We start from the raw sequence: 57,671 nt of genomic DNA on the forward strand, positions 1-57,671 counted from the left end.
TTATTAATAAATCTATATATAAACTCCTCATCTCAAGCTATACTAAAAATCGTGTGAGAATTATCAATTTTTAAAAACGAGGAGTCCTTTATTACTATGAAAACGATATCTACCACTACAAACGATTCACTACCCAAAAATCTGATTAACAAATTCCATCTATCTGAACAGCTTAATATCATCCGTGCCGGGGTGTTAGGAGCAAATGATGGAATTGTTTCTGTTGCCGGAATTGTTATTGGTGTTGCTGGTGCTCAACAGAGTCAAACCGCCCTCTTTATTGCCGGAATCTCAGGTATGTTTGCCGGAGCATTATCAATGGGTGGTGGAGAGTTTGTTTCCGTCAGCACTCAACGCGATACACAAAAAACAATGACCAAATTACAAAATCAAAGTATCGAAAATGATTATCAGGGTGAACTGGAAAATTTGACACGTCATTATGAAAACGAAGGTTTAACAACTGAACTTGCCCAAAAAGTGGCCAGCCAATTAATGAAAAATGATGCTTTGAATGTCACTTTAAAATCTAAATGTAATATTGAAGTACAACATTATTTTAACCCTTGGAATGCCGCGATTTCTTCCTTCTGTTCATTCATCTTAGGATCACTATTGCCACTCTTATCAATAACCTTTATTCCCTATCCTTATAAAGTCACTGGAACCATCGGTGCCGTCATTCTGGCATTAACATGTACTGGATATGCTAGTGCCACCTTAGGAAATTCCAATCGCTTTAAGGGCATCTTGAGAAACCTTTTAGTCGGCATTGCTACCATGTCTATTACATATTTAATTGGTGGTTCTTTAGGATAGTTCTTTGGGATAGTTTTTCAAAATTTTCTTGCAAGCATAACTCCGTATTGAATGCTATTCTTAGTTTGATTTAACTAAACTTTATCCATTGGTTCACATTTTATTATATGAACTAAAGGTTGAAGGTTTAGTTACGTATGCCGTTTCCAGAGCTGAGAGTATTCAATTGCTGCGCGGAACGGCACGAGCCAGAAAGCGGTCTCGAGCCTCGGTTGAAGCCTCGCAAAAACCGCGAGTCTTCCACACGCCCGGTGGTGTAATTGCTAAAGCAATAACGCCACTTTCGCTGCAAATGAATACTCTCAGCTCTTCCAACTAGTTTATTTTTTAATGCAGGGAACAACAATTCTGCATATTTAAATAAATTAGCTTTAGACTTGTGACAACAATGATTATATTAACTTTTAACCTTTAGTTAGGAACTAAAAATCATAAGTAATAAAATGGATTTTCCCGTTAACGCAAAAAAAGCCAAGCACTCTGCTCAGCTTACCCACTATTTATATATTTTTGAAAACTCAAAATAATTTATAACTCTAGTCCACCATTCTGTTGGAACAGTGAGCCTAAATCTGGTCCTTCTCATTTCGAGTGCTATCCCGAATAGCTTTATAAACCTTCATTCTAGCTACTCCGACATCGCGGACATTTTCTACAGCAAACTTTTGTGTAATACTGCCTTTACGAGAAATGTAATGATACAACGGAACATTGTCCAGATAAAATTTTCTAGCAACCGTCGCATATTCAACATTGAATACTTGGTCTTCCATCAAATCTAAATCAGTTTGAAATGAGAGATTATTTTCTGCAATAATTGAGCGAATATACGCCTTATTCCATGTATAGCCCATTACGGTTCCAGTCATTTTGATTATCTGCTTGATAACCTCATCACGACCGACAATATTTGTTTGACGTTTAGCAATTTTATTTTTGATCTTGCCATTTTCATTCTGATTGAAAAAACCGCAAGTGACCATATCGACATCTTCATCATTGAAGATTCTCAAAAAATGGTCCACATAATCGGGTTCGACCCAATCATCGCCATCAATAAATGTTACCAACTCACCGTCTGCTTTCGAAAGTCCGGTATTTCTCGCTGCAGAGACTCCGGAATTTTCGGTATGGCAAACAACAGATATCCAATCGTATTTTTTTTCGTAAACTTGGATTATCTTCTGAGTTTGATCTGTTGAGCAATCGTCCACAATAATTAAATTGAAATTCTGATTAGTCTGAGCAACTACTGAATCAATCGAGCTAGAAATATAATTAGCCACATTATAAGCTGTCATAATAATTGAAAGTTTATTCTTCACCATAAATCACCTTAGTATTTATTTTACTTCTAATGACCTAAAATACGCAACGACTCGGGGAGGAGAAAAAAATGAAACGCATATTAAATCTTGAAGGTGCCATAAATTTACGTGAACTTGGTGGATATCCCACTAAAGATGGTACGACAATTAAATATAATAAACTCTTACGTTCAGGGGATATAAGTAATTTAACAGGAAAATCTTTAGCCTACCTTAAAAATTACGGTTTAAAGTATGTTGTTGATTTCCGTTCCAACGATGAACAACGTAACTGGGCAGACACCACTTCTGATTTTTACAAAATTTATTCGGATCCAGTTTACCCACTCAAGGGTAATGGCGACAAGTTGGCCGGCATTATTAATCAAGGGAATTATAGCTATTTGGGCATGATTTATCAAAGCGTTGTTCTCGATACCCACGGTCAACAAGCATATAAATTATTTTTTGATTTAATGTTGCATAATAATCAACCTGAACAATCATTACTTTTCCACTGTGCTGCCGGTAAGGACAGAACCGGCATCGGAGCCCTCTTGATTCTCAAAGCCCTTGGCGTCGACGATGAAATTATCACCAAAGATTACTTAATGACCAATTTAATGTACGAAAATGACCAGACGATTGATAACATTTTGAATGATAAAGATGGTAATCAAGACGTCAATCAAATGAATATGACCAAAGGTGATCTCGAAAGTATCACATCAGTTTTTCAAGCTATCGAACATTATTACGGCAGTTTCGAGAACTATTTGGATAAAGCATTGGATATTGATGCCGATAAATTAGCCCAATTAAAGGCCATTTATACTGAATAATCAGTAGCTTAATATCTCGTTATATCAAACTAGGTTGGTAATGTTAAATTCGAATTAGTTATAATTAGCTTGCAGGGGAGACGAACCTCACCTCTTACAAATCCAGCCTGTTCTCCCCTGTCATTTCCAGTGTGTAACATTTCCATACCTTAAAGTTTGACTAATACAAAACCAACAATCGTTTTCCTCATACATCTTCCCAAATGTATGAGGTTTTTTTGCGCCCTTAAAAATAGTATCCTGTAACTAACCATCTTCCAAATTAAAACTTCTGATTATTTAAACAAATTATTAACCACAAAGGAAAATTAAGATGAAATTTAAAACACATGCTGGTTTTTACCTGCGATTCCTCATTTTATTGATTGTTATCGCCGAAATCTCCATCAGAAATTTCAACCCACCCACGAAAATTTTCTATTTAAGTATTCTAACTTTTGCCATCTTTTCAGAATTTATATTTTTTAGCCCTTTCAATAGACATCTCAACGAGAAATACTTTGAATATTTTAGCTACCTTAATTTTATTTTATTAGGATTAATTCAACTTGCTGACCCTAAAACCGCACTCGTTGTCTACTATTACTTTCTCATCGTTACGGTAGCCGAATATACCGTTAAACAAAATCCCAGGCCCAAACACATCATTATCCTGCTTTTTATAATATTCTTTGGATTTATCACGATTCCAACTTCACTAAACTTGAATTATAGTTCATGGACTGGCTATGTCCAATTGATTCTCTCGCCATACACCGTTCAATTCTGGAGTACTTATCTGATTTCCTATCTATATTTAAATTTGATTGAAAAAAATCGAGCTATTGATACTCTGAATAAAGAATTAATGACCAAAGTTGACCAATTGCAGGACTACTCTAGTAAAATCAAAGAATTAACTTTGATCGAAGAGCGCCAACGAATTTCGCAAAATTTACACGATATGTTGGGACATTCATTGATTGGACTGCGACTACATTTGGATGCCTTAAATCAAGTCATCGATAAGGATCCCGAAAAATCACATCAAATTCTCGATAAATCCAAAGAGATAATTGATCACAGTTTGGTCGAATTACGAGAAACCGTCAACGAACTAAATGAGACCAAAGAGCTAGCTGATCTTACGACAGCATTGCAGGAATTACAGAGTTCTATTTCAGTGACCGATGAGGTCAAAGTTGACCTTCAGATGTATTTTAACGTCAATAATTTAGATATTTCTGTTAAAGATTTGATTTACAAAACATGTCAGGAATTCATCACCAACAGCATCAAGCATGGTCACAGTTCCCTAATTACAATTAAATTACGTAAAATTGATGATACTTTGACGCTGACTCTTAAAAATAATGGTTTAGATGCTCAAAGTATCGTTGCCTCAAATGGTATCAACGGCATCAAAGAACGTGTTAAAAAACTGAATGGTCAAGTTAAATTTGGAACCAATAAGCCAAGTGGTTTCACGACTGACATCACCATTCCAATTGGAGAAAAAACTAATGATTAAAATGATTATTGCGGATGATCAAGCCATCGTTCGAGAAGGATTGAGCCTTGTTTTAGGATTTGACGACGATATCGAAATTGCTTTTCAGGCCAAAAATGGTCAAGAAGCCGTTGACTACTTAAAAAATAACGACTGTGATGTTGTGCTGATGGATATTAAAATGCCAATCCTAAATGGTGTTGAAGCAACTAAAATCATCCATCGAGATTATCCCAACGTCAAAATTCTGATTCTGACAACATTCAACGACTACGAATATATTTTCCAAGGTTTAAAAAACGGTGCCAATGGTTACCTTCTCAAAGATACCGATAGCAAAGAATTAATTGCTGACATCAAAAAAGTCTACAACAACGAATCAATCATCGGCAGTCAACTCAGTGATAGCTTAGTAGCAGGTTTACAAAATAATTCCCAGCAGGACATGATCGAATCACTAACATCTAGAGAATTAGAAATTGCTAAGGCAATTGCTGATGGAAAGAGTAACAAAGAAATAAGCACCATATTGTTTTTATCAGAAGGAACAGTCAAAAATTATGTCACGAATATATTTGAAAAACTTCAATTAAGCAATCGTACTGAAGTGGCTTTGTTTATGAAAAAGTATGAATAGGGGTTCCCGTCTCCAGAGCTGAGAGTATTAACCTGCTATGCGGACCGGCCCGAGCCAAAATGCGGTCTCGGACCTCGGTTTGAAGGCTTTCCATAAACCGGAAAGTCTCCAAACTCGCCCGGTGGTGTAACGGCTAAAGCCGTAACGCCACACCCACAGCTGGTTAATACTCTCAGCTCTTCCGTCTCTTTTATTTCTTTACTGAATATTTTAGATACACTAACGCTTAGTGCTATTCGCATCAATTACATTTTAAAATACGCTGGATATAAAGAATTCGCATATTTTTACATTCAATCTAAAGGTTGAAAGGTGAAAAACTAATATAACCATTGTTGTTACAGGCTTAGAACAAATTTATTTAAATACGCAGAAGTTTTCATTTTATTTGTTACTGCCATGAAAAAATAAATTAGTTGGAAGAGCTGGCAGTATTCATTTGCAGCGAAAGTGGTGTAATTGCTTCAACCGAGGCTCGAACCGTTCCGCGCAGCATATGAATACTGCCAGCTCTGGAAACGGCATACCTAACTAAACTTTCAACCTTCAGATTCAATTAATAACCGCAAATTGCAAGAACAATTAATTAGTCGGAAGGCTCTATCCACCGCCGAAAACAGTAACCAATCATCCTCCCCAATAATAGAGCCGGATGGTGACAGGAATTTTACACGCTCTGAAGGTGGCGTTATGGCTTTAGCCATTACACCACGGGACTTTTGAGACTTGCCGAACTTGCAAGGCTCAAAAGCGAGGTTCGAGACCGCTCCTCAGGCTCGGGCCGGTCCCCATAGCGTGTAAAAATTCCTGTCACCATCCGGCGGCAAGCCGCCATATGACTAAAGTCATAATAAACTTATGACCATTCTCAATTACCCCAAAAAAGAAATAATTATATACTTTTAACTGTTGAAAAATAAACAAACATATTTAGCACAAGCAATAAATTTCTAAAAAAATAGAAATAAATTTACAATAAAATGTGTATGTATTACAATGCTTGCTAATATGACAGAAGAGGGGTAACTAAATGACCTTACTTGAGTTGAAGAACGTAAAGAAATCATTTATGTTAAATAAACAAGAGTTTCCAGTTTTAAAGGGTATTGATCTAAAGCTTGACCGTGGCGAATTCGTTTCGATTCTTGGTGAATCAGGTGGTGGTAAAACTACCTTACTAAACACTATCGGTGGCCTAGATTCTCAATTCCAAGGTGATATTTTTGTTAATGGTCAATCATTAAAGAAGGGCTCTGACAAGGCGCTAGATAACTATCGTAGTCACACTGTTGGCTTTGTTTTCCAAAGTTTCCACTTGATAAGTCACTTGACGATTTTAGAGAATGTTATGGTGCCATTGGAAATGTCTTCATTGAACAAAGCACAACGTACTGACCGTGCTAAATCACTCTTAGCTAAAGTTGGGCTTTCTGAACATCTTGACAAGCATCCCAATCAATTATCTGGTGGTCAAAAACAACGTGTTGCTATTGCTCGTGCTTTAGCCAATGATCCTGAAATTATTATTGCTGATGAACCTACTGGTGCCTTGGATTCTGAAAATACTGAAGAAGTATTGAAGATTTTGGATGAAATTGCCAAAGAAGGCAAATTAGTTATTGCCGTTACCCACTCGCAAATCGTTGCTGACTACGGAACTCGAGTAGTTCACTTACAAGATGGTAAAGTCGACTCTGATAAGAAATTACGTGATTCATACTCTATTCCTAATGAAACTCCAGCCGAAAAGAAAATCACTCACTTGAGTTTTGGCGATACTTTCCGTTTGGCTTGGGAACACATGCGTTATACCAAAGGGCGAAATATCCTAATCATTATTGGTGCCGCCATCGGTATTTTCTCAGTTATCTTTATGCTCGGTCTCGGTTCTGGTATCACTGGTTATATCAATGGCGAAATGACTAAACAAGTCAATCCCAATGCTATTCAAGTAACCAAAACAGTTTCACGTGACAATACTGATTCTAACAGTATTAATATGAGTAGTTCTGATATTAATCGGTTCAAAAAAATCAAAAATGTTAAAAAAGTTGAAAAAGCTTATTTTGCACAATCACCAAAGGTTAACTTCAATAATAAGAATGTCTCAGTCCAATTTTTCCAAACTTGGAACGCGACTGAAAAGCCCGATGACATTACTAAAGGTTCGAAACCGGGCAGTAATCAGATTATATTATTAAAGTCTGACGCACAAAAACTAGATAAGAATAATTACAAGAATATGGTCGGCAAGACAGTCAAGATGTACGTTACAAGTCTTGATAAGAATAATCATCCAACTCAAATCACAATGAACTTGAAAGTTTCCGGTATCATCAAATCTGGTTCATCAGCTGTAACTTATAACACTTTGGAATCAGCTGCTAAGGACGCCAATGTTGCCATAAAGCCTAATTTCACAACATTGACTGTCAACAACACATTGAATGTTAAAGCCGTTCAAGAAAAAGTTAAGTCATACAAGACAACTATCGATAAGAAGAAACAAAACAGGTATACCATTACCGGTGTCGGCGCTATTATCGATTCATTGAATACTTACTTGAGATTAGCCTTTGACGTGCTAGCAGCTATTGCCGGTATTTCTCTACTTGTCTCAGCTATCATGATCATCGTAGTTCTTTACATCAGTGTTTCCGAACGTACTCAAGAAATTGGTATCCTCCGTGCTATCGGTGCCAGAAAGAAAGATATCAGGAATATGTTCATTTCCGAGTCGTTCTTGATTGGACTCTTGTCAGGTGTCTTCGCTTCGATAATTGCTTGGCTAGCTCAGATGGGAACCAATTCCATTGCTCAAAGTGCCTTTAAGGCAACAATCGTGTCAATCTCCCCAGGTAACTTTATCTTCGGTATTGTTATCAGTATTGTCATCAGTTTGTTGGCCGCTCTAGCACCTTCAAGACGTGCTGCTAAATTGGATCCTCGTGATTCATTGACAGATGAATAACAAAGAATTAATCCTCTAACTACAGTTAGGGGATTTTTTTTATTGTTATTATGGTTGAAAGGTGAAAAACTCATATAACCATTGTTGTTACAGGCTTAGAACAAATTTATTTAAATACGCAGAAATTTTCATTTTATTTGTTACTGCCATGAAAAATAAATTAGTTGGAAGAGCTGGCAGTATTCATTTGCAGCGAAAGTGGCGTTAGGACTTTAGTCCTTACACCACCGGGCGTGTTGGAGACTTACCGTTTTTTGGTAAGGCTTCAAACAACCTAAGATTCGAGACCGCTTTTTGGCTCGAATCGTACCGCGCAGCATATGAATACTGCCAGCTCTGGAAACGGCACAACTCATCAACCTTTAGATAATTTATTTAAATAATCAGAAGTCTTCGTTTTATTGTTCCTACAATTAAAAAAATAAACTAGTTTCCAGAACTCAACAAAAGAAATTTAAGCAAAGTTTAGGAAAATTTTGTATAATTGAGTTTCGGATATACAACATGTGACCTTTCTGTGAACTTTCACCTAATGTCTTCCTATAGAAAGAGTTGTCTTGTATACTTATTTTGTCAACATACTGGAGGAATGCGTATATGTTTTGTCCAAATTGTGGCCACAAAGTAGAACCGAATCAAAAATTCTGTGATAACTGTGGTTGGGCTCTTAAAAAGAAAAACACTGAAGATACAACTAATGAAAAGGATGATGACTCAGTTAGATCATTATCTGAAATTGAAAATGAATTGAATCAAGAAGAACCAGCTGAAAAGCCTCACCTACAACAAGCACCTGCTCAAGAACGTGAATATGGATCTGCTAATCAACCTAAACAGGCTCCTGTCGCAGAACGAAAACCCGAACCAGTTCGTCCTGATCCAGAACCTGCCATGAAGACTTTTGAAAGTTCAAATCGTTCATCTTTCAGCAAGTCGAGTGCTTCTGAACCTGTTGATGATAAGACGCAAGTTTATAGTAAAAACGACTTCAATCCTATCTCCCAAAAGCCTTATAAGAGCGTTGAACATGAGGATAACTTTAAAAAGACCTTTGACGACCCTATTAAAGATCCAATTGGCAATCCCTTTGGACCAACTGAGACTGAAAAACGGGCTGCTGATGCTAAACGTCAGGCTGAAGCTGTCGATCCTAATGATGGTTTCGTGCACAATATGATGAAATTTGCGAAGAATAATGCCTATGTCAGTATCTTTGCAATCATAATTGCAGCCATCCTTTTAGTCTTTAAAAGAAATTACGGTTATATTGCCTTAGCCATCGTAATTATTTTGTGGTTCTTGCTTTCACAATTGCGTCACGGCAATGAATTAGGGGCTAATAAAGCTCTGAAACGTGAGACATCTTTGAAGAAAGATTCTAATAGTAATTCCAATCCAAAGACAGAAACTTATAATGAACGTCCTGCTAAGCAAAAGAAGGACCGTCGTGATAAATTTGAAAATCCGGCTGATCGTCTCAAACCAAACCATAAAACGACAACTCAAAAAATCATTATTTTCTCATCAATTATCGGATTTATCGCTTCTGTTGCGGGACCATTCTTAGATGGACTTTCACTTTCTGGGACCATCGCCAATGCTGCTAACTACACTGCCAATAACTTGGGTGCACAGCCAACTTGGATCACCAATGGTTTTTCAGCTATTCGTTTGATTTGTTTTCTTTCACCAGTCATCGCTTTGATAGCTGGTTGCTTCAGATCACGTGGTAGCATCCGTTTGGTTAGAATCTTTACCTTCTTACCAACAATTCTCTATGCAGCTCTCTATGCGGCTTTAAATGCAGGCTTAGTTAATTCGTCAGCCATCACTGGTCAAGTAGTTGTTAACGCTAGTCGTTCATTCGGAATGAGCTTCTACGTTCTACTAATCACCTCAGTTGTTTCATTGATTATGGCTTATACTTTACGTCCACGAGTTAAATAAGACGATTGAAGTTCAAACAGTAATACTTATGAATTATTCATTAACTTACATTTTCTAAAAAAGATGGTCACAAATCGAATTTTTACGATTTATGACCATCTTTTTTTGTCTTTGACTGAAGGTTGAAAGGTGAAAAATGAAAAATTAATCTAACGATTGCTATTACAGACCTAGAAAAAATTTATTTAAATACTCAGAAATCTACGTTTTATTGTTCCAGCTATTAAATAAACTAGTTTCCAGAGCTGAGAGTATTCATTTGCAGCGAAAGTGGCGTTATTGCTTTAGCAATTACACCACCGGGCGTGTTGGAGACTCGCGGTTTTTGCGAGGCTTCAACCGAGGTTCGAGACCGCTTCCCAGGCTCGGGCCGTTCCGCGCAGCAATTGAATACTCTCAGCTCTGGAAACGGCATACTTAACTAAACCTTTAGTTTTTATTAATTAATTGTTCCGCTTCCAGAAGTATTTTACTCAAAATACAATAAATAATTTTACAAATAATTCACTATTTGTTTAAACATTATCCGATATAATTATATTGCACAGTATATTGGAGGTGCTCCTATGCAACATCACAAATATACCCAAACAATTATAAAATCACTGCTACTTATACTATTCCCTATCACTCTGCTAATGGTGGTAACAGCCTCCACTGATCACAAAATCAAGGCTGATGATGAAGAAATCGTTGTTAAGCCTAATTTCAAACCGACCAAAACTCCTAAAAAGTTTATCGGTATTTGGCTGACCAGTGGTTACGATTTACAGCCTCAGGCGGACTACTACACCCTTGTTGATGATCCAGTAACAATTCGTACAAATACTGGACGTTCAGTTTGGTCGGCTATTACCGGTGCTTTTGACGGTATCCACTTTCGCTGGTGGAAAACGACTGACGGTTTGATTTGGACCGAAGTTGATAAAAATGACAATGGTCAAAAAAAGAATTTCACTGTTACTCCGACTGAACCGGGAACAACCTGGTATCAACTGGATACACAGTACTATAAATACATCACTTGGTATCTGAAAACACACCTTTATTCTCAAGTGACTGCTGTTCATGCGCTCTCCGAACCAGTGGATGCACTATCGATTGATGTCATAGTTGATGATGATTACCTCTACAATACAAGTGACGAATTATCAAATACCACCTTTGCTCACGCCAAGCCAAACCCAGCTAATGCTACGGGAAAGCTTACTTGGTCAATTGATGATTCAAGTTTAGCCACTATTGACGAAGATGGTCAGATTGTGGCCAATAACAAGGGTAATTCGGGTATTGTCACAGCAACTGCGACTATCGTTAACAATGATGGAAAATCAGTTTCTGGTTCAACTACAGTAGAAATCGGTGGTGGACTTGACGATCAAACAGTTAAATCCGGTCAAAGCGCTACATACACCCTAAAAGGAAATACTGGTGGCGATGGCGATGAAGATGATGACGATACTGGTACAATTACGATCGACTGGTACAAGTATTTGCCCGGTTCTAATAAGAAAGTCAAGGTGGCTAGCGGTGATAGTACGACTTATGTTACTGAAGTTGCCAGTATGGACGATGATGAATCATATTATCAGGCAGTTATCACTTTAAAGTCAGGTAAAATTACCAAAACAATTACCTCAAATAAAGCCAAATTAACGGTTATTCCGTCCGGAGAACCAGATATCGACATTGATAATACTTTGAATAACGAAACATATACGGACTCTGATGACACCGATCTACTGCTTAATAATGTAGTTAACGAAGACAATATTACGTACAATAACACCTTAACTAATCAAAGTTCTGAAGGATTATTGAAAAATGGGTACTATGTAATTCCGATGCGACAAGGTACCAAAGTTAATCAGATTCTTATGAATGGTGAAGAATTAGCTGAGGACCAATATGAAATCATCCCTGAAGATGACGATAATTCCGATAATTTAGTCATGAGTATTGGCAATATAAATACCAACGCTGATGTAAAAATTGAAGTTAACACAACGGTTCAAAATATCACTCAGCAAGACACCTTTAAATCAACACCTTACGTTTATGGAACTGATAATGACGGTAATCTTTATCGAAGAGAAGCACGCAACGAAGTCATAAATTATATTTCCAATCAAATCGAAACTAACATTAAAAATATTGATTACGGAACGCTCATTGCTTACAAAAAAAATATTCTTAAATATCGTCCCGACGAAATCAATAATCCCAATAACATCGTTGATATTTCCGATAATCGACGTACTAAAGATGCCATGAATGTCTATGTTTCACAGCAAGATGAATTCACTCATGAAACCTCCGGAGCCGTGCTACCCGTGAGTCTACGCTATTACCAAAATGGCTCATTCCAAAATATTATCAATGATAAAATACCAGTTTCATCTTCTCAAGCTGGAGATGAATTAGCGTCAATTGGTTGGAATAAGGCCGACGGATTGTTACTGCATGTTGATGACAGCCCTCTCTTTGCTGGGAAATACACTACTTCGATTATTTGGCATTTTGAAAATAGTCTATAAAGACTAACAATACGGAGAACGCGACAGAACATCGTCAGATTTTGAGTAAAAACATTTCGATAATTAGTGATAATAAAAAAGGAAGTCGTTTTTCACTTTGGACACCAGACACTCATTTGGGTCCATGCGCTAGGTGAAAAACAACTTCTTTTTATTGTTCTTAACTGAAGGTTAAAAAGTGAAAAATTAATCTAAACATTGTTATTACAGGCCTAGAACAAATTTATTTAAATAAGCAGAGGTTTTAATTTTTTTAATTTTATTTGTTTCTGCCATAAAAAAACAACCTGGTTGGAAGAGCTGAGAGTATTCATTTGCAGCGAAAGTGACGTTAGTGCTTTAAATTACACCACCGGGCGTGTTGAAGTCTCGAGACCGCTCTTTGGCTCGGGCCGTTCCGCGCAGCAAATGAATACTCTCAGCTCTGGAAACGGCATACTTACCTAAACCTTCAATCTTTTGTCCTTATAGGTAAACTAAAGGTTGAAAGGTAAAAAAATAATAAAACTATTGTTGTTACAAGACTAGAACAAATTTATTTAAATAAGCAGAAATTTTCATTTTATTTGTTACTGCCATGAAAAAGTAACTTAGTTGGAAGAGCTGAGAGTATTTATTTGCAGCGAAAGTGGCGTTAGGACTTTAGTCCTTACGCCACCGGGCGTGTTGAAGACTCGCGGGTTTTGCGAGGCTTCAACCGAGATTCGAGACCGCCATTTGGCTCGAATCGTACCGCGCAGCATATGAATACTTTCAGCTCTGGAAACGGCATAAAGCATCAAACTTTCAACCTTTAGATAGGTAAATCTGAAATTAAAAGTTAACTTGTAATATTTACTTTCCCCATTTTTGATTTTCCTATATTATTGATATTGGTATAGATTTTATTATAGGAGAAAATATTATGCTTTCATCTGCTGGTCTGAAACGGGGAATAAAAATAGCTCTATTACTTTCATTTTTGCCAATTTTAATGGCTTTATCAGTCAACGACTTCACTACTAAGACTGCCCCTACATATATCACCGATGCACCAGATGGATACGGAGTACCTTCACCTATGTCTAAAAGAATGGGCCTCTTGGTCACTAGTACTGGAATAATAAAACAGGTTAATGACAATTATAATATTACATTGGGTGATTCAGTTAATATATCTGCCGATGGTGAAAGATCTTTGGGTGACGTAAGCGCTGGTTTCGGTTCTCCCCTCCGCTATCAATGGTTTGAGGCTTCCGAAACTGATAAGTGGCAATCAATTGACCCTAAAAAATCTAATTCAAAGCATCTCTCGTTCAGACCCACAGAAAAAGGAATTTATTGGTTTCAACTACGAATGAGTTACTCCACTTTTTGGTTAAACCATTATATTTACACCAAAGTAGCTAAAGTGACTGTCACACCTAACAGAATTAAGGTTGACACCATCACTCTCGATACTAATTCCGATTACATATACAATAAAAAGAATTTTTTCAATAATAACTCTACTTATGCCCTTGCCCTAGTCAATCCAGACAATTCCACTGAACAAGTAAAATGGTCACTAAACCAAAATGATGGGGATTTGGCAAAGATTGATGACGATGGAAAAGTTACTGCCAATCTAGTTTCAGATCAAAATAATAAATCGGGAGAGATTGAAATACATGCCGCCGCCAATCATAACCTACCTGAAACAGAGCTTGCTCACGCAACAAAAAAAATCAAAATAGGTGGCGGTTTATTAGATACCCACGTTTCTTTCGGAAAATCAGCTCTATTTGAACTTCAAGGGATGGAGAATTCCAATAGAGGAATAGATACTGACAATATTGATATTATCTGGCAACGTAAGAAAAAAGGTGCCGATAAATTTAAAGATATTTCTTCTTTAAATAAATCCGATAGTAAATTTAGTTTTGAAACTTCAGATGTTTCCTTTTCCGATGATGGCGACTTATATCAAGCAACTGTTAAAACATCAATTAATAATAAAGAACAAAGCTATACGACTAACCCGGCAAAATTAATTGTTAATCCAACTAAAGATTATAATGTCGATTTCTCAGTTACTGTTGAAGATTATTTTTCCAAGGACCCACAAAATACAAACCACTTAAATAACATTAAATCAGGAGACCAAATAGCTTATCATATCGTACTTAGCAATCATGGTAAAAAAACCATTGGTAGTTCAGAGTTAACTCTTTTGGTACCCCAGAATACTGAAACAGATTCTAGTCATATTTTAATGCCCAACAAAGGTACTGAAATCAAAGATTCTCCGACTCAATTAGATGGAGACGTTAAAAAACTTAACTTTGAAATACTATCCTTAAAACCACAAGAAACCAGAACCTTTGATATAAGCATTCATGCTCCAATTATTGATAAAAAACAAACATTGATATTTAATCCAACTTATTCATATACAAATATGGGTGAAAAGACCATCATTAAAAGTTCTGAATTGAGTTTCACGTTTGTTACCAACCGGATTGAACTTCACCCTCAAAGTATTATATTTGAACCTATAACTCTTTTCGAAAAAGATGTTATAAAACATCGAACATCCTCTGGTACACCAATTACAGTTGATGACCAACGAATAGATACTTCAAAAGCTGTCACACTATATCTGCAACAAACCTCAAATTTCTTGGATAGAGATAAAAAGATTCTGCCGTTCCATCTGTTTATCTATGATTCTGATGGTAGTGTTAAAAATATAAAGGATAAAACTTTAATTGCTACTTCTAGACCACTTTTCCCACTTGATTCCATTCACTGGGATAGAGACCACGGACTGCTTTTACATGTTGATAACGCCACAAATCTGATTCCTGGAAACTATTCGGCCGATATCACATGGACAGTCAAACAAGCGCCCTAATTGCATTGTACAAACGGTATGATACATACGTATTAGATTGGATAACACCAAAAAATGTTTATACTTAATAGTAAGAAGAAAAGAAACGAACTAGAGTAATTCCTCTTCTTCGGAGTCTCACGAAAATGAGCTTACATCTACCAAAACATTCGCGACTTAAAAAGGTCGCAGTCAAGGTGGTTGTAATGAATGGGATTAGTTTTACAAACTAAATTGAATCGAGATGAGGCAAAATCAAAAACAATTTTGAGTTTTGCAATATCGATCCATGTTAATTCATAAATATTGTATTTGGAGTAAACTTCTGCCCCTTTTAAAAACCAGTAAGCTATTAATTTTCATAATGAATCCTCCGAAAAGACAACTTAGTCTAGACAAAAAGGCCTCGGGATAAAATTCAGTCTGTGCACTGAATCCCGAGGTCATTTTGTATTTATTTTTCTAAGAAACTCATTCTATCAGCAATGTTTGTAATTACTCCATCGACACCCCAACTCAATAATTGTTGTGCACGATTGATGTCATCGACTGTCCAAACATTGATTTCATACCCATAAGCTTTCATTTGTTTTACTTTATCTTCAGTTAAACCTGAACTATCTGGATGAACAATTTTAGCGTGGCAAGCTTGCATAACTAAATTCCAGTCATCACCCAAAGTTACTCGACTAAACAAAACAGCATATTTCAATTCAGGTCTTAATTTATACATCTTCTCAAGCATAATTGGATTGAAACTAGAGATAATCAATTCGACATGATCGTCCAATCTTTCCAAAGCTTTCGAAAACTTTTCAACTAATCTGTCGGCCAAATAATTGGCGTTGTCCCCTACAACACCCTTTAGCTCGATATTAGCATTTATTTTGTGGATATTAAGAAAATCAATCAATTGATCTAGTGTTGGAACCTTTTCTCCACGATACTTTTCGGCAAACCAATATCCGGCGTCAGCAGTTTCAACTGTAGTGCTATTAACCGTTTCGATCGATCCCGATTGGTTAGTTGTACGATTCAATTTGTCATCGTGAATCACAAATACCTTTTCATCTTTAGTAATACTTAAATCAGTTTCGATCCATTTAACATCATGGTTTACGACCTCATTAAAAGCAGCCATCGTATTTTCTGGAGCCAAGGTTGGTATTCCTCTATGAGCAATAATTTTTTTATCCATAGTAATCCTCCAATAAGTAGAGTATACAACAATATACAAGGTACAAAAAAACCGAGAGTACAATATGTATCCTCGGTTTCATGGGATTCTTGTGATTATTTTATCGGTTTGTTTAGTTTTATATGGGCAGTGGATCTAAAACGAGTTACACGGGCCAATTTCTTCCGCTTTTCATATCTTTGTAAACTGCCCGCAAAGTTCAGCGTGCAATTCACAAAGATACGAAAATGCTCGAAATCTAAGCGGTCGTCCTCCACTCTCTAACTACGCTTGGTATCTAGAAACTCCATCAAGATAAGTTTCTGACAATGTCATATCATCATCAAGAACGATGAAATCTGCATCTCTACCGTCAGCGATAATACCACACTTGTCAGCAACTTTAGAACTCTTAGCAGCTGTATAACTGGCCATTTCAACGGCTTCTTCATCTGTAGCAATGTTCCAGTCAACAACGTTCTTAATAGCGTCTTTAAGCAAGAGAATCGAACCGGCAAGGTTATGTGTCTCATCTGTTAATCTTGCTGTTCCGTTAGCAACTACAACTGGTAATTCACCCAATACATAGTTACCATCTGGCATCAAACCGGCACGCATACAGTCAGTGATTAGGGCAACATGTTCTGCACCCTTCTTTTCAATAACAATTCTAGCAGCAAATGGGTTAACGTGATGTCCATCACAGATTAATTCATCGTCAACTAAGTGCATTGAAAGTGCAGCGCCAACCATACCAGGTAGGCGATGGTTCAAACCACTCATACCGTTATATGTATGTGTAAATCCAGTAGCACCAGCTTCAACACAGGCTTTAGCTTGTTCAAATGTAGCATCACTGTGACCTAGGTAAACAGCAACATCATCTGAAGCAACGGCCTTAACGAATTCTGGAGCACCTTTTCTTTCAGGAGCAATAGAAATTTTCTTAATCATACCGTGAGCGGCATCTTGCCAATCTTTGAATTCTTCGGCATCAGGATCTCTGAAGTACTTAGGATTTTGGGCACCCTTGTGTTTCTCTGTGTAGAAAGGTCCTTCGAAGTGAATACCTTGAATCTTAGCACCAGTGGCCTTCTTATAATTGTCACCGATTGTTTGACAGATATGTTTTAGTTGATCATGTGAAGCTGTCAAAGTTGTAGGTAACCATGAAGTTACACCAGCTTTAAGCAAGCCTTCTGACATTTCGTTCAACTTTTCAAAGTCGTCATCCATAACATCATGGCCAACAAAACCGTGAATATGTGTATCAACAAGACCTGGGGCAATAAATTTGTCTGAGTAATCAACAATCTTGCCTTCTGGCTTCTTTTCGTCAGCAGTAAAGAATTTACCAAACTTACCGTCATCAGTAACCTCTAGATAGCCACCGTTTTCAGTTGTGTTTTTTAAAAAGAACTTCTTAGCATGAATATAATATGACATTTTCTAGTCTCCTTACTAATTTTAACAACTCCATTATAGCATTAGATAATGGTCTATACCAAGTTTAATTATGAATTTTCGTGCAAAAAATCATTGATTGCTATCCCATTTCCAAATCTGAGAAATATTTGTACTTTAATGACTGAACTATAGAATTTTCCATAAAAATTAGTGACTGCTTTATCTTTCAAAGTTTTACCAAGAATTGGAAGTATACTTCCATTTTTCAGATTTTTACCAAGAATTGGAAGTATACTTCCATTTTCTATTTATCACATTATTAGTTTAAGATCATCCAAAGTATCCAGTGAAGAATACTATATGTCATGTGAAAATTATATCAATACAAACAAAAGGACATTGAAGACTTATTTGCCTTCAATATCCCTTATTTAATTTCCGTTATATAGGCAGTGGCTCTCAAACGAGTTACACAGGCCAATTTCTTCTGCTTTTCATATCTTTGTAAACCGCCCGCAAAGTTCAGCGTGCAATTCACAAAGATACGAAAATGCTCGGAAATTCCCAGGCCTGCTCCACTCTCTATTTAAAACGAGTTACGACAGGGCAACTCCTTCCGCTTTTCACAACTAAGTAAATCGCCCGCAAAAGCAGCGTGCAATTCACTTAGTTATGAAAATGCTCGGGAGCTAACCGCCCTGTCTCCACTCTCTAACTATGCTTGGTATCTAGAAACTCCATCAAGATAAGTCTCTGACAATGTCATATCATCATCAAGAACAATAAAGTCAGCATCTCTACCATCGGCAATAATTCCACATTCATCAAGAACTTTTGAACTCTTAGCTGCTGTATAGCTGGCCATTTCAACGGCTTCTTCGTCTGTAGCAATATTCCAGTCAACAACGTTCTTAATAGCATCTTTCAATAACAAAATCGAACCTGCTAAACTGTGTGGTTCTGCTTTCAACTTGGCTGTTCCATTAGCAACTACAACTGGTAATTCACCCAATACATAGTCACCATCTGGCATCAAACCGGCACGCATACAGTCAGTGATCAAAGCAACGTGTTCTGGTGTCTTCTTTTCAATTACGATTCTAGCAGCATATGGATTAACATGATGTCCATCACAAATCAATTCGTCATCAACTAGGTGCATTGAAAGTGCAGCGCCAACCATACCTGGAAGTCTGTGATTCAAGCCGCTCATACCGTTATATGTATGTGTAAATCCAGTGGCACCAGCTTCAACACAGGCTTTAGCTTGTTCAAATGTAGCATCACTGTGTCCTAAGTAAACGGCAACTTTGTCAGAAGCAATGGCCTTAGTAAATTCAGGAGCACCTTTTCTTTCAGGAGCGATAGAAATTTTTCTGATCATACCGTGAGCAGCATCTTGCCAATCTTTGAATTCCTCAGCGTCAGGATCACGGAAGTACTTAGGATTTTGAGCACCTTTGTGTTTTTCAGTATAGAAAGGTCCTTCAAAATGAATACCTTGAATCTTGGCACCAGTGACTTTCTTGTAATTATCACCAATCGTGTGGCAAATACTCAATAATTGTTCGTGTGAAGCTGTCAAAGTAGTTGGCAACCATGAAGTTACACCAGCTTGTAACAAGCCTTCTGACATTTCATTGAGTTTGTCAAAATCATCATCCATAACATCGTGACCACAAAGGCCATGAATATGTGTATCAACTAAACCTGGAGCGATAAACTTATCTGAATAATCAACAATCTTACCAGCAGGTTTCTCTTCATCAGCAGTATAAAACTTACCGAATTTACCATCATCAGTGACTTCTAGATAACCACCGTTTTCAGTAGTATTTTTCAAAAAGAACTTCTTAGCATGAATATAATATGACATTCTCAAATCTCCTTTAATATTTTTAATTAAATATGCCGTCTCCAGAGCCGATAGCATTCACCTGCTATGCGGAACGGCCCGAGCCTGAGAAGCGGTCTCGCGCCTCGGTTTGGAGCCTTTCCACAGACCGGCAAGGCTCCAAACACGTCCGATGGTAATATGGCTAACGCCATATCACCACTATCACAGCCGGTGAATGCTCTCGCTCTTCCGACTAATTACATCGTTATAATTATTATCCAATAGAAAATAGATAATAACTCATCCAGTTTCAGAAATATTGATACTGAATTTGATTCTCTCAAAATTTAGAACACTTCAGTATTCCAAACAATCAAAAGCCATAATAAATTCCGATATTTAATAACCCTAGCCGGAGGGGGTGAGTGATGGGACACACTGTGAAGGTGGTGTTAGAACGGTGATTTTCCGTTCTTACAGCACGGACGTATTTTGAGATTCGCGCACTATGCGAAGCTTAAAATCGAGGGGCGAGACCTTGGCTCGCGCCGGTCCTCACAGTGGGTCCCAATCACTCGCCCCCTCTGGCGGCATCATATCAAATACATAAAAGGCTGAAACAAATTAATGTTCCAACCTTTTAGTTTCATTAATTACTATTCGTAATCGTGAATTGTTACACCTTTAACAACACGGTTAACTGTACCGCTTGCTGATGGTGTATCAGGTGTGTTATTAACCTTGATTGAATTCATCAAAGCAAATGTTTGTGCGAACACTACGTCTGGCAATGCTTGATATAATTCTGGAAGATCTTTGTCCCCGGATTTAATAAAGAAATTATCACCTGAGAAGTCGTTGTCATCTGATGTACCAACACCAACAACCTTCTCACAAATTTCATCACCCTTGATTTCTTCCAAGATATCTACATCGTATTGACGAGTATATTTATCATTGCTCATGAAATCAAAGACAACTGTCTTACTATTTACATATGACTTAGGACCGTGACGGAATCCCATTGATGAATCAAAGATTGTTGTCAATGCTCCGGCAGTTAATTCTAGTACCTTCAATTGGGCTTCACGAGTAAGTCCTGATAGTGAACCACTGCCTAAGTATGTAATACGGTCGTAGTCCAAATCAGCGTAGGCTTGAATCTCATCTTCACGACTAATAACTTCTTGACCCATCTTAATCATTGTATCAACCCAAGCTGTTTTCTTATCTTCAGCACTTGTATCAAAAATCAATGCCGCCGTTAAGGTCATACAAGAGAAGCTTCCGGTCATGGCGAATCCCTTATCATTTGAAAGTGCTGGTTGAAGAAGTAGAAGATTACCGTCTTCGTTTTCAGCTTTCGTAGCTAAATGTCCTTCTGGAGCACAAGTGATAGTGATTTGATACAAATTCTTGATAAGCTTTTCAGCAAGTTCTACAGTAGCAACACTTTCAGGAGAGTTACCACTTCTAGCGAATGATACTAAGATTGTTGGATCATCACTTCTTAAATTATCTAATGGAGCAGAAACAATATCAGTTGTTGGAATGCTTTCGAAAACAAAGTGTGAAGTGTCGCCAACACGGTTCAAATATGGTCTAAGCGTATCCCCTACATAAGCTGAAGTACCAGCACCTGTGAAGATAACTCTGATTTTTTGGTTTGGATATGTCGAAGTTATTTTATCTAAAAAGCTATCTATTTCAGATTTTTTAGCTGTGTAGTTTTGGAAAGCTTCTTTCCATAAGTCTGGTTGTTGTTGAATTTCACGGGTTGTTATCTTAGCACCCATTTTTTCTAGTTCTTGATCTGTTTTTGTAAACATGATATTGGATCCCTTCTCTAAATAATTTTTAACCTAAGAATTTTATGTGAAGTACTGCCAATTCCTTAACAGTAAAGTCAACGTGGTAGATTCCATCAGAATCTAAGATCACATCTAAGACTTTATTTTGGACTGAATTGTCCACATCACGATATGTAATAGAAACTTGTTTAACATTTCGATCTTTTAAGAAGAAATTAATACCATCAACATCATCAATTGACCAATTGCTGATAATCATCTGTGATTGATTTTCATCAATGACCATCTTGCAATTATACATGTTGACCAAATGTGGAACGCTTAACTGTTCTTCAAAGAATTGTTTCAAATCGCCTTCACGAATGTCAGTATATTGAGCTTGCCAACCATACTTTGGAGAATCCGTCATTGGTAGGACGTAGAACTTATCGTCGCTGACAGTTACTGGTCCTAACTCGTTCTCAAAGCGGTCGTAAGCTGAAGAATGTACCGTAACATGTGACTTATAATCAATTTTCACATAGTCACCCGTGTGCGTTAGCATGGTCAATCTTGGATTATTGATACCAGAAATTGTTTCCCCATCAAATTGTTCAAATGATTGGTGTCCTGAACGATTCTTAATAACTTCAATGTCTGTTGCATTTATCAAACTCAAGAGATGACGATCATCCAAAATAATTACAGCATCCCCATCCAAAAGAATGAAGTTACGAGTAAATAGCTGTTTGATCTGTTCATCAGACAAGGTATTTAAGAAGTTTCCAGTAATCGCGACACACTTATTTTTGATTTCCTGACCATTATAATTAAGTGGTTTGGTTGCAATGCCAAGTGTGGATAGCAACTCCAACCATTGTGTCTGTGATGCCATCAAGCCTTCAAGTGTACCCTCGTTGTCGATTTTCGTCTGTGCAACATCTTGATTCATTGGAACGATAACGCCGCTTCGTTGTTCAATAGCAATGCCATTTTCATACAAGAAGTCTAAATAATCTTTATCGTTTTTAAGCAGGGAGGCATAACGATATGTTGTATTAATGCCATCACCCATCATGCTGAACATGTTAAGTAGTACACCGTCCGCATGAACCAAACTTGTTGTATCTAATTGAAATTGCGTAAATTTATTTGATTTAGCATATGGCGAATACAAGAAACTTTCCATTTCTGGATAAATCTTGTGTTTATCACCGATTTCAGTTCTAGTAGCAACTGTATACTTCTCAAAATCACGGGCATATTGTTGAGGACTGACCTCATTGTATGCGGGCAAATGTGGACGTGATACAGCTGGTGTTTCTACTCCACTCAATTCATCCAAGAGTTTTTGCCAATCACGACCTTCAAGTGCGTGAACTTCTGGCCAAGAACTCATTAGACCTAATCTCGTTGTAGGAGAAACAGCATGAACCTTTTGTTCAATCAAATGCGCAACGTGTAAAATTTCGGCACGTGCAACTTGTAAATAGGCATTACGATATTTATTTTCTCCACCAGTGAACATTTTAGTCACGAAATCTTCGCGAGATAAACCTGTTCCCAAAATTTCGTTGTATTGCTTCATGTGATCTTCACAGAAACATCCTAGAGCAAATGGGGCATTCTTATAATGTCTGAAATCATCTTCCAGCCACAGTTCATTGGGTTGAATGCTTGCCCAGATTGCATAGATATCACTGATATAATCAGCCCATCCTTTATACCCGGGGCAAGCCATCGAAATACTTTTGACGCCTTGATAATTAACCATTGGCTTAATATCAAGTTCTGGTTTGATATGAATACCACGATCAGAATGATTCATGGTTGTCCAAGGATTCAAACTTACCGTGATACCAAGTTCTTTTAATGGTTGACTAATTTCGTCAACGTTTGAAATTAATTCTTTAGCTTTTTCTAGAGTTATATGAGCATCTGATAATTCTTCTTGATTGATGAAAAAGGCAACATCTGAAATATGAGCTTGTTTGACAAAATCAATCAATCGCTGTTTTTTATCAGCATCATAAACGTTCTTATCTATTGCTAGGCGCAGGGTATAACGATAAGGATTATTCATCCTCTTCATCATCCTCATCAGAGTCAGCATTTATAAAGGCGTTTACGTCAACGATACCATCCTTGGCTTCCTTCATAAGATCTGCAACTTTGATATCTGAGCCGATAAATTTTTGATTAGCGTAATTAATAACCATTGGTAGATTCAAGCCAGAAATAACATGCATGTCAGGGTAAGTTTGTGTCAAATTAACGGCGACGTTACCTGGTGTACCACCAAGTAAATCAACGATTAAGAAAACTGGTTCCTTGCCGTAATATTTTTTGATTTCTGTTTCAGCTTTTGCCTTCAAGTCTTCAGGACCATCTGATTTTTCTAGTCCTAAAGCACTTGTTTCAGGTAATTCACCGATAATTAATTCTGCTGATTTTAATGTTTCGATTGCCATATTTCCATGACTCATCAAGATTAATGCCATAATTTAAATCCTCCTAGATTTTGCCAAGAACGCCGATAGCTGATAATGCGATTGCAAAGATGATAACAATGAAGATAACCTTTGTTGATGTCATACCTTTTTTACCTAATAACCAGTAAACAAGACCTACGATACATGCTGGAACTAGCTTAGGAAGAATCATATCAATGTTAGTTTGAACAGATAATGAAACCTTACCCATGTGAGCAACAAGTGGAACTTGAACGTTGATCATAGTAGCAACCAAAGCACCAACAATGAAGACACCAAGCAGTGTAGCGGCATCAGTTAAAGCATTCAATTGACCTTGCATTTCTGAAACAAGTTTTGTACCAGTCTTGTAAGCAAAGTGAAGTTGTTTCCAACGGAAGACCATGATAGCAATGTTGACTGCTAACCAAAGGAATAGTCCAAGTGGGTTACCTTGTGAAGCCATAGTAGCAGCAATAGCACCCATGATAGTTGGTACCAAAGCAGCGAACAATGAATCACCAATAGCAGCGAATGGTCCCATAAGACCTGTCTTAATACCAGCAACAGTGTCTAATGAATCTGCACCTTCCTTACCTTCAATGGCAAGATCGATACCAGTAACGATTGTGTTAAAGAAATTACTTGTGTTAAAGAATTGGTTTTGTGTCTTCATAGCTTCTTTAAGCTCTGGAGTACCATCACCATAAATTTTTCTTAGTTGTGGCAAGATTGTATAAAGGTAACCTGAACCTTGCATTCTTTCGTAGTTCCAGCCCATTTGGAAACCAAACAAACTACGTTTGTTAATTTGAGTGAAATCTTTTTTAGTTAATTCGTATTCGTTATTCTTCTTCATCACCGTCTACCTCCCCATTAGCGTCTTCAATTTCATCGTCTTCATCTTCATCTTCATCATCTGAAGTAGCTTTTGGACCAGCTGCTGAAGTTGTTATTTTAGCCATTGATTTCTTGTATTCAAGAATAGCAAAGGCACCACCGATAAGGGCAATAGCTAACATTGGAAGAGCGTTGAATGTTGTTGTAAATGCTTTGTTTGCAACTGTAATACCTGCAGCAAGTGTTTGGATGCTTGTGAATACTGTTGATAGTAAAGCTGTAATTGTGAAACCAAGAATCAAGTAAGCGATGTGTTTCTTAACTGGTAAGTAGTGAAGCAAGATAGCGAAACCAACAGCAGGAAGTGTAGCACCGGCTGTTTGTAGACCAGTGTTCAACCATTGTAGATCTCCGTTTAGATATGTAACCATTGTCTTAACAACACCTTGACCTAGAGCCAAAGCTAGGAAAACAGGAATACCACGTGATAGACACCATGGTAAAGCACCCATGATAGTATGTCTTTCAATACCTTTATAGTTGAAGTTTTCAATATCTTTATCAACTTGGTGTTGGAAGTAAGTATTTGTAAATCTAGCAAGAATATCAAATGATGTTAGAAGTGCAGCAACTGGAACACCGATAGCGGCAATAGCAGTAGCAGCTTTCATACCTGTACCAATTGAAAAGGCTGTAGCTAAAACAGTACCTGAGTTAGCATCGATTTTTGAAGCACCACCGAATGTACCAACACCTAGAACTATCAATTGAAGAGCAGCACCGATAATAAGTCCCGTCTTCATATCCCCCATGATCAAACCAGAAATCATTCCGGCCCAAACTGGTTGGCTCAATGATGAATTCATTTGCAATTCATCATAGATGTTATACATAGAATATGCCGTGAGAAGCAATATTTGAACAATTGTAAAACTCATATTTCTATCCCCCAAAGTTAAATTTTATTTTTTGTAATCCTTTAAGATACCTGCGAAGTCCTTGATAGGGTCACTTGGAACCATTTGTGCTGTTACTTTAACGCCAGCATCCAAAAGTTTGTGGAATGCTTCATAGTCATCATCAGTAACGTTGATTGATTGTGTTAAATGTTGAGTTGTGTCCTTTTGTGACATGTTACCAACATTAATGGTGTCGAATTTAACGCCTTCTTCAATCATGCTTACAAGTGTTGCAGGTCTCTTAACAACGAGAAATACTTTTTGTGAATCGTATTTTCCGGCTAAGATATTAGCTGAAGACTTCTTTGTACCTAAAATACTTAGGTTGACCCCAGCTGGCTTAGCTAATTTAAGGGCAGTCTTTTGAATATCGCTCTTTATAATTTCATTATCAACTACCATAATTCTTGATGCCTGTAATTTTGTTGTCCATAAATTAGCTACTTGTCCATGAATTAATCTTTCATCAATTCTTACTGCAATAATACCCATATCTTTATACCTCCAAATGTTTACTCTTCCTTAGGATTTGTTACTGATATCGTGTCGAATGTGATACGCAAATTGATCACTTCTGGCAACGCTCAAAGTAAACTCAATAATTTGATTGTGTGGATCATAAGTTTGTCGTCTGAGATTCAAACAAGGTGCGCCTTCTTTGATATCCAAATACTTACTATCGTTGGCGCTAGTAATGCCAGCTAGAAAATATTCATCAGCATAATAAACTTGTTCGTTGAACTCTTCTGAGAAAACTGAATATAATGATCGATTGCTCAACATCGATTCAGTCATTAAATTGAAATGTTCAGCCGGTAGATAAGTCCGTTCCAACATTACTGGGATTCCATCAGCAAATCGGAGCCGCTTGATCTTGATTATTTGGCTACCCACTTCAGTTTCTAAGTTCTTAGCGAAATATGCATTAGCCTCCTTTCGTTCAAAGCTAAGAATTTTAGTTTGTGGTTTCTTCCCCAGCGAAATCATCTGCTTATTGAAACTATAACTACTATTCAAATCGCTATTTAGATCAACCCTATTAACAAAAGTGCCTTTACCATGTACCCGACGAATCATTCCGGTAACTTCCAGTTCCATCAAAGCGGCTCTGACAGTCGTGCGAGACAATTCATACTTTTCAGCTAATTCCCTTTCGGAAGGCAATTTAGCGTTGGCTGGTAAAGTTTGAATGTAATTAGTCAGCAAGTTGATTAACTGTTCTTGAAGAGTAATTTTCATACGAATCGAATCCTTTCTGGTATCAACCACAAGACCATTGTATACGGTTGCAATCCATAAAATAACAACTGGGATAGACCGCTTTCATGGTGGTTTTTTAGTATAAATCAATGATACCAGACTATTTGGCAGTTCTAAATTTAAGTGGTACTTTTTACGATACCATACCAAAAAGATACCAGTTATAAATTGGTCTAACCAATTTTTCAAATGTATATTCTTTTTTCATTAATGTCTTGTTAAATAGTCATGGCATTAGACATATCAAGGATATTAAAAAAGGAACGTAGCGTTATGGCTGCGTTCCAACTGTTAATTATTTCCTATTTATTGATTATTTTTCACTTTTTTACTTCAGCAATGGCTTCAATTTCGATTAACGCACCAATTGGTAAATTTGCTACTTCAAATGCAGTTCTGGCTGGATAACTATCATTAAAATAATTTTTATAAATATCATTTATCTTTGAGAAATCATTGATGTCAGCCAGATAAATTGTCGTCTTTAGGACATGATCAAAGTCACTGTTAGCGGTTTTTAAGACATTTTGGAGATTGGCTAAGGTTTGATTCGTTTGATTTTCAAATCCATCCACTAATTTATTAGTTTGGGGATTTAGTCCAATTTGTCCTGATGTAAAAATGATACCATTTGATTCTGTTGCGTGAATATATGGTCCAATTGCATCAGGGGCTTGATCTGAAATTATTCTTCGCATAATATTTACTTCTCTTCCTATATTAATGAATTATTGAATCGTAGTTACTTCGTCACCAGCATTGACCATACGATTGGAAATGGCTGGATCAAAGCTTAGTTCATTCTTTCCTGGCAATACTAACATTACGATATCGTCTTTATTACTCCTTGAAATCTCTTCGCGGTCCATTTTAACTAACTGGTCTCCTACTTGAACATGTTGTCCTGCTTCAACTAACATTTCAAAAGGCGCACCTTTTAATTCAACGGTATCAATTCCTAAATGAAGCAATACTTCTAAACCATTGTCAGTTGTTATTGATATTGCATGTTTAGTTGGGAAAACACTTGTAACTTCACCATTAATTGGTGAAACGACTAAATCTGAGCTTGGCTTAATAGCAAATCCATCACCCATCACCTTAGTTGAAAAGACTTCGTCTGATACATTTTCGATTCCCGTTAGTTCTCCATCAATGGGAGCGACAAGTTTATTTGAATTCTTCTTTTTAAATATATTAAACATCTGTCAGATATCCTCACTTATTTGATTTCATCCTGCGCCATTCAACTGCCATACGATCCATTGATTCTTGAATCAGTTTTGCTGAAGTTCCTAAATTAAATCTCAAGAAATCGTCTGCGTCAGCAACATAATCATCCCCGATCCCGACAACAACTCCTGCATTAATTGCCATGTTATTAGCAATCGTATGCATATCAAAGCCTGATTCTGAGACGTCGATCCAAGGTAAATATGATGATTCCATTTTCAGAAGTTTCCATTCCGGAAAATCCTTATTGATTGATTTCTCAAAAATATTCAAATTTTCTTTAATATAACTCTCACATTGCAACAGCCATTCACCGCAATCATTGTAAGCAGTCGTCATCGCAATTTGTCCGGGAACATTGGGTGAAGTAACTGAGTTCTTCAAATATTGCTTTCTAAGCGCATTTCTTAACTTTTCACTCGGAATGATTGAATAGGAGAGTTTCAACCCACCGAGGTTAAAAGCCTTATTGGGTGATGTAAACATAACTAGGTTTCCCATATATTTCTCAGGAAGTCTTAGTGCCGAAATAAACTCTCCTTCCATAATGTGTTCTGAATGAACTTCGTCGCTTACTAGAACTACATCATTGTCCAAACATAATTGGGCGACCTTAATCAACTCATCTTGACTCCAAATTCTGCCACTAGGATTGTGCGGTGAACAAAACATCAGTATCTTCGGATGCTTAGCTTTCATCTCGTCTTCCAATTTATTAAAATCCAAGTAATACCGGTCCCCTTTTAGAATTAATGGCACGGTAATTACTTTACGATTATTGTGTTCCGCTGCATAAGCAAAAGGTCCATAGACGGGCGTATTCATAATTATATAATCTTCTGGTTCCGTTAAGGCTTGAACCAAATAATGCATATTTGGAACAGTTCCATACCCAAGGGTTATCCAATCCTTTTCTACATGATTATTATGCTTTTTATCTTGCCAATCGATTACACTTTGGAACCACTTCTCAGTCGGATACGTATAACCATATGCTCCATTCTCCGACATTTTTGTTAAAGCATTTCTTATTTCAGGGGCTGCTTTAAAATCCATATCGGCAATCCAAAGTGGTATAAAATCATCTGCAATCCCGGGAAATTTTTTATTTACAATTTTTTTATCCCATTTTCTAGCATTATCAATACTTCTATCAGCAATATCATCAAAATCATACTTCATAATAAATCAATCCCCCTATATTCCCATTTCTTTCTCAAGACCATCCTTAACACTTTGAACTTGAGCACCATAGACTACTTGTACAGCCTTATCAGCTTTGACCACAGCCAGAGCACCCGATTGCTTCAAAACATCTTCATCCATCTTTGATGGGTCTTTCAACATCAATCTCAATCTTGTAACGCAATTATCCAATGAATCAATATTTGTGGCTCCTCCGAGTGCACCTAAGATAACTTTAGGATCATAGATACCGTTACCCTTTGTCATAACGACATCACCATCGTCTTCTCTACCGGGAGTCTTAACATTTTTTCTCAAAATATACCAACGGAAAACGAAGAAGTAAATTGCAAACCAGACAAGACCCACTGGAATCAGGATCCACCACTTTGAACCTGGTTGTAACCATCCAAATAAGATCCAATCAATGACACCACCATCGGTATTACCCATTCTGGCACCTAATAGAGCCATAACTGACAATGACAGGCCTTGCATAATTGTATGGAATACATAGAGAATTGGTGATACGAATAAGAATAGATATTCGGTTGGTTCAGAAATACCTGATACGAAGCCAACCAATGCGGCTGAAATAAGGATACCTTTGATTCGATCACGATTTTTAGATTTTGCTGTAAAGTAAATTGCTAAACAAATGGCTGGTAGTCCAAACATAAATGTTGGCATAAATCCTTGTGACAAGAAAGCTGTTGCCTTTCCAGAAATAGGAACACCGGCATTTAATTCAGCATAAAATACATTCAAAGCCCCGTGAACTGTTTTACCAGCAACAACCGCTGTCCCACCGGCATCAGTAAATCTGATCATTGCCAATAGAATATGATGTAATCCCATTAGTTTCAAAACAGCCAAGGCAATACCATAAAGGAATGGCCCAAAGACACCTGCGTTTTGAATAATGTGACCTAATCCAATAATCCACCCTTGGACCGTTGGCCATACGAATGGAACACCTAATCCTAAAATGGAACAAACAATAACACTAATAATTGGAATAAATCTAATTCCACCAAAGAAAGAAAAGGCATCTGGTAATTTGATCGATTGATATCTTTCCAAAAGTGCATAGACAATTAAACCAACAAAGATACCTCCTAGAACTCCCATTTCAAGAGTTTGGATACCCAAAACAAGCGATTGGCCGGCTGATTGCATCTTAGAAGCACTAACCAGCATTCCTTGTTGCTGAAGCATAAAATTAATACCCATATTTAATGAAATGTATCCTGCTAAGGCCGCAATAGCACCGACACCTTTATTTTTTCTAGCTAATCCAAACGGGATCGACATAGCAAACATAACTGGTAAATATGTAAATCCAAAGCTACCAACAGTATTCATAAAACTAAAAACATTATAAACGGCTGGAATTTTAAAGAATGACATTCTCGCCATCATGGCTGGTGCAGTAAATGAACTACCTAATCCAACTAAAATCCCCATGGCTGCCAAAGTAGCAATTGGAAACATGAATGATTTACCTAAATCTTGAAAGAAACCATATATCTCGGTTTTTCTACTCGTCTTTTCGACGTTAATATCTTTATTCTTGCTCAAAATAAGTTCCTCCTTTGTATTTTATTTGATTGAAAGCACAAAAAGAGGCAATACCAAATAACCAATAAATATTGATTACAAGGTATTGCCTACTTAAAGTTACAAGCCCATTATTTGAATAATCTTTTTATATGTAATGCTAAGTATAGTTTTTCTGATGTGTCTAAATCAAAATTCAACTCGTCTCTAAAATAATTAACTACTAGATTCAAAGTCTTTCGAATCCTTCGATCATGTTTTATCATTTCGTTATATAATTTCAACTCATAGTCAGTCAATTCATCAGCGGCATTTGACCCTAATGACCAACGAACTAAGAGATATTTCAAGTGAATCAGAAAACGATTATAGCTTACATCATTTTTATTCACTTTAATTTTATTAGAAACGAGATTACTTATTTCTTCGATTCTCTGTAAAAGAATCTCAGTTTTGATTACACCAGAATCATTACCATGGTCAATTTTGCTTTCAATCAAATGTATTGCAATATATCCAGCTTCGTCGTCTGGTATCTTCAACCCGGAAGTCTCCTCAATGTATTTGAGTCCCGCTTTAGAGGCTGCAAATTCTTTTTCATAAAGAACTCTCAAATCATTTAAGAATGGATTTCCAATAAAAATACCATCTTTCATTCTGCCAACAGAAAAATAAATATGATCAGTCAAGGTAATTAGTAAAAAGTCATCATATTCGTTGCCCGTATAGTTTTTTGCAATATCAATGATCTTACTAGTGATTTTAAAATATTCATACGGTACCTTTTGCAAAAGTTGATTAAATTGATCCATAAACTCATCGTGCACATTACTATTTTGCATCGTATAAATTTTATCACTAGTTTTTAACTCATAATCCTGATTCCTTTTATTGCCGAACCCTATACCCCTTCCCCAAATTAGTTTTTCCGTGTGGTTGGAATCCTCGACTAGAAGCACATTGTTGTTAAGAACCTGCCTTATATACATGGATTACACCACCAGTCTTTTTGAAACCGCTTACACTTCGAACAATAGTTTAATAACGGCGTTATGTCAATGATGTATTTTACTAAACATTTCATTTATGCTTTCAAATATAAATACCAGTTTAAACAAATACCCGGTACTATAGTATTTATTCATGAACCAAGATACATATACTTTTATGAAAAATCAATTCACTATAACGGCGCAACAAAAAAACACATCCTCAAAATTTAGAATGTGTTTGTATTTATTTGTATTCCTCAGGCAATTTGCTTTTAATATAGTCGGCTGAGTATTGCAATTTATCCAATTCTTCTTTAGGAAGCTCTAATTGAATCTGTTTCACAATTCCATCGCGTCCGACAATAGCTGGATATGACAAGTAAACACCATATTCTTCGCGGAAGTTGGAAACAGGCAATTCAATATAGGCATCGTTTAAAATTGCCAACGTTAATTTAACGGCGGCAGTTGAAATTCCATAATTAGTGTATTTCTTACCACTAAAAACAGTGAATCCACCCATACGAACATCTTCATTCAATTTATCGAGATCCAAACCATCATTTTTAGCCAATTCAGCAATTGAATGGTCCAAAACTTTTACGGTTGACCAGGCGGTAAATTGTGAATTACCATGTTCACCCAGATTATAGCCCTGAACAGAACGAGGATCTACATTCAGAGCAGCCCCAACAGCACGCTTCATTCTGGCTGAGTCCAACAAAGTTCCTGTTCCCATAACATGAGCTTTTGGTAAACCAGTGATTTTTTGATAAATTGAAACCATGACATCATTAGGATTACTAATTACCACGATTTTCCCATCGAATTTGGTTGCTTTAATTTTATTAGCAACATCAACAACGGCCTTACTTGTGAAATTCAATTCAGCAAAGCGGTCAGGCTCCACACGATCTTGTAATTTAATATTACCAACAGCGGAGATGATTACGTCCGTATCATCCAATTGAGAGTAATCATTAACAAAGATATTCGTATGGAAAGGCAAATTTGCCATTGCATCTTCAAAATCTAGTGCATCGGATTTAACCTTTTTTTCATTAATATCAATCATTACTAAATCGTCCACAAAACCACTGCTAACGATATAATGCGCACAGGCTGCCCCAACATTACCTGTTCCGATAATTGCTACTTTTCTTGTCATATAATCTACCTCTCAGTTCAAAATAAGTTGTAGTTGCCATTATACTCTAATATCATTAAAAAATAATTAATAAATTTGTTTTTTCAAAAAAAAGCACTTCTTTTAACAGTCGGCCGTCTCCAGGGCTGAGAACATTCACCTGCTATGCGGAACGATTCGAGCCTGGAAAACGGTCTCGAATCTCGGTTTGAAGACTTTCCATAAACCCGGAAAGTCTCCAAACACGCCCGGTGGTGTAAGAGCTGAAGCTCTAACGCCACACCCACAGCGGGTAAATGTTCTCAGCCCTTCCGACTAGTTTATTTTATTAAACAAAAAAATTTCTGATGAATTAAGTTTTTTAAATAACATAAATAAAGGAAAACTACATAAAAATGAGTTGTTTCCCACCTAATTATTTGATTCTTTGGGTGAGATACAACTCATTTTGTTAGTTTTGATATCTGAAGGTTGAAAGGTGATAAATTATCTTTAATCATTATTATTACAGGATTAGAGCCAATTTATTTAAATAAGCAGAGTCCTAAGTTCACTGTTCCGCTATTAAAAAATTAAATTAGTCGGAAGAGCTGGGAAATATTTGTGTGCCGTGGAGATTCGAGACCGCTTTCCAGGCTCGGATCGTTCCGCACAGCTAGTGAATATTCCCCAGTTCTGTAGACGGCATATTTAACTAATACTACCGTCTATTTAATATTCTTCTTAATGTAATCAGCTGATTCTTGTAACTTATCCAACTCAGCTTGTGGCAAATCTAATTGCAATTGTTTCAAGACACCTTCACGACCAATGATGGCTGGATATGAAAGATAAACACCATATTCTTCACGGAAATTAGAAACAGGTAATTCGATATGTGCGTCATTCAAAATAGCTAATGACAATCTCACAGCAGCAGTTGAAATACCATAGTTGGTATAACCTTTACCATTGAAAACTGTGAATCCACCCATACGAACATCCTCGTTAATTTGATCCAAATCAAGTCCCGAATCTTTAGCCAATTTTTCAACTGGTTGATCCATTACTTTAACAGTTGACCAAGCCGTAAATTGTGAATTACCATGCTCACCCAAGTTGTAACCTGAAACTGAGCGAGAATCAACTGAGAATGCCTTACCAACAGCACGTTTCATTCGAGCTGAGTCAAGCAAAGTACCAGTTCCAATGACACGTTCTTTAGGAAATCCTAGTATTTGTTGATACATTGAAGTCATGACGTCATTAGGATTACTGATAACAACCATAATTCCATTAAATTTAGTTTGTTTAATTTTTCCAGCAACCTCAGTCACTGAATCACCAGTTGGCTTCAATTCACCGAAACGGTTTGGATGGTCTCCACCAATCAACTTGATGTGACCGACAGCCGAAATAATAATATCAGCATCATCCAATTGAGAATAATCATTTACAAAAATATTAGTATGATATGGCAAATTGGCCATGGCATCTTCAAAATCCAATGCATCAGCTTTAACTTTTTTTTCATTCTTGTCAATCAAAACTAAATCATCGACAAATCCACTAGCAACAATGTAGTGAGCACAAGCAGCACCGACATTACCCATACCGATAATTCCTATTTTTCTAGTCATAAATAAAATTCCTCGCAATCAAAGATTTTAAATAACTTCCAATTAATATCATACACTAAAGGTTCTCAATATCCAAAGCGCTATCATTCCTGTTACACGGCCGTCTATGGAGCTGTTAGTATTCACCTGCTATGTAGACCGATCCGAGCAAAATCCAAAACCCAAGTGGAGACCTCAGCTCACAGCAAACCTGAGTCAGATCACAAAAAAAGACATATCCCTACAGGACATGTCTGACATTTTATTGACGATTTTCGTAATGCTTAACTTTACTCATAATGATTCTTTCACATAAATCAGGATATGAAATGCCAGCTGCTTCTGCTTCTCTTGGCATCAATGACAATGGTGTCATACCTGGCAATGTATTTGCTTCCATAACGTATAATTGACCATCACGTAGCAAGAAGTCGACACGGCCATAGTTGCTCATGCCTAATGACTCAAAAGTTTTCTTTGTCAAAGCTTGCATCTTCGCATGAATCTCATCATCCAAATTGGCTGGTGGTGTAATGAAATGTGTCACGGTATTTTCTTGGAACTTGTGTTGGAAATCATACCATCCTGTATCGATAGTAACTTCAACAGCTGGAAGTACTAAGCCATCAACGATAGCAACTGAGAATTCACGACCTTTGATATACTCTTCAATCAAAACTTCATCATCAAATCTCAAAGCATCAGCAACTGATTCTCGTAATTCAGTCGCGTTTCGAACGATATGTGTACCGACACTTGAACCACCATTAGATGGTTTAACTACCATTGGATAGTTGAATGGAATATCTTCAGATAAAATCTTAGCAGTCTTAGTAGTTGTATACTGAGCTGTTGGAATCTTATCTTGAACAAAAATCTCTTTAGAATATTTTTTATCCATAGCAAGACCTGAAGCAAGTGAGCCACTGCCAGTATATTTGATATCAAAGACATCGAATACCGCTTGCATCTTACCATTTTCGCCATCTTCACCGTGAAGTCCCATGTAGACGATATCGGCGTGTTGACAAATTTTCAAAACGTTACGACCCAAAAGGCCACGAGTTCCGTCGGTCCGAAGTGCATTGATCTTTTCATCTGTTAAAACCTCATCATCGATGATAAGCTTGCTTTCACTCTCAGGTTCAGTTGTAAAAAGATCGTCAATCTTATCTTCGTCAACATCCTTACCTAAAAATGAATCAACATATGCGACTTCATAACCCTTACTACGTAGTGCGTTGGTGATTTTAACTCCGGAAGATAAAGAAACATTTCTTTCTGTACTTCTTCCACCTGAAAGAACGACAATTTTCATTGTGTTTCACCTAATCCTTTTAATTTTATTACTTAAGCGTAATCCTAGAACCTACAGAATAGCACAATGGTGTGGAAAAAACCATTTTAGAATTTAAGCTTTTCAAAAAAATTAGCTATCTTCTCGAATTTTTCATAATTCTCTGGTTTAATTATCATTAAGGAGGATATAACCTTGAAAAAGTTAAATATTATTTTATTAGGTTTATTATCTGTAATCACGCTGGGATTCTTCTCAGCACAAAGCGTTAAAGCGGACGATCTAAGCGATCAGCCAGTCATGACTTTGGGAACATCTTTAACTAGTGACCAACGTCAAGGTACTATTAGTGCCCTATCTTCACAAATCAATGATAGCAATTACAAAACCATCACTGTTACTGGTGATACATTGGTTAAGTATTTAAATCCAAGTGGTAGCTCATTCACAAGCAATTCTGGTGTTTGGTCATCTGCTTTGATTCAAAAGACTTCTTCCGGCTCTGGTATTAACGTTAAAATCGTTGACTATAATGGTAAAAATAACATTACCACTATCACAGCCGACCAATATCGTAATGCCGCTGTCACAGCTGGTATCAGCGATGCCAATATCTATGTAACTTCCGCCACACCAATCGATGGTTCTGGTGCCCTAGCAGGTATCTACGCTGCTTACGCCAACAGTGGTGATAGCCTGAATCAAAGTCAAGTTAACGCCGCCCAAAAAGAAATGAGTGTCTTGAGTGGCATCACTGATGCTAATAAAGGTACTGAAGGTTATTCTGATAAACAATTGAACAATGCCGTTGCCGGTATCAAATCAGACATGGCTCAAAAGGGCGATAACATCACTAATAACCAAATTACAACTATTGTAAATAACAACTTACAAAAGAATAATTTGCAAAACATCATTAACAATAATCAAAAACAACAAATTATTAACTTGATGGTTCAAATCAGAGACTCTGGAGCTTTGAGCAATTCAAACTTTAAAGAACAAGCTTCTAAGCTAAGTAGCGATATCATGAGTAAAGCTAAGAATATTTTTAATAACTTGAATACTCAAGAAAATCGTAACTTCCTACAAAGAATTTGGGACAGTATCGTTTCATTTTTCAGCGGACTATTTAATTAGAAACCGTCCAGAACAAAATCCCCGTAGCAACCTATAAACGATTGTTACGGGGATTTTTAATTTACAATAATCGCTAAATTTTTAGTACAAGCAAAATAGCTTTTCTATATACTATAATTAGAGTCATGTTGTCGAAGACCCATTATCTTTGTTGGCTTTAGTCAGTCCGTTAAATGGTGCAACACCCCTCGCCTATTCCGTTTTGATGGAGGTGTACGACTTGATAACAAGGACAAGATTGAAGGTGTGGTTTTGCAGCTCTTAGAGTTTGTAATTAGTGTTTATTACTTGGCGAAAGCGTATTTCATATTTGTTAAAGCCAAGGCACTAAAAAAGACTAATCACTTAGATTAGTCTTACCCATTAGTAAATCATTTTCCGTCTGATGTTTGAGGCTACAGGAGTGCATTCCTGTGGTCTCTTTTCATTAGTTATTATAAGGGACTGATAAATTGAAATCAACTGTTTAAGACGATATCAAATATTTAATTAGAAGTTAATAATCGAAATTATTGCGAGCTAAAATTATTCCAATAATGTAAAATATGACGTATATTGCTGTCTTTGAGCCTATTAATAGACAAGCAGATACGCATGGTGCTAGTTGATAATTAATTGCAAATATTCGCATCAATTATATATTCCAAATTAAAATTTAAAATATGCAGGATATAAAACAATTGAGCCTTTTTATACTCAATTTATGAACAATTAACTAGTCGGAAGAGCTGGAAAATATTTGTGTGCCGTGGAAGTGATATGAGGACGGGAGATCCTCCCGTTCTTATATCACCGGGCGTGTTTGGAGCCTTGACGAACTATGTCAAGGCTTCAAACCGAGGTTCGAGACCGTATTTTGGCTCGAACCGTTCCGCACAGCTAGTGAATATTTTCCAGCTCTGTAGACGGCATATTTAACCAGCACCACAGGTAAGCAGATTAAAAATACTTTGACAATAGGAATTAAGCCCCATATCATATTATAAACAAATATAATTATGTAAATACCTAAAGGTAGAAAAATGGTATACCTATCGTTGTTATAGTCATAGAACTAATTTATTTAAGTAATAGAAATCTTCATTTTATTATTTAAAATAAACAAGTTGGAAGAGCTGAGAGTATTCATTTGCAGCGAAAGTGGCGTTAGGACTTTAGTCCTTACACCACCGGGCGCGTTGAAGACTCACGGGGTTTGTGAGGCTTCAACCGAGGTTCGAGACCGTACTTTGGCTCGAGCCGTTCCGCGCAGCAAATGAATACTCTCAGCTCTGGAAACGGCATACATAATTAAAAATTCAATCTTTAGATAAATACTTGAGAGGAAGTGGGCACCTTGGTCTTCATTAAAGAAATCCAACGTAATTTAATAGATAAATACAATTAGGAGTAGAAAATTAAATGTTAGAAGAAAGTACTAGTTCCAAAGATAATTCAAAAGAGCCCCCGAGGGACTCTCAAAAATTATGGCAAATGGATGCCAAAGATATTAACAAATTATTCCAAACAAACGCTGAAGATGGTCTTACCAGTGCCGAAGTTAAACGTCGTTTGGATCGTAATGGCCGAAATGAGCTTGAAGTTAAGAAGACTTCCAAATTCATTCAGTTCATCAAGCAATTCAACAACAGTATCATCTACATTTTGGCAGCAGCAGCGATCATGACATTCTTAATGCATCGTTACTCTGATTCAATCGTTATCGGTCTTGTTATTATCGCCAACGCAATAATCGGTTATATTCAAGAACAACAAGCCGGCAATGCTTTGGAAAAAATTCGTGAAATGCTAGTTTCAAAAAACTTTGTCTTCCGTAATGGTGAAAAGTTAGAAATTGATGCTCGAGACTTAGTTGTCGGCGATTTAGTCAATCTAGAAGCTGGGGATGCTGTTCCGGCCGACTTACGATTAATTTCTGCTGATAATTTGAGTGTTCAAGAATCAATTTTAACTGGTGAAACTAATTCCGTTGAAAAAATTGAAGAAGCCATTTCTGACGATAATTTACCATTAGCTGAACGTCAAAATATGGTCTTTGCTTCCACAGCCGTAACTCACGGTTCTGCTTTAGGAATCGTTACTGCTACTGCTGGTGATACTGAAATTGGTCAAATTCAAGACTCAGTTGAGTCCGTCAAAGAAAAGCCCACACCTTTGATGCAAAACTTGAATTCACTTGGATTTGGTTTGTCAATTGCTATCCTAGTTGCCGCTGTAGTCTTGTTCATTATTGGCTACTTTATCGACACATACAGTTTACCAACACTATTGATTGCCGTTATAACGATGGTCGTTGGCTCAATGCCTGAAGGTTTACCAGCCAGTACCTCTGTCGTACTAGCCATGGGAACTCGTAAAATGACTAAACGTAACGTAATCGTTAAATCATTGCCCGCAGTCGAAACTCTGGGTGCCGTTGATATTGTTAATACTGATAAAACTGGTACTTTAACTAAGAACGAAATGACTGTTAAAAAAGTTGTAACGCCGTCACACGATTTTGATGTCACTGGTGTCGGTTATGACAGTGATGGCTCCATTGATTTTTCTGGTAGTTTAAAACTTGGAGATAAAAATTACGATTGGCATCAAGATTCCGGTATGAAATGGTTGGTCAATATTGCTGGTCAAACCACTGATGCCCAACTCCATTTTGAAAATAATCACTGGGAATTAACCGGTGAGCCAACTGACGGTGCCTTAACCACCCTTTATCGCAAGATGACTGGTAATGATCCCGAGGTTGACGAAATTGATTCTTTACCATTTGATTCAGCCTTTCGTTTCTCTGCACGTCTAGCCAACTTGAATAACCAAAGAGTATTGATGGTCAAAGGTTCCCCTACTACCATTCTTAATGCTTCAGTTAAAACAACCGACGAGGATTACTGGAACAACAAGATCAAAGAACTTTCATCTGAAGGACTTCGTGTGGTTGCTTTAGCATATAAAATTGTTGATGATAATTTTGAAGAAATTGAAACCGATCAAATCAACAATTTAACTTTAGCCGGTATGGTCGGCATCATTGATCCTCCTCGTGAAGAAGCTAGAACCTCAATTCATGAATTACGCATGGCCGGTATCAAAGTCAAAATGATTACTGGTGATCACCCCGATACTGCTTCAGCAATTGCTAGAAAGCTTGATTTAGATTCAGTTATCAAAGCTATTACTGGTCCTGAAATTGATGCGATGTCAGATGAAGAGTTAAATGCCAAAATTGACGATTACAATGTCTTTGCACGTACGACCCCTGCTAATAAATTACGTATCGTTCGCGCTCAACAAGCCAACGATCATGTTGTTTCAATGACAGGCGACGGTGTCAACGATGCTCCTGCCCTAAAACAAGCTGACATTGGCGTTGCCATGGGTATTAAAGGTACTGAAGTTGCGAAAGAATCAGCCAATATGGTTTTAGCTGACGACGACTTTGCAGATATCGTAGTTGCTGTTCGTGAAGGACGCCATGTCTTTGACAATATTCGTAAGACAATTCGTTTCCTTCTTCCAACTAGTTTTGCGGAAGGATTAATCGTGGTTATCAGTATCCTGTTAGGACAAGATTTGCCGCTATACCCTGCACAATTACTTTGGATAAACATGGTTTCAGCTTTAACGATTCAGTTTGCTTTTATCTTTGAACCCCCAGAAGCTGGAATAATGGCTCGTGGACCACGTGATGTTAAAAAAGGTCTGTTAACAAGATTAGATACTTTTGAAATCGTCTATGTCTCCTTACTGATTTCCGGACTAGGTATCTGGGCCTTCGACTTCCTAACAGACAAAGGTATGCCTGAGGTAGTTGGAAGTACCATGGCGTTAAATATTATTATCTTTGGTAAAATTTTCTATCTATTCAATTTGAGAAATGACCACCCAGTTATTTCCAAGTATTTCTTCCAAAACAAGATGGCTTTCTACATCATTGGAATTTTAATTGCTCTACAAATGGGAATTATCTACCTTCCATTCATGCAATCAATCTTCCACACAACAAATATCAACTTCACATACGGCTGGTTAATTCCAATCCTCGCCGGAGTGATTGTTCTAGCTGTGACCGAGCTTGGAAAGTTCATCCGCTTCCATATGTTGCAACGAAATATTAAGTAGAGTTAGAAAGTGTGTTACAACTGGAACTGTGAGATTAATTAATACATTAAAAGGTCCTGAAGCCAATATGGTTTCAGGACCTTTTCTACTATAAAATATCTAACATATCCTTGACACCGAGTAATAAATCTTGATATTGCATTACGCTTACCTTGTTTACTACCCTCCAATGTCTTGCTTTGAAATCATAATTCTGTAGTTTTGCAAGAGATACATATCCTTTAACACCACTTCTACCACCAGGAATCAAAATTGGGTAAAATGCTGGTGATTCCTTAGCTTTATCAGACGTAGTAATTGGCATTGCTAAAACTAAACCAGTTTTTCTGTTATAGCTGTCCGAGCTCATAACTACCATATGCCGTTGAATATTTCCAGACTTAGCATCAATAACAATAACATCACCTTTTAATGGAGAGTAATTCATTCTAATCTCTCCTTACCAACTGGCTTTAGTTCTGACGCCTCTGGTATATCTCTAAAATCAGCTCTAAAATCATAATCCTTAAGCTTAGGATCAGTAAAGATATTTATATGTTTTACAGGAGTATATACAATCGTCCCATCGTCATTTTGAGTAACAGTATATCTTTTACCAATGTCATCACTCAAATCAGATGGAGCAGTTAAAATCAGACTATTACCTGATTTTCTTAACATAACTTCTTTATCCATAATATAATTACCTCCATCGCTATCGTGATGTGTATTATACATCATGTTGTTGATAAAGTAATACATATGTATATACTCTTTTTTCAACAGTTGACATAACAAAAACTTTCTTTCAAAAAAATATATTTTGTATTTTTGCTTCGTTGTCTTTAATTTCTTGCCATTTCTTGCTGTATTCAATTATCTTCTTTTTTATTTTAGATAAAAAAATGTGTAATAAAAAAGAACCATCATGAGAAATATTTTAATCGCAAATATTTTGATTTCCATGATGATTCTTTTTTTCGGAATTTAAATTTTGTCCCAGGCTCGTTCTTACTCATAGGGATTTTCCTTAATTAATCAATATAAAATAACGCATGGTGTTAGTTGATAATTTATTACAAATAGCAGCATCAATTAGTCGGCGGGTGTCGCACCAACTACATTTTATCCATAGTTTCATTCAACAACTCATCAACCCGATTATTTCCTATATTAGTAGCATGACCCTTAGTCCACTCAAAAGTTTTCGTAGGTACGGTCGGCAATAATCCATCCAATTCTTTCCACAATTCCACATTGACTGGAACGCTACCATCGGCCTTCTTATAGCCACGTTTCTTCCATCCCGTCAACCAATTTTTCGTAATTGCGTTCAAAACATACTGAGAATCTAAGACAAATATCGTATTTTGTTGATTGATTTTTAGTTCATTTAATCGTTTAATACTTTGAATCAGGGCCATTATCTCCATGCGGTTATTAGTTACGCCAAATTCACCAGCGGTCCCCTCAAATACTTCGTCATGATTATTGATATGATAGGCCCAAGCGCCTTTATCTGTTGTCTTGACATGCCCACCTTTAAAATTACCGTGATTTCTCGAACCACCATCAGTGTACACAACTGTATCAAAATCTTTTATATCAGATACAGCTCGTTTGGATGCATTTGTTTGTGGCTTCGTTTTTTGATTAGTTGTATTCTTAACGTAAGAATCCTTGCCGCCAAGAAACGCTTCAGCTTGGGCTCGATTGGGGAAACTTTTGTATCTAGCACCTGCAAATCCATCGACCTGAGCCTTGCATTCTGGCCATGTTAAATAGATTCCTGGCTTCTTGCCATGTCTTACTGCATAAAATTTTTGCAATTGTCATACCTCATTTGGTTAAAATTTCTCACTAATAATTATATAATAATATCTTGTTGGGGTGAATTTATGAAAAATGGGCAATGGCCGATTCTCTACATCCATGGATTTCGTGGTGGAGACTATACGACTCAAAAAATGATCGAATCAGCTTTAGAATGTAACGGTAAAGAAAAAGACCAGTTTCTCAAAGCAAATATTAATTGGCGCGGTAAAGTAACATATGAGGGGGCTTGGACTGATGACGAACATCCCATCGTTCAAGTTGTTTTCCAAAATAAATGGGTTGGCAGTAACCAAATGGAATATTGGTTAGTTAAACTCTTATTTGATTTACGTCTTAAACATGAATTTACTACATATGACGCTATTGGGCACTCATTGGGTGCCGTCGCTCTTGTTCTAGTCAATCTGAGGGAAAAAATGCGTCCTTATATGCCTCGACTCAAAAAATTAGTACTCATTGCTGGACCATTCAACGGCATTTTAGGTTTAGGGGATCTTCCCAATATTAACCGAATTGAACCAAATGGCAAACCAGCTTTTATGAGTCCAACATATTTTAGAATATTTATGAATCGAAATAATGTATCAGATGATCTGCGTGTTTTGAATATTTACGGTAACGTTGGCGATCAATCGAACAGCGATAAATACATCTCCGTTACATCAGCAAAGTCAATTTCTTACATTCTCGAACCCCGAGCAAAGGAATACACTGAATATTTAATCAAGGGCTCCACCGCCGAACACTCGATGCTTCACGATGATTCTGAGATTTTAGATACGGTCAATGGGTTTATATACTACAATCCGTTATCGTAACGTTATATAATGACATTATGTAAATTATGCCATTTAGTTTTAAGAGAGATTTGGAGGGGATTTCTATCAAAGCTTGGGAACTATTCAGATTAGATATAAAAAGAACTTTGCAGTCAAAGCCTGCAACACTATTAATGTTAGCTTTGATCATTTTACCATGTCTATATTGCTGGTTTAATGTTTGGGCTTTATGGGATCCATATTCAAATACAAGTGATCTAAAAGTCGCCGTTTATTCAGATGACCAATCGGTTAAACTTGAAGGACAAAAAATTGAAATTGGTGACCAATTGATCGACAACTTAAAGAAGAATCACAAATTAGGTTGGACGTTCGTTGATTCAAAGAAACAACTAGATCAAGGAGTTAAGGATGGTTCATACTATGCTGGTATTTACATCCCTAAAAACTTCTCAAAGGATATTGTTAGTTTCCTATCAGGTAACATTAAGAAACCATCACTGGTCTTCAAAGTTAATCAGAAGATAAACGCCATCGCCCCGAAGCTGACTGAGACAGGTGCGACGACGTTACAAAATACTATCTCAGATGAATTTATTGGAACAATCAGTAAGACCGTTACAAAAGTTTTGAATAAGTCAGGCGTTGATATAGAGCATAATTTACCAATGCTAAGACGACTTTCAACACTGCTTGTAACGACTGATGACAATTTACCAGAACTACAAGACATCATGGATAAAGTTCAAAAAGCCAATACTATCGTACCTAACTTGAATCAGAAATTACAACAAGTTAACGATATGTATGGCTACATGCCACTATTAAATCAAGATGCCCAAAAGATCGTCAATTTGAATAATTTCTTGCCATTAGCTGATGCTGGTGGTACGGCTGCCAAGGACCTCAAGACCAAGATTCCTGAAATCCAAAGTGCCGGTTCACAAGTTAATGAAATTGATAACGACTTTGGCAAAATCTCCAGTCTAATGGACACTAGTATCACTCAAGTTGAAAATGGGATTCAGGTCATCAACAAGGTTCAAAATGTTATGCCTGACATTCAACAACTCGGTCAAGATGCCGAGAATGCCACAAATAAAGCTAATAACGAATTGATTCCAAAGATTCAACAAGCTTTACCTGTCATTAAGACGACTGTAGATACTGGATTATCAATGATTTTTAACATTGTTAAGCAAATTAGTGCCTCAATGGAAAATATCAATACTTTGATTGACAAAATTAAAGCTGATCCAAAGAACCAAGAACTCAAAGATCAACTTAAAGCTGTTATTCAAAACGTCGCTGACGATGCCGCTCAAGTATCAAAAGTAAGTACACAACTAGCTTCGTCATTGACTGACCTACAAACCTTCTATAACAATTTAGCTGACCAATTAGGTCACGATCAGACGACGATTTTTAACTCGCCAATTCAACATCTTACTGACTTTGCTGCATTAAATGATACTTTGGCAAGCAAAGCTAATGACATCTTGGATAATTACAGTGACCTCGATACAACAGCGTTACAGGCCAAGTTGACCGACTTACAAACTCAGGCCGATAAGATTGCTGACGGCGTTACAGCCATCAAAGATCTCAATATCATGGACAGTGTTTCAAGCACAATTAGTGATATTTCAACCTTGCTTAAGGATGCCAGTGCTACTTTGAGTCAAGTCAATAACAATATCATCCCCGCTATCCCAGGACTTTTGAACAATACTAAGGGCGTTCTTGAAACTGCCTTAACTTACCTTCAAAAATATCAAAAACAATTGCCTGCTGTCGGTAATGAAATTCACGATGCCAACCAATTGTTGAACGGTAATATGGGTAATATTGTTACTGGTATCAACCTGGCTAATGACTTCTACAACAATGATTACCCTACATTAAAGAAGAAAATGGCAACCGCTTCATTCTTTGTTCAATATCAATTGCCACAAATTGAAAATCAGTTAACAACCACTTTGAATTTAGTCAACTCCAAGACACCGGAACTAGAAGCCGCTCTTTCACAAGCTAATGACTTTGCCACAAACGACTGGCCACAGTTGAAGAAAGACGTTCACCATTCCGCAAAACTCTTGAAGAAGGGTGAGAAGGATGTTGATTTTGGAGCCTTGATCAAGCTAATGAAATCTGACGCTAACAAGGAATCCGACTTCTTCTCTAACCCAGTTAAATTGAAAAAGGATAACCTTTATGACATACCAAACTATGGTTCTGCCAGTGCACCATTCTACTTGGCATTGTGTATCTGGGTTGGTGCTTTGCTACTATCAAGTGTCTTCACAGTTCACTTCCAATTGAATGACCGTCAAAAATATCGTTATTCATTCAAGCAACGATTCAATGGGCGTTACTTAACCTTTGCTTTCTTAAACCAATTACAAGCTATTGCTGCCGCTTTGGGTAACTTATTTATCCTCCACGCTTATACAAAGGAAAAAGTTTGGTTGATACTGTTCTGTATGCTGGTCAGTTTCGTCTTCATCTCAATTTTGTACTCACTCGTGCAAATGTTTGGAACGGTCGGTAAGGGACTCGGGATTATCATTCTGGTACTTTCAATTTCCGGTGCCGGTGGTAACTTCCCTGTCGTTCTATCAGATGGTTTCTTCCGATTCATCAACCCATACTTGCCATTTACCTATGCGGTTAACCTGCTTCGTGAAGCTGTTGGTGGAATATATTGGCCTAATGCTACCAAAGATATTATTATATTAGTGGCCTTTGGCGTAGCATTTTACCTATTAGGCTTACTAACAACCGAAAAACTCAAACCATTCATGCACAAAATACACAAGAGTGCCAAGAAGAGTTTAATTGTCGAATAGTTTGATTTGTAAGGAGGAGAAATAATTTTAATGTCTGATATAAAGCTTAAGTCATATCGACCTTTCATAACTGAAAATTTCTTCTGGGATTTTCCCACGCATTTCAATTTAAAAGAAGTCAGTGAATTTCTAGGTATGGAAATCGATCCAACAACGGAATACATTTCTAATACTGCAAAAACTATCATGAGAAACGATGGAATTTACTGGTTTATCCAAAAAAAACATCACGACGAAATCGTTGCTTTAATTTCACTAAGTGATGTTGACTTAACAAAAAAGCAGGCTGCATTGATAGTTACCTTTAAAGATTTGAACACTTCGGAAAAAGAAGAAATTTCCCAACGTTTACTAGTCTTTTTAAAAAATCAGCTTGATTTAAAATCAATCGAAATTAATCGACTTGATCGTATTATTCAAGAAAAATTCACAAATAATGGCTATAATGTTGCTAACAACAATTTATTAAAGAGGAGTTAACATCTATGTACGGATATGGTTATGGTTTTGGTCCCAGTTATCTATTGATAATCATTGGTTTGGCTATCAGTATGTGGGCATCATGGTATGTAAATCATAATTTCAAAAAGTATGATCAATTTACGAGCCACCGTGGTAAAACCGGGGCTGATGCTGCGAGATATATTTTAGATAGTGCCGGACTACAAGATATTCAAATTAATAAAGTTAGTGGTAATTTAACTGATAATTACAATCCAGGTGACAAGACGTTGAATCTTTCGGAATCAACCTACGATTCAACCTCAGTTGCGGCAATTGGAGTTGCAGCCCATGAATGTGGACATGCGATTCAAGATCAAAAAAGTTATGCACCTATGCGTGTCAGAGCTGCTTTAGTTCCTGCCGTTAACCTTGGTTCAAATGCTTCAATTCCATTGATTATCATCGGTGCCCTTTTAGGAATGAATCAAACACTGATTACAATTGGAATTTGGTTATTTGCATTAGTTGTCTTATTCCAAGTCGTAACATTACCAGTTGAATTCAACGCTTCCGGACGTGCCATTAAGATTTTAGGATCTGGTGACATCCTTGATAGCGATGAAGTTCCAATGGTCAAGCAAGTGTTGTTCGCAGCCGCATTAACATATGTCGCTGCAGCAATTTCAACCGCATTACAACTATTACGTTTGATTTTGATTTTTGGTAATAATCGCAATTAAAAGCCTTTTTAAAGGCTTTTTTTGTTTAACTAAAGACTGAGTTTAGATAAGTATGCCGTTTCCAGAGCTGAGTGTATTCAATTGCTGCGCGGAACGGCCCGAGCCTGGGAAGCGGTCTCGAGCCTCGGTTGAAACCTCGCAAAACCCGCGAGTCTCCAACACGCCCGGTGGTGTAATTGTTGAAGCAATAACGCCACTTTCGCTGCAAATGAATACTCTCAGCTCTTCCAACTAATTTATCTTTCTTTTTAATACTAAGAGCAATAAAATGGAGACTTTTGAGCTGTCTAAATAAATTAACTCTAAGCCTGTAATAACAATGGTCAAATTAATCTTTCAACTTTCAACCTTCGGTTGTTTAATGGCTATATTTACTGAGGTTATTCAAAGTCTATAATTATAAAATTTTTTTAAGAATCCATTTATCAAATTGAAACTTGAAATAAATAAATTCCACATAAATATTGAATTATAATTGCAAATTCAAGCCAGTATATGGAATTTATTTAATATATCTAATACATCAATCCACACAAACCAACTAGTCAAAAGAGCTGAGAGTATTGACCCGCTGTGGGTGTGGCGTTAGAGCTTTAGCTCTTACACCACCGGGCGAGTTTGGAGACTTACCGGTCTTTGGTAAGGCTTCAAATCGAAGGACGAGACCTTGGCTCGTCCTGGTCCGCATAGCAGGTGAAATACTCTCAGCTCTTTTGACGGCAAAACCCCCAAAAATAATACGGTTTAAATTAGATTTTATAAGTATTTTGAAGTAAACTTTCTAGTAAGAATAATAGAGGGGAATTTATTTTATGATTGATGTTTGGATCATCTGGCTAATTCTCATTATCTTAGTAGTCAATACCATTTCAGCACTTATTACTGTTTTCCATAGACCACGTAATATCGTTACTACATGGGCTTGGATCTTGGTCCTTGTCTTATTGCCAATTGTAGGATTCCTTATTTATGCCTTTTTGGGACGTGGAATTGCTCAAGAAAAAATCTTCAATATCAGTAAACAAGAGCATTACAGTTTAAGTCAGTTGAAGCAGATGGCGATTGCTGCGCAGAAACGGCCACAGAATGCTTCTAGATACGACGAAACACGTTACGCTGACCATATCATTCGATTTTTCAATGAGACCGAGGAAGCGCCTTTAACGCGTCATAACGAGATTGAACTTTTCTTTGATGGTAAAAAAAAGTTTAAGAGTATGTTTGAAGATATTAGAAATGCCAAAGAAACCGTCCATGTCGAATACTATGCTTTTATTAAAAGTAATATCGGTGACGAATTTCTAAAGTTGCTAACTCAAAAGGCTAAAGAAGGCCTCGAAGTTCGTTTGCTTTACGATCCATGGGGATCTGGCGGAACTAAACCACGCTACTTCAAAGAGTTTCAGGCTGCTGGTGGTGAAGTTTTACCTTTTATCACCTCTAAAAATGTAATTGCCAAAACTCGTTTGAACTATCACTTGCACCGTAAAGTTGTTGTTATCGATGGTACAACTGGCTGGATCGGTGGTTTTAACGTTGGTGATCAGTACGTCAATACAACTGAAAAATTTGGTTATTGGCGTGATACACACTCACGTATCTTTGGAGCAGCTACCTTGCTATTACAGGAGCGTTTCTTCAGAGACTGGAATGCTTCGTTGGACCGAAACGCCGAACCTTTAGCATTCTTGGAAAAATACTTTCCATCTGATAAATTCGATACGACGGCCAATTTACCAATCCAAATCATATCTGATGGACCAGATAATCGTGAGGAAGTCCTCAAAGATGGCTTTATCGATATGATTGTCAGTGCCAAAAAGAGTGTTTGGATTCAATCGCCATACTTAGTTCCTGACGATGCCATGTTCACCGCCCTAACAATTGCCGCTCGTTCTGGAGTTGACGTCAGGATAATGATTCCTTGTATGCCTGACCATCCCTTCATCTACCGTGCAACACAGTATTATGCTAACTTACTGACAACTTACGGAATTAAAATTTACAGTTACCAAAAGGGATTTTTGCATTCGAAAACGTCTGTTTTTGATGGCAAAATTTGTTCCGTTGGTTCAATGAATCATGACTTTAGAAGTTATTCACTAAACTTCGAAGCTAATGCTTTTATCTATGATGCTAAAGTTTCACATCAACTTTCTCGTGAGTTCGAGAAGGATATGAGTGATTCATTGTTGTTAACACCTGAAATAATTAAAGAACAAGGTGCTTGGTTACACTTCAAACAGCGATTCTCAAGATTGTTGTCACCAATTCTTTAAGATTGGTTGGTTTGAGGTTTGCCATCTCCAGAGCAGAGAATATTAACCTGCTATGCGGACCGATTCGAGCCTGAGGTACGGTCTTGAATCTCGGTTTGAATCCTTGCTCAACCCGCAAGTATCCAAACTCGCCCGGTGGTGTAACGGCTGAAGCCGTAACGCCACACCCACAGCCGGTTAATACTCTCTGCTCTTCCGACTAATTTATTTTTTAATTGATTTGCATATTTCTAATAACAAAAAAACTACTACAAAAATCAATAATTTTTGTAGTAGTTTTTTTTAACGTCGTTTTCCAATTAATCTTTAATATTCTGATAGGCATTGGCAAAAATATCCATGAAATCTGACATCTTTACATTTCCCAATTTTGGTTCATTATTGTAAAAATCAGCATAAAATTTTGATGTTCCTTCAGCACTATACATCTTAGTAAATGCGATAGCGTATGACTTAGGCATAACTTTTTCTAATCGTGTCTGCATCTCATTATCAGATATTTCTATCCATTTCAAATCAGGCATATTGAGTTTCTCGGAGACATATTTAACTAACTCATTGCCTGTCACAATATCACTAGCTACATATGTAACGCTGTTCTCTATTGCAGGATTTAAAAGAGCCTTTAAGACACTATCTGCAATATCCTTGGGATCGACGAAAATACTTGTTGAAGTGGCTGGACGATTTTCAAATATCGCATGATTAGCTTTAATATCGGTAATTTTTGATAAAAAATTATTATAAAATCCGGTTGGTCTAATAAATGTATAGGTAACGTCATCCAACTCTTTAAGTACATCTTCAATAATATGGTAAATATAAAGTCCTCCAACCTCGGGACCTTGATCGGCTCCAACACTACTCAAATCAACGACGTGCTTTACTCCGGAGTTAATGATTGCTGTTTTGAAAATTTTTGACTGTTGGCGGGCTGAATCAATCATATCCTCATCCTGATTGGCACCTGAAATCATCAAATATATCTCGTCGGCATCGTTGAAAGCCGATGTTAAAAACTCCACATCCTGCATTGATCCAATTGCCGCTTTGGCACCTAAATCCTCAATTTCTTTTTTACGTTTATCTGAATGTGAAACAACGGTTACTTGATGTCCTTGTTTAACTAATTCAGGAATTACGTAACCATTGATGTGTCCTAATGATCCTAATAATGTGATTTTCATATTTATTTTCTCCTTTTAAAGATAGGCCTATCTCTTAACAAGGATGAATTATAAAAGATAAGATTATCTTTTGTCAAGGTTGATTTTCAAAAAAATTCTAATTATGATTAGTATCATGAAGAAAAAAGACAATGAAAAATACGAAAAAATTCTCAACGCAGCGATTGAAATCATCAAAGAAGATGGTGCTGCCACTTTATCAACCACTAAGGTTGCTAAACGGGTCCAAATTTCTCAATCAAATATTTATATTTACTTTAAGAACAAAGATGACCTACTCAAACAAATTTACCAGTCAGAGATTTCGGATTATCAATTACGTTTCCATGACATTCTAGAAAACAGTCATTCTACACTTGAAAAAATAACCGAATATATCCGGGCACTTTACGATATTTCTATCGAAAATCCGGATTCAATGGATGTCATTGAACAGATTAAGCAAATTCCAGATTCCCCAATTGACATGAACGATGTCGTCGGTTTTGAAAGTAATCCTATCGTTGACCTAATTAAAAAGGGTATCGCAGAAAATATTTTAAAGGATGTTAATCCAAATATTTATCTCACGATGATTTTTAATACCATTCGTATGAATGCCGCCAATACTAAGAATAAACAAAATTTCAGTTCTTTTGATACCCTTTTAGATTTATTCTTGCATGGTATACTCAAATAATTTTTAAAAGTAGTCAGATTTTTCCTTAAACCCATTTTCACTGAAGAAAATGGGCTTTTTGATTTTTCCTTGTCATTAATTACTAAAGGTTGAAAGGCGAAAAATCAATCTAACGATTGCTATTACAGGCCTAGAGCTATTTTTTTAAATACTCATAAATCTTCATTCTATTGTTCCGCCCATTAAAAACAAACTAGTTGGAAGAGCTGAGAGTATTCATTTGCAGCGAAAGTGGCGTTATTGCTTTAGCAATTACACCACCGGGCGTGTTGAAAACTCGCGGGTTTTGCGAGGCTTCAACCGAGGTTCGAGACCGGTTCCCAGGCTCGGGCCGTTCCGCGCAGCAAATGAATACTCTCAGCTCTGGAAACGTCCTTTCTAATCTAGATTAGATTATTTTTAATTTTAGCAACAAATGGTGTTATAATAACTCCCATAAATTAAAAAACGGGGGTCCTAAGTTATGGAATATCTTAAATTAATCGGAATTATTATAATTATATTAGGATTTGCTTTTAAATTAGATACAATTGCCGTTGTTGTTGCTGCTGCCATCGCAACTGGTCTGGCATCTGGAATGTCCATCGATTCTGTTTTGAATATTCTGGGTAAAGGTTTCATGGATAATCGCATGGTTTCGCTATTCTTCCTCACCTTGCCCATGATTGGCGTTGTTGAAAGTCACGGTATGAAACAGGCCGCTGTCAATGGAATCAGTAAAATCAAGAATCTTTCAGCAGGTAAAATTTTTAATATTTATCTAGCCATTCGTGAAGTTACCGATGCATTCGGTATTGCATTATCAGGTCAGGTACAATTCATCCGGCCACTAATCAATCCTATGGCCCAAGCTGCTGCCAGTGTTAAACATGATTTGACTGACAAACAAGTTGATTTGATCAAAGCTCGGGCTGCCGCAACTGATAATTTTGGTAACTTTTTCGCACAGAATTTATTCATTGCTTCAAGTGGCGTTTTATTGATGGCTAGTACCATGAAGTCACTCGGACACCCCGTTTCTACCACTAGCATCGTGCTCTACTCAATTCCAGTCGCCATCATCACATTCATCATCGTTGGCTACTACAATATGAGATTCGACAAACAATTCAACAAATAGGAGGTCAAAAATATGAGTGTTAATAATATTCTAGAAATTTTTTACATATTAATGGGAATCATCATGATTTTCGCTAGTATCGAATCGTTCCGTGACAAAGAAAACTCTGCTCGTATTGGAACTGGCCTCTTCTGGTTGATTCTAGGAATCATCTTCGCTGTTGGTAAATATTTGCCAAACGTTGTTATTGGATTATTGATTGTCCTTATTGGTATCTTGTCACTTATGAAACAAATCAAGGTTGGTAAAATTAAGGAAGTTAACAAAGAAATCGCTGAAAGATCTGCTAAAAAGTTAGGCGGTTGGTTATTCTTCCCCAGTGTTGTTCTAGCAATTTTATCCATTCTAATCAGTGAATTCACAAATCTTGGTGGACAAGTTGGTATCGGTATCGCTTCTGTTGTTGCTTTGATTCTCGCCATGATTATTTCTAAGGCTGATGCCAAAACTACTTATCATGATAGTGAAAGAATGGTTCGTTCCGTTGGTACAGCTGGTGTTCTACCCCAGTTATTGGCCACTTTAGGTGTTATTTTTACCGCTTCGGGAGTTGGTGACGTAACAGCCAAAACAATTTCAGGAATTTTTCCAGTCGGAAATCACCTTTTGGGAGTTGTTCTCTACTGCGTTGCCATGGTTATCTTCACTATGATCATGGGAAATGCTTTCGCTGCCTTTGCAGTTATCACAGCTGGAATCGGAGTACCTTTTATCGTTGCCCAAGGTGGTAATGCTGCTGTTGTTGCGGCTATTGGAATGACTGCTGGATATTGCGGTACACTAATGACACCAATGGCTGCCAATTTCAATTCATTGCCCGTAGCTCTGATGGAGATGAAAGATAACCTTGGCGTCATTAAACAACAGGTTCCTATTGCATTAACTATGTTAGTGATTCAAATTATTTTAATGTATTTCTTAGCATTTTAAGGAGGAGAAATTTATGAAAATTCTTGTAACTGGTTTTGATCCATTCGGTACAGATAAAATTAACCCTGCCATTGAGGCTGTTAAGAAGTTGCCCAATGAAATTGAAGGTGCTGAAATAGTCAAAATTGAAATCCCCACAATTTTTAACAAATGTGCTGAGGTCGTTCACCAAGCAATCCTTGACAACAAACCAGATTATGTTTTAGACATCGGTCAGGCTGGTGGCAGATTTGCATTAACTCCAGAACGAGTTGCAATTAACTTTGACGACGGACGAATTGCTGATAACGCAGGCTTCCAACCACGAAACCAACCAATTCATGAAGACGGACAAAACGCATACTTTACGCAATTACCTGTCAAGGCTATGGCACAGGCTGTATTAGATGCCGGACTTCCAAGTTATGTTTCAACAACAGCTGGGACGTATGTCTGCAACCACATCATGTACCAAGTTCAATATATGATTGATAAGGAATTTCCAGAATTAAAAGCTGGATTCATGCACATCCCATTCTTGCCAAATCAAGTTGTAGCACGTCCGGATACACCGTGTTTATCATTAGCCGACGACGTAACCGGAATTACGGCCGCAATCTCAGCTATCGTTAAACAAGATGGCAAAGGTGATATTGAAGCTATTGGTGGTTCATTAAATTAAAACAAGCCATCATCAACTTTCGAGTATTAAATTTTTAATTATAGGACTAAAGGTTGAAAGGTGAAAAAGTGATATAAATATTGCTGTGACAGTCCTAAATTCACTTTATTTACCAATTTATTTAAATATCAAAAGATTACAATTGGACAGTCCTATTATAAATAAACTAGTTGGAAGAGCTGAGAGTATTCATTTGCAGCGAAAGTGGTGTAAGGACTTTAGTCCTTACACCACCGGGCGCGTTGAAAACTCGCGGGTTTTGCGAAGGCTTCAACCGAGGCTCGAGACCGCTTCCCAGGCTCGGGCCGTTCCGCGCAGCAATTGAATACTCTCAGCTCTGGAAACGGCATACTTACCTAAACTTTCAACCTTTAGTTATAGGAAAATAACATAAATGAGTTGTATAACACTTAAAGAACCAACTAAATAAGTGTGATATAACTCATTTTTTGTTACAGCTCTAGTCTATAATAATAGTCAATGAACCAATTAGGAGGCACCAAATGACCATTCCAGACGAAAATGCAGTTTATCCTAATCCAGAAATCAAAGAAGTTGTCTTTATCAAAAACGTTATCAAAAATTCCAACATCGAAATTGGAAATTATACGTATTACGACGATCCTGTGAATCCACTCGATTTTGAAAAACATGTCACCCATCATTACGAATTTCTCGGTGATAAATTAATTATCGGCAAATTCTGTTCCATAGCTAGTGGCATCGAATTCATCATGAACGGTGCTAACCACGTAATGGAGGGAATCTCAACTTATCCATTCAATATTTTAGGTGGCGATTGGCAAAAGTACACACCCACGCTGACCGATTTACCATTGAAAGGTAATACTGTGGTTGGTAATGACGTGTGGTTTGGTCAAAATGTTACCGTCCTACCTGGTGTAAAAATTGGTGACGGAGCCATAATTGGAGCAAACAGTGTCGTAACAAAGGACGTTGCACCGTATACAATCGTTGGTGGTAATCCAATTAAACTTATTAAGCCACGATTTAAGACTGAAGTCATCCAAGCATTAGAAAAGTTAGCTTGGTGGAATAGAGATATCAATTGGATCACTATTAATGTTCCTAAACTGACGCAAGAAACGCCCACGATTGAATTGATAAACGACCTAATGAAAAAAATGAATACACTAAAAAAGCTGTAACAACAACCGGAAATGATTGTTGTTACAGCTTTTTAATATCTAATGTCTAAAGGTTGAAAGGTGAAAACTAATATAACCATCTTTGTTAAAGACTTAGAGCCAACTCATTTAAATAATCAGAAGTCTTTATTGTTCCTGCAATTAAAAAAACAAACTAGTTGGAAGGGCCGAGAGTATTCATTTGCAGCGAAAGTGGCGTTATTGCTGAAGCAATTACACCACCGGGCGTGTTGGAGACTTACCGGTTTGTGGTAAGGCTTCAACTGAGGTCCGAGACCGCTCTTTGGCTCGGGCCGCTCCGCGCTGCAATTGAATACTCTCAGCTCTGGAAACGGCATACTTACCTAAACTCCCAATCTTTATCATCTAGTTTAATATTAAAAGAAAAAACTAATATGACCATTACTCATATATCTTATTTACGACCTTTTGATGATAAAGGTCACTTCCCTGTCCCCAGAAAATAAAGCTTAGTGAAACATAAACGACAGCCAATACTATATTGAAGACATCGAATTTCATGTAGCTAGTAAGCATCATCCCAACAATAAAGGCAATCGCCAAAAATGGAATAATTGCACCTAACCAAACATGTGAATTGTTACCCAGCACATATTTCTCAAGAATCAGAGATGTTATTGAAACCACAATAAAAATAATCCCTAACATAATTACACCCCCATAATTAATTCAGCGTATATAATGTTAACACTAATAATTTTCTGAAATAAAGGGAAATGTCTTTGAAAACGTCTCCAAGAAACAATTCAACACTTTTGGGACAATTTATTAGATAATTAATGAAGTTATTATAATTAGATATGTTACTAAAGGTTGAAAGGTGAAAAACTAATATAACCATTGTTGTTACAGGCTTATAACAAATTTATTTAAATACGCAAAAGTTTTCATTTTATTTGTTACTGCCATGAAAAATTAAATTAGTTGGAAGAGCTGAGAGTATTCATTTGCAGCAAAAGTGGCGTTATTGCTTCGGCAATTACACCACCGGACGTGTTGAAGACTCGCGGTTTTTGCGGGGCTTCAACCGAGGCTCGAGACCGCTTCACAGGCTTGAGCCCTTCCGCGCAGCAATGAATACTCTCAGCTCTGGAAACGGCATATATAAATATACCTTAGGGGGATTTTTGATATTGTACAAACAAATTACTATTTATGATCTATTAAAAATTTTATCAAAACAACTGGGGCAGCAGAATTGGTGGCCTGCAGAAAACACTGAGGCTATGCTTTCCGGTATGATTTTGATTCAAAATACAAATTGGAAAAATGCTGACCGTTCACTTGCTAATCTCAAACAGGCAACAAATTTCGAGACTGACAAGATGTTGGCTCTATCAACTGAAGAAATAGAACAATTGATTCAACCAAGTGGCTTCTTCCACAACAAAGCCATCTATTTGCGCTCAATTTTAACCGCTTATCGAGATCATTTCGACGACTGGGACAAATTGTCCACTCCTATGTTACGCAAAAAACTGCTTGCTATGAAAGGAGTTGGCAATGAAACCGCTGATGTACTGCTACTCTACTACTTCCATCGTCCAACATTTGTTGCTGATAATTATTCGATGAAACTTTTC

The 57,671-nt window shown here is 37.0% G+C and carries 45 protein-coding genes (1 of these 45 only partly in view); 21 read left to right on the top strand and 24 right to left on the bottom strand.

From position 1 onward, the window contains the following. Positions 1–96 precede the first annotated feature (96 nt). Positions 97–819, top strand: a complete 723-nt coding sequence (locus FFM71_RS06020) for a VIT1/CCC1 transporter family protein (protein ID WP_137611271.1) — start codon at positions 97–99, stop codon at positions 817–819. A gap of 566 nt (positions 820–1,385) precedes the next feature. On the opposite strand, the gene FFM71_RS06025 is transcribed toward FFM71_RS06020, so the two are convergent. Further along, positions 1,386–2,147 carry a glycosyltransferase family 2 protein gene (locus FFM71_RS06025; RefSeq protein WP_223876484.1) on the bottom strand — a complete coding sequence of 254 codons (762 nt, stop codon included), beginning with the start codon at positions 2,145–2,147 and terminating at the stop codon, positions 1,386–1,388. 68 nt (positions 2,148–2,215) lie between these two features. Between FFM71_RS06025 and FFM71_RS06030 the strand changes: the two genes are divergently transcribed. From FFM71_RS06030 to FFM71_RS06060, 7 genes are all read left to right on the top strand, one after another. Next, the gene (locus FFM71_RS06030; RefSeq protein ID WP_137611272.1) at positions 2,216–2,968 is read left to right on the top strand and encodes a tyrosine-protein phosphatase; all 753 of its coding nucleotides are present in this window, start codon (positions 2,216–2,218) and stop codon (positions 2,966–2,968) included. Between the two features lie 313 nt (positions 2,969–3,281). Next, positions 3,282–4,478, top strand: coding sequence for a sensor histidine kinase (locus FFM71_RS06035; protein ID WP_137611273.1), 1,197 nt, complete (start codon positions 3,282–3,284; stop codon positions 4,476–4,478). After that, the gene (locus FFM71_RS06040) at positions 4,471–5,094 is read left to right on the top strand and encodes a response regulator transcription factor (protein ID WP_137611274.1); all 624 of its coding nucleotides are present in this window, start codon (positions 4,471–4,473) and stop codon (positions 5,092–5,094) included. The genes FFM71_RS06035 and FFM71_RS06040 overlap by 8 nt, the downstream gene beginning before the upstream one ends. A 1,030-nt stretch (positions 5,095–6,124) precedes the next feature. Next, positions 6,125–8,065 (top strand): ABC transporter ATP-binding protein/permease, encoded by a 1,941-nt coding sequence (locus FFM71_RS06045; RefSeq protein ID WP_137611275.1) that lies wholly within the window; start codon positions 6,125–6,127, stop codon positions 8,063–8,065. 597 nt (positions 8,066–8,662) lie between these two features. Then, positions 8,663–10,012 (top strand): zinc ribbon domain-containing protein, encoded by a 1,350-nt coding sequence (locus FFM71_RS06050; RefSeq protein ID WP_137611276.1) that lies wholly within the window; start codon positions 8,663–8,665, stop codon positions 10,010–10,012. A 566-nt stretch (positions 10,013–10,578) separates the two neighbouring features. Then, a complete protein-coding gene (locus FFM71_RS06055) occupies positions 10,579–12,549 on the top strand; it encodes a hypothetical protein (RefSeq protein WP_137611277.1) in 1,971 nt (656 codons plus the stop codon). 904 nt (positions 12,550–13,453) lie between these two features. Further along, complete coding sequence (locus tag FFM71_RS06060) at positions 13,454–15,424, top strand: hypothetical protein (protein ID WP_137611278.1); 1,971 nt, start codon at positions 13,454–13,456, stop codon at positions 15,422–15,424. Between the two features lie 433 nt (positions 15,425–15,857). On the opposite strand, the gene FFM71_RS06065 is transcribed toward FFM71_RS06060, so the two are convergent. The 18 genes from FFM71_RS06065 to FFM71_RS06150 all read right to left on the bottom strand — a co-directional run bounded on the left by FFM71_RS06065 (position 15,858) and on the right by FFM71_RS06150 (position 36,177). Then, on the bottom strand, positions 15,858–16,601 hold the full coding sequence (locus FFM71_RS06065; RefSeq protein ID WP_137611279.1) for a glycerophosphodiester phosphodiesterase family protein: 744 nt from the start codon (positions 16,599–16,601) through the stop codon (positions 15,858–15,860). A 264-nt stretch (positions 16,602–16,865) separates the two neighbouring features. Next, the gene (gene nagA, locus FFM71_RS06070; protein ID WP_137611280.1) at positions 16,866–18,026 is read right to left on the bottom strand and encodes an N-acetylglucosamine-6-phosphate deacetylase; all 1,161 of its coding nucleotides are present in this window, start codon (positions 18,024–18,026) and stop codon (positions 16,866–16,868) included. A gap of 676 nt (positions 18,027–18,702) precedes the next feature. Beyond that, entirely contained in the window at positions 18,703–19,863 is a 1,161-nt protein-coding gene (nagA, locus tag FFM71_RS06075) for an N-acetylglucosamine-6-phosphate deacetylase (protein ID WP_137611281.1), read from the bottom strand. 617 nt (positions 19,864–20,480) lie between these two features. Beyond that, positions 20,481–21,653, bottom strand: a complete 1,173-nt coding sequence (locus tag FFM71_RS06080) for an SIS domain-containing protein (RefSeq protein ID WP_137611282.1) — start codon at positions 21,651–21,653, stop codon at positions 20,481–20,483. 28 nt (positions 21,654–21,681) lie between these two features. Next, entirely contained in the window at positions 21,682–23,697 is a 2,016-nt protein-coding gene (locus FFM71_RS06085) for a hypothetical protein (RefSeq protein ID WP_137611283.1), read from the bottom strand. Then, positions 23,690–24,115 carry a PTS sugar transporter subunit IIA gene (locus tag FFM71_RS06090; RefSeq protein ID WP_137611284.1) on the bottom strand — a complete coding sequence of 142 codons (426 nt, stop codon included), beginning with the start codon at positions 24,113–24,115 and terminating at the stop codon, positions 23,690–23,692. The genes FFM71_RS06085 and FFM71_RS06090 overlap by 8 nt, the downstream gene beginning before the upstream one ends. A gap of 13 nt (positions 24,116–24,128) precedes the next feature. Further along, positions 24,129–24,944, bottom strand: coding sequence for a PTS system mannose/fructose/sorbose family transporter subunit IID (locus FFM71_RS06095; protein ID WP_137611285.1), 816 nt, complete (start codon positions 24,942–24,944; stop codon positions 24,129–24,131). Continuing rightward, positions 24,931–25,863: a PTS mannose/fructose/sorbose/N-acetylgalactosamine transporter subunit IIC gene (locus FFM71_RS06100; protein WP_137611286.1), complete on the bottom strand. Its 933-nt coding sequence runs from the start codon at positions 25,861–25,863 to the stop codon at positions 24,931–24,933. Before FFM71_RS06100 ends, FFM71_RS06095 begins: the two co-directional genes overlap by 14 nt. Before the next feature lie 24 nt (positions 25,864–25,887). Then, a complete protein-coding gene (locus FFM71_RS06105) occupies positions 25,888–26,376 on the bottom strand; it encodes a PTS sugar transporter subunit IIB (RefSeq protein ID WP_137611287.1) in 489 nt (162 codons plus the stop codon). 30 nt (positions 26,377–26,406) lie between these two features. After that, positions 26,407–27,123: a GntR family transcriptional regulator gene (locus FFM71_RS06110; protein ID WP_137611288.1), complete on the bottom strand. Its 717-nt coding sequence runs from the start codon at positions 27,121–27,123 to the stop codon at positions 26,407–26,409. A gap of 341 nt (positions 27,124–27,464) precedes the next feature. Then, positions 27,465–27,842: a RidA family protein gene (locus FFM71_RS06115; protein ID WP_137611289.1), complete on the bottom strand. Its 378-nt coding sequence runs from the start codon at positions 27,840–27,842 to the stop codon at positions 27,465–27,467. 30 nt (positions 27,843–27,872) lie between these two features. Next, on the bottom strand, positions 27,873–28,349 hold the full coding sequence (locus tag FFM71_RS06120) for a PTS sugar transporter subunit IIA (protein WP_137611290.1): 477 nt from the start codon (positions 28,347–28,349) through the stop codon (positions 27,873–27,875). A 13-nt stretch (positions 28,350–28,362) separates the two neighbouring features. Further along, positions 28,363–29,559 carry a MalY/PatB family protein gene (locus tag FFM71_RS06125; protein ID WP_223876485.1) on the bottom strand — a complete coding sequence of 399 codons (1,197 nt, stop codon included), beginning with the start codon at positions 29,557–29,559 and terminating at the stop codon, positions 28,363–28,365. 15 nt (positions 29,560–29,574) lie between these two features. Then, positions 29,575–31,056, bottom strand: coding sequence for a PTS transporter subunit EIIC (locus FFM71_RS06130; protein ID WP_137611331.1), 1,482 nt, complete (start codon positions 31,054–31,056; stop codon positions 29,575–29,577). 197 nt (positions 31,057–31,253) lie between these two features. After that, a complete protein-coding gene (locus tag FFM71_RS06135; RefSeq protein ID WP_137611292.1) occupies positions 31,254–32,111 on the bottom strand; it encodes a PRD domain-containing protein in 858 nt (285 codons plus the stop codon). Between the two features lie 247 nt (positions 32,112–32,358). Next, on the bottom strand, positions 32,359–33,282 hold the full coding sequence (locus tag FFM71_RS06140; RefSeq protein ID WP_137611293.1) for an L-lactate dehydrogenase: 924 nt from the start codon (positions 33,280–33,282) through the stop codon (positions 32,359–32,361). A gap of 686 nt (positions 33,283–33,968) precedes the next feature. Further along, a complete protein-coding gene (locus tag FFM71_RS06145) occupies positions 33,969–34,880 on the bottom strand; it encodes an L-lactate dehydrogenase (protein ID WP_137611294.1) in 912 nt (303 codons plus the stop codon). Between the two features lie 241 nt (positions 34,881–35,121). Further along, the gene (locus tag FFM71_RS06150; protein WP_137611295.1) at positions 35,122–36,177 is read right to left on the bottom strand and encodes a D-alanine--D-alanine ligase; all 1,056 of its coding nucleotides are present in this window, start codon (positions 36,175–36,177) and stop codon (positions 35,122–35,124) included. A 174-nt stretch (positions 36,178–36,351) separates the two neighbouring features. Between FFM71_RS06150 and FFM71_RS06155 the strand changes: the two genes are divergently transcribed. Together FFM71_RS06155 and FFM71_RS06160 are read left to right on the top strand one after the other, a co-directional pair. Then, positions 36,352–37,296, top strand: a complete 945-nt coding sequence (locus tag FFM71_RS06155) for a DUF1002 domain-containing protein (protein WP_137611296.1) — start codon at positions 36,352–36,354, stop codon at positions 37,294–37,296. A gap of 1,401 nt (positions 37,297–38,697) precedes the next feature. Continuing rightward, on the top strand, positions 38,698–41,415 hold the full coding sequence (locus tag FFM71_RS06160) for an HAD-IC family P-type ATPase (protein ID WP_137611297.1): 2,718 nt from the start codon (positions 38,698–38,700) through the stop codon (positions 41,413–41,415). 88 nt (positions 41,416–41,503) lie between these two features. Here FFM71_RS06160 and FFM71_RS06165 read toward each other — a convergent pair whose 3' ends face one another. From FFM71_RS06165 to FFM71_RS06175, 3 genes are all read right to left on the bottom strand, one after another. Continuing rightward, positions 41,504–41,842 carry a type II toxin-antitoxin system PemK/MazF family toxin gene (locus FFM71_RS06165; RefSeq protein WP_137611298.1) on the bottom strand — a complete coding sequence of 113 codons (339 nt, stop codon included), beginning with the start codon at positions 41,840–41,842 and terminating at the stop codon, positions 41,504–41,506. Next, positions 41,839–42,090: a hypothetical protein gene (locus FFM71_RS06170; protein ID WP_137611299.1), complete on the bottom strand. Its 252-nt coding sequence runs from the start codon at positions 42,088–42,090 to the stop codon at positions 41,839–41,841. Before FFM71_RS06170 ends, FFM71_RS06165 begins: the two co-directional genes overlap by 4 nt. Positions 42,091–42,512: 422 nt before the next feature. After that, a complete protein-coding gene (locus FFM71_RS06175) occupies positions 42,513–43,223 on the bottom strand; it encodes a ribonuclease H family protein (protein ID WP_137611300.1) in 711 nt (236 codons plus the stop codon). A 69-nt stretch (positions 43,224–43,292) separates the two neighbouring features. Between FFM71_RS06175 and FFM71_RS06180 the strand changes: the two genes are divergently transcribed. The 5 genes from FFM71_RS06180 to cls all read left to right on the top strand — a co-directional run bounded on the left by FFM71_RS06180 (position 43,293) and on the right by cls (position 50,321). Next, positions 43,293–44,048, top strand: coding sequence for an alpha/beta hydrolase (locus tag FFM71_RS06180; RefSeq protein WP_137611301.1), 756 nt, complete (start codon positions 43,293–43,295; stop codon positions 44,046–44,048). Between the two features lie 50 nt (positions 44,049–44,098). Further along, a complete protein-coding gene (locus tag FFM71_RS06185; RefSeq protein WP_223876486.1) occupies positions 44,099–46,858 on the top strand; it encodes a YhgE/Pip domain-containing protein in 2,760 nt (919 codons plus the stop codon). A gap of 30 nt (positions 46,859–46,888) precedes the next feature. Further along, complete coding sequence (locus tag FFM71_RS06190; protein ID WP_137611303.1) at positions 46,889–47,338, top strand: hypothetical protein; 450 nt, start codon at positions 46,889–46,891, stop codon at positions 47,336–47,338. Between the two features lie 5 nt (positions 47,339–47,343). Then, the gene (locus FFM71_RS06195; RefSeq protein WP_137611304.1) at positions 47,344–48,042 is read left to right on the top strand and encodes a zinc metallopeptidase; all 699 of its coding nucleotides are present in this window, start codon (positions 47,344–47,346) and stop codon (positions 48,040–48,042) included. An 812-nt stretch (positions 48,043–48,854) separates the two neighbouring features. Further along, a complete protein-coding gene (cls, locus tag FFM71_RS06200) occupies positions 48,855–50,321 on the top strand; it encodes a cardiolipin synthase (RefSeq protein ID WP_137611305.1) in 1,467 nt (488 codons plus the stop codon). Between the two features lie 299 nt (positions 50,322–50,620). Here the strand turns inward: cls and FFM71_RS06205 are convergent, their stop codons facing one another. Next, on the bottom strand, positions 50,621–51,508 hold the full coding sequence (locus tag FFM71_RS06205) for an SDR family oxidoreductase (protein WP_137611306.1): 888 nt from the start codon (positions 51,506–51,508) through the stop codon (positions 50,621–50,623). Between the two features lie 115 nt (positions 51,509–51,623). Between FFM71_RS06205 and FFM71_RS06210 the strand changes: the two genes are divergently transcribed. From FFM71_RS06210 to FFM71_RS06230, 5 genes are all read left to right on the top strand, one after another. Beyond that, complete coding sequence (locus tag FFM71_RS06210) at positions 51,624–52,187, top strand: TetR/AcrR family transcriptional regulator (protein WP_223876487.1); 564 nt, start codon at positions 51,624–51,626, stop codon at positions 52,185–52,187. A 463-nt stretch (positions 52,188–52,650) separates the two neighbouring features. Then, positions 52,651–53,307, top strand: coding sequence for a DUF969 domain-containing protein (locus FFM71_RS06215; RefSeq protein WP_137611308.1), 657 nt, complete (start codon positions 52,651–52,653; stop codon positions 53,305–53,307). A gap of 12 nt (positions 53,308–53,319) precedes the next feature. Then, a complete protein-coding gene (locus tag FFM71_RS06220; protein WP_137611309.1) occupies positions 53,320–54,237 on the top strand; it encodes a DUF979 domain-containing protein in 918 nt (305 codons plus the stop codon). Positions 54,238–54,250: 13 nt separating this feature from the next. After that, a complete protein-coding gene (pcp, locus tag FFM71_RS06225) occupies positions 54,251–54,898 on the top strand; it encodes a pyroglutamyl-peptidase I (RefSeq protein ID WP_137611310.1) in 648 nt (215 codons plus the stop codon). 503 nt (positions 54,899–55,401) lie between these two features. Next, positions 55,402–56,067 (top strand): Vat family streptogramin A O-acetyltransferase, encoded by a 666-nt coding sequence (locus tag FFM71_RS06230; RefSeq protein WP_137611311.1) that lies wholly within the window; start codon positions 55,402–55,404, stop codon positions 56,065–56,067. A 402-nt stretch (positions 56,068–56,469) separates the two neighbouring features. Here FFM71_RS06230 and FFM71_RS06235 read toward each other — a convergent pair whose 3' ends face one another. Continuing rightward, positions 56,470–56,736 (bottom strand): hypothetical protein, encoded by a 267-nt coding sequence (locus FFM71_RS06235; protein ID WP_137611312.1) that lies wholly within the window; start codon positions 56,734–56,736, stop codon positions 56,470–56,472. A 485-nt stretch (positions 56,737–57,221) separates the two neighbouring features. Between FFM71_RS06235 and FFM71_RS06240 the strand changes: the two genes are divergently transcribed. Then, positions 57,222–57,671 carry the 5' portion of an endonuclease III domain-containing protein gene (locus tag FFM71_RS06240; protein ID WP_137611313.1) on the top strand. 201 nt of this gene lie beyond the right edge of the window, so the window shows 450 of its 651 coding nt (coding positions 1–450); the start codon lies at positions 57,222–57,224; its stop codon lies off the right edge, out of view.

It is taken from the genome of Companilactobacillus huachuanensis, from assembly GCF_005404815.1.
Taxonomy (GTDB): domain Bacteria; phylum Bacillota; class Bacilli; order Lactobacillales; family Lactobacillaceae; genus Companilactobacillus; species Companilactobacillus huachuanensis.

Bases quoted from the DNA above. Each gene is read 5' to 3' on its own strand.
- FFM71_RS06020 (WP_137611271.1), top strand. From the start codon at position 97: ATGAAAACGATATCTACCACTACAAACGATTCACTACCCAAAAATCTG.
- FFM71_RS06025 (WP_223876484.1), bottom strand. From the start codon at position 2,147: ATGGTGAAGAATAAACTTTCAATTATTATGACAGCTTATAATGTGGCT.
- FFM71_RS06030 (WP_137611272.1), top strand. From the start codon at position 2,216: ATGAAACGCATATTAAATCTTGAAGGTGCCATAAATTTACGTGAACTT.
- FFM71_RS06035 (WP_137611273.1), top strand. From the start codon at position 3,282: ATGAAATTTAAAACACATGCTGGTTTTTACCTGCGATTCCTCATTTTA.
- FFM71_RS06040 (WP_137611274.1), top strand. From the start codon at position 4,471: ATGATTAAAATGATTATTGCGGATGATCAAGCCATCGTTCGAGAAGGA.
- FFM71_RS06045 (WP_137611275.1), top strand. From the start codon at position 6,125: ATGACCTTACTTGAGTTGAAGAACGTAAAGAAATCATTTATGTTAAAT.
- FFM71_RS06050 (WP_137611276.1), top strand. From the start codon at position 8,663: ATGTTTTGTCCAAATTGTGGCCACAAAGTAGAACCGAATCAAAAATTC.
- FFM71_RS06055 (WP_137611277.1), top strand. From the start codon at position 10,579: ATGCAACATCACAAATATACCCAAACAATTATAAAATCACTGCTACTT.
- FFM71_RS06060 (WP_137611278.1), top strand. From the start codon at position 13,454: ATGCTTTCATCTGCTGGTCTGAAACGGGGAATAAAAATAGCTCTATTA.
- FFM71_RS06065 (WP_137611279.1), bottom strand. From the start codon at position 16,601: ATGGATAAAAAAATTATTGCTCATAGAGGAATACCAACCTTGGCTCCA.
- nagA (WP_137611280.1), bottom strand. From the start codon at position 18,026: ATGTCATATTATATTCATGCTAAGAAGTTCTTTTTAAAAAACACAACT.
- nagA (WP_137611281.1), bottom strand. From the start codon at position 19,863: ATGTCATATTATATTCATGCTAAGAAGTTCTTTTTGAAAAATACTACT.
- FFM71_RS06080 (WP_137611282.1), bottom strand. From the start codon at position 21,653: ATGTTTACAAAAACAGATCAAGAACTAGAAAAAATGGGTGCTAAGATA.
- FFM71_RS06085 (WP_137611283.1), bottom strand. From the start codon at position 23,697: ATGAATAATCCTTATCGTTATACCCTGCGCCTAGCAATAGATAAGAAC.
- FFM71_RS06090 (WP_137611284.1), bottom strand. From the start codon at position 24,115: ATGGCATTAATCTTGATGAGTCATGGAAATATGGCAATCGAAACATTA.
- FFM71_RS06095 (WP_137611285.1), bottom strand. From the start codon at position 24,944: ATGAAGAAGAATAACGAATACGAATTAACTAAAAAAGATTTCACTCAA.
- FFM71_RS06100 (WP_137611286.1), bottom strand. From the start codon at position 25,863: ATGAGTTTTACAATTGTTCAAATATTGCTTCTCACGGCATATTCTATG.
- FFM71_RS06105 (WP_137611287.1), bottom strand. From the start codon at position 26,376: ATGGGTATTATTGCAGTAAGAATTGATGAAAGATTAATTCATGGACAA.
- FFM71_RS06110 (WP_137611288.1), bottom strand. From the start codon at position 27,123: ATGAAAATTACTCTTCAAGAACAGTTAATCAACTTGCTGACTAATTAC.
- FFM71_RS06115 (WP_137611289.1), bottom strand. From the start codon at position 27,842: ATGCGAAGAATAATTTCAGATCAAGCCCCTGATGCAATTGGACCATAT.
- FFM71_RS06120 (WP_137611290.1), bottom strand. From the start codon at position 28,349: ATGTTTAATATATTTAAAAAGAAGAATTCAAATAAACTTGTCGCTCCC.
- FFM71_RS06125 (WP_223876485.1), bottom strand. From the start codon at position 29,559: ATGAAGTATGATTTTGATGATATTGCTGATAGAAGTATTGATAATGCT.
- FFM71_RS06130 (WP_137611331.1), bottom strand. From the start codon at position 31,056: ATGTTTCCAATTGCTACTTTGGCAGCCATGGGGATTTTAGTTGGATTA.
- FFM71_RS06135 (WP_137611292.1), bottom strand. From the start codon at position 32,111: ATGTATATAAGGCAGGTTCTTAACAACAATGTGCTTCTAGTCGAGGAT.
- FFM71_RS06140 (WP_137611293.1), bottom strand. From the start codon at position 33,282: ATGACAAGAAAAGTAGCAATTATCGGAACAGGTAATGTTGGGGCAGCC.
- FFM71_RS06145 (WP_137611294.1), bottom strand. From the start codon at position 34,880: ATGACTAGAAAAATAGGAATTATCGGTATGGGTAATGTCGGTGCTGCT.
- FFM71_RS06150 (WP_137611295.1), bottom strand. From the start codon at position 36,177: ATGAAAATTGTCGTTCTTTCAGGTGGAAGAAGTACAGAAAGAAATGTT.
- FFM71_RS06160 (WP_137611297.1), top strand. From the start codon at position 38,698: ATGTTAGAAGAAAGTACTAGTTCCAAAGATAATTCAAAAGAGCCCCCG.
- FFM71_RS06165 (WP_137611298.1), bottom strand. From the start codon at position 41,842: ATGAATTACTCTCCATTAAAAGGTGATGTTATTGTTATTGATGCTAAG.
- FFM71_RS06170 (WP_137611299.1), bottom strand. From the start codon at position 42,090: ATGGATAAAGAAGTTATGTTAAGAAAATCAGGTAATAGTCTGATTTTA.
- FFM71_RS06180 (WP_137611301.1), top strand. From the start codon at position 43,293: ATGAAAAATGGGCAATGGCCGATTCTCTACATCCATGGATTTCGTGGT.
- FFM71_RS06190 (WP_137611303.1), top strand. From the start codon at position 46,889: ATGTCTGATATAAAGCTTAAGTCATATCGACCTTTCATAACTGAAAAT.
- FFM71_RS06195 (WP_137611304.1), top strand. From the start codon at position 47,344: ATGTACGGATATGGTTATGGTTTTGGTCCCAGTTATCTATTGATAATC.
- cls (WP_137611305.1), top strand. From the start codon at position 48,855: ATGATTGATGTTTGGATCATCTGGCTAATTCTCATTATCTTAGTAGTC.
- FFM71_RS06205 (WP_137611306.1), bottom strand. From the start codon at position 51,508: ATGAAAATCACATTATTAGGATCATTAGGACACATCAATGGTTACGTA.
- FFM71_RS06210 (WP_223876487.1), top strand. From the start codon at position 51,624: ATGAAGAAAAAAGACAATGAAAAATACGAAAAAATTCTCAACGCAGCG.
- FFM71_RS06215 (WP_137611308.1), top strand. From the start codon at position 52,651: ATGGAATATCTTAAATTAATCGGAATTATTATAATTATATTAGGATTT.
- FFM71_RS06220 (WP_137611309.1), top strand. From the start codon at position 53,320: ATGAGTGTTAATAATATTCTAGAAATTTTTTACATATTAATGGGAATC.
- pcp (WP_137611310.1), top strand. From the start codon at position 54,251: ATGAAAATTCTTGTAACTGGTTTTGATCCATTCGGTACAGATAAAATT.
- FFM71_RS06230 (WP_137611311.1), top strand. From the start codon at position 55,402: ATGACCATTCCAGACGAAAATGCAGTTTATCCTAATCCAGAAATCAAA.
- FFM71_RS06235 (WP_137611312.1), bottom strand. From the start codon at position 56,736: ATGTTAGGGATTATTTTTATTGTGGTTTCAATAACATCTCTGATTCTT.